The organism is Pantoea eucrina (genome assembly GCF_002095385.1).
GTDB lineage: Bacteria > Pseudomonadota > Gammaproteobacteria > Enterobacterales > Enterobacteriaceae > Pantoea > Pantoea eucrina.
Genome location: NZ_MIPP01000001.1, coordinates 115344 through 172508, shown reverse-complemented (window position 1 = coordinate 172508; position 57165 = coordinate 115344). Strand labels below are relative to the sequence as shown.

At 55.7% G+C, this 57165-nt stretch carries 51 protein-coding genes, 3 tRNA genes, 2 pseudogenes and 1 other annotated feature (2 of these 57 running past the window's edge); of the genes and pseudogenes, 21 read left to right on the top strand and 35 right to left on the bottom strand.

The window, feature by feature from the left end; all coding sequences use genetic code 11:
* From nhaA to dnaK, 3 genes are all read right to left on the bottom strand, one after another.
* A protein-coding gene (gene nhaA, locus HA43_RS00840; protein WP_094110718.1) for a Na+/H+ antiporter NhaA crosses the window boundary here: on the bottom strand, positions 1-165 show its start. Its footprint begins 1014 nt before the window's first position; only the first 165 of its 1179 coding nucleotides appear in the window; it begins with the start codon at positions 163-165; its stop codon lies off the left edge, out of view.
* A gap of 150 nt (positions 166-315) precedes the next feature.
* Complete coding sequence (dnaJ, locus tag HA43_RS00835; protein ID WP_071669092.1) at positions 316-1455, bottom strand: molecular chaperone DnaJ; 1140 nt, start codon at positions 1453-1455, stop codon at positions 316-318.
* Positions 1456-1557: 102 nt separating this feature from the next.
* Complete coding sequence (gene dnaK / locus HA43_RS00830) at positions 1558-3468, bottom strand: molecular chaperone DnaK (protein WP_039382477.1); 1911 nt, start codon at positions 3466-3468, stop codon at positions 1558-1560.
* A 50-nt stretch (positions 3469-3518) separates the two neighbouring features.
* Between dnaK and HA43_RS18600 the strand changes: the two genes are divergently transcribed.
* The gene (locus HA43_RS18600; RefSeq protein WP_128083759.1) at positions 3519-3740 is read left to right on the top strand and encodes a hypothetical protein; all 222 of its coding nucleotides are present in this window, start codon (positions 3519-3521) and stop codon (positions 3738-3740) included.
* Here the strand turns inward: HA43_RS18600 and HA43_RS00825 are convergent.
* The 3 genes from HA43_RS00825 to tal all read right to left on the bottom strand — a co-directional run bounded on the left by HA43_RS00825 (position 3732) and on the right by tal (position 6803).
* Positions 3732-5033 (bottom strand): MFS transporter, encoded by a 1302-nt coding sequence (locus tag HA43_RS00825; RefSeq protein ID WP_094110717.1) that lies wholly within the window; start codon positions 5031-5033, stop codon positions 3732-3734. The genes HA43_RS18600 and HA43_RS00825 overlap by 9 nt on opposite strands.
* Positions 5034-5138: 105 nt before the next feature.
* Positions 5139-5726, bottom strand: a complete 588-nt coding sequence (mog, locus tag HA43_RS00820; protein WP_071669094.1) for a molybdopterin adenylyltransferase — start codon at positions 5724-5726, stop codon at positions 5139-5141.
* A 123-nt stretch (positions 5727-5849) separates the two neighbouring features.
* The gene (gene tal, locus HA43_RS00815; RefSeq protein ID WP_094110716.1) at positions 5850-6803 is read right to left on the bottom strand and encodes a transaldolase; all 954 of its coding nucleotides are present in this window, start codon (positions 6801-6803) and stop codon (positions 5850-5852) included.
* A gap of 214 nt (positions 6804-7017) precedes the next feature.
* Between tal and yaaA the strand changes: the two genes are divergently transcribed.
* Complete coding sequence (gene yaaA / locus HA43_RS00810) at positions 7018-7794, top strand: peroxide stress protein YaaA (RefSeq protein WP_094110715.1); 777 nt, start codon at positions 7018-7020, stop codon at positions 7792-7794.
* Positions 7795-8225: 431 nt separating this feature from the next.
* Here yaaA and thrC read toward each other — a convergent pair whose 3' ends face one another.
* The 5 genes and pseudogenes from thrC to HA43_RS00785 all read right to left on the bottom strand — a co-directional run bounded on the left by thrC (position 8226) and on the right by HA43_RS00785 (position 13952).
* On the bottom strand, positions 8226-9509 hold the full coding sequence (thrC, locus tag HA43_RS00805) for a threonine synthase (protein WP_094110714.1): 1284 nt from the start codon (positions 9507-9509) through the stop codon (positions 8226-8228).
* Positions 9510-9512: 3 nt separating this feature from the next.
* Complete coding sequence (gene thrB, locus HA43_RS00800) at positions 9513-10442, bottom strand: homoserine kinase (RefSeq protein ID WP_094110752.1); 930 nt, start codon at positions 10440-10442, stop codon at positions 9513-9515.
* 2 nt (positions 10443-10444) lie between these two features.
* Positions 10445-12906 (bottom strand): annotated as a pseudogene (gene thrA, locus HA43_RS00795) (bifunctional aspartate kinase/homoserine dehydrogenase I).
* A 26-nt stretch (positions 12907-12932) separates the two neighbouring features.
* Positions 12933-13055: a sequence feature (Thr leader region), on the bottom strand.
* The gene (gene thrL, locus HA43_RS19380) at positions 12991-13062 is read right to left on the bottom strand and encodes a thr operon leader peptide (protein ID WP_071669149.1); all 72 of its coding nucleotides are present in this window, start codon (positions 13060-13062) and stop codon (positions 12991-12993) included. It overlaps the preceding feature by 65 nt.
* A 185-nt stretch (positions 13063-13247) precedes the next feature.
* Positions 13248-13952 (bottom strand): tRNA/rRNA methyltransferase, encoded by a 705-nt coding sequence (locus HA43_RS00785; protein ID WP_094110713.1) that lies wholly within the window; start codon positions 13950-13952, stop codon positions 13248-13250.
* A gap of 599 nt (positions 13953-14551) precedes the next feature.
* Here HA43_RS00785 and arcA point away from each other — a divergent pair.
* The gene (gene arcA / locus HA43_RS00780) at positions 14552-15268 is read left to right on the top strand and encodes a two-component system response regulator ArcA (protein WP_039382461.1); all 717 of its coding nucleotides are present in this window, start codon (positions 14552-14554) and stop codon (positions 15266-15268) included.
* A 46-nt stretch (positions 15269-15314) separates the two neighbouring features.
* Here the strand turns inward: arcA and creA are convergent, their stop codons facing one another.
* A complete protein-coding gene (gene creA / locus HA43_RS00775) occupies positions 15315-15788 on the bottom strand; it encodes a protein CreA (RefSeq protein WP_039382459.1) in 474 nt (157 codons plus the stop codon).
* A gap of 194 nt (positions 15789-15982) precedes the next feature.
* Here creA and robA point away from each other — a divergent pair, with 194 nt between their 5' ends.
* Positions 15983-16864 (top strand): MDR efflux pump AcrAB transcriptional activator RobA, encoded by an 882-nt coding sequence (gene robA / locus HA43_RS00770; protein ID WP_094110712.1) that lies wholly within the window; start codon positions 15983-15985, stop codon positions 16862-16864.
* Between the two features lie 401 nt (positions 16865-17265).
* Here the strand turns inward: robA and gpmB are convergent, their stop codons facing one another.
* The gene (gene gpmB / locus HA43_RS00760) at positions 17266-17919 is read right to left on the bottom strand and encodes a 2,3-diphosphoglycerate-dependent phosphoglycerate mutase GpmB (RefSeq protein WP_039382453.1); all 654 of its coding nucleotides are present in this window, start codon (positions 17917-17919) and stop codon (positions 17266-17268) included.
* 51 nt (positions 17920-17970) lie between these two features.
* On the opposite strand from gpmB, the gene yjjX reads away from it, so the two are divergent.
* A complete protein-coding gene (gene yjjX / locus HA43_RS00755; RefSeq protein WP_094110710.1) occupies positions 17971-18489 on the top strand; it encodes an inosine/xanthosine triphosphatase in 519 nt (172 codons plus the stop codon).
* Here yjjX and trpR read toward each other — a convergent pair.
* Together trpR and sltY are read right to left on the bottom strand one after the other, a co-directional pair.
* On the bottom strand, positions 18464-18787 hold the full coding sequence (gene trpR, locus HA43_RS00750; protein ID WP_094110709.1) for a trp operon repressor: 324 nt from the start codon (positions 18785-18787) through the stop codon (positions 18464-18466). The two genes, yjjX and trpR, sit on opposite strands and share 26 nt — an antisense overlap.
* 43 nt (positions 18788-18830) lie before the next feature.
* Entirely contained in the window at positions 18831-20750 is a 1920-nt protein-coding gene (sltY, locus tag HA43_RS00745) for a murein transglycosylase (RefSeq protein ID WP_094110708.1), read from the bottom strand.
* A gap of 297 nt (positions 20751-21047) precedes the next feature.
* Here sltY and deoR point away from each other — a divergent pair, with 297 nt between their 5' ends.
* Together deoR and ettA are read left to right on the top strand one after the other, a co-directional pair.
* Entirely contained in the window at positions 21048-21812 is a 765-nt protein-coding gene (gene deoR / locus HA43_RS00740) for a DNA-binding transcriptional repressor DeoR (protein ID WP_094110751.1), read from the top strand.
* Between the two features lie 153 nt (positions 21813-21965).
* Positions 21966-23633 (top strand): energy-dependent translational throttle protein EttA, encoded by a 1668-nt coding sequence (gene ettA / locus HA43_RS00735; RefSeq protein ID WP_071669101.1) that lies wholly within the window; start codon positions 21966-21968, stop codon positions 23631-23633.
* Between the two features lie 52 nt (positions 23634-23685).
* Here ettA and nadR read toward each other — a convergent pair whose 3' ends face one another.
* From nadR to serB, 3 genes are all read right to left on the bottom strand, one after another.
* A complete protein-coding gene (gene nadR / locus HA43_RS00730; protein ID WP_094110707.1) occupies positions 23686-24912 on the bottom strand; it encodes a multifunctional transcriptional regulator/nicotinamide-nucleotide adenylyltransferase/ribosylnicotinamide kinase NadR in 1227 nt (408 codons plus the stop codon).
* Between the two features lie 106 nt (positions 24913-25018).
* The gene (gene radA / locus HA43_RS00725; RefSeq protein ID WP_039382437.1) at positions 25019-26401 is read right to left on the bottom strand and encodes a DNA repair protein RadA; all 1383 of its coding nucleotides are present in this window, start codon (positions 26399-26401) and stop codon (positions 25019-25021) included.
* A 13-nt stretch (positions 26402-26414) separates the two neighbouring features.
* Positions 26415-27392, bottom strand: coding sequence for a phosphoserine phosphatase (gene serB, locus HA43_RS00720; RefSeq protein WP_039382434.1), 978 nt, complete (start codon positions 27390-27392; stop codon positions 26415-26417).
* 107 nt (positions 27393-27499) lie between these two features.
* Between serB and HA43_RS00715 the strand changes: the two genes are divergently transcribed.
* A complete protein-coding gene (locus HA43_RS00715) occupies positions 27500-28171 on the top strand; it encodes a YtjB family periplasmic protein (RefSeq protein ID WP_094110750.1) in 672 nt (223 codons plus the stop codon).
* A gap of 88 nt (positions 28172-28259) precedes the next feature.
* Here HA43_RS00715 and yjjG read toward each other — a convergent pair whose 3' ends face one another.
* The 3 genes from yjjG to HA43_RS00700 are packed head-to-tail and all read right to left on the bottom strand — an operon-like array spanning position 28260 to position 29782.
* On the bottom strand, positions 28260-28940 hold the full coding sequence (gene yjjG / locus HA43_RS00710) for a pyrimidine 5'-nucleotidase (RefSeq protein ID WP_094110706.1): 681 nt from the start codon (positions 28938-28940) through the stop codon (positions 28260-28262).
* A 19-nt stretch (positions 28941-28959) separates the two neighbouring features.
* The gene (gene rimI / locus HA43_RS00705) at positions 28960-29400 is read right to left on the bottom strand and encodes a ribosomal protein S18-alanine N-acetyltransferase (RefSeq protein WP_039382428.1); all 441 of its coding nucleotides are present in this window, start codon (positions 29398-29400) and stop codon (positions 28960-28962) included.
* The gene (locus tag HA43_RS00700; protein WP_039382425.1) at positions 29372-29782 is read right to left on the bottom strand and encodes a DNA polymerase III subunit psi; all 411 of its coding nucleotides are present in this window, start codon (positions 29780-29782) and stop codon (positions 29372-29374) included. The genes rimI and HA43_RS00700 overlap by 29 nt, the downstream gene beginning before the upstream one ends.
* Positions 29783-29888: 106 nt before the next feature.
* Between HA43_RS00700 and rsmC the strand changes: the two genes are divergently transcribed.
* From rsmC to HA43_RS00680, 4 genes are all read left to right on the top strand, one after another.
* Positions 29889-30920 carry a 16S rRNA (guanine(1207)-N(2))-methyltransferase RsmC gene (gene rsmC, locus HA43_RS00695; protein ID WP_094110705.1) on the top strand — a complete coding sequence of 344 codons (1032 nt, stop codon included), beginning with the start codon at positions 29889-29891 and terminating at the stop codon, positions 30918-30920.
* Positions 30921-31053: 133 nt separating this feature from the next.
* Positions 31054-31140, top strand: a tRNA-Leu gene (locus tag HA43_RS00690).
* Between the two features lie 31 nt (positions 31141-31171).
* A tRNA-Leu gene (locus HA43_RS00685) sits at positions 31172-31258 on the top strand.
* Positions 31259-31285: 27 nt separating this feature from the next.
* Positions 31286-31372: transfer RNA gene (locus tag HA43_RS00680), tRNA-Leu, on the top strand.
* 90 nt (positions 31373-31462) lie between these two features.
* Here the strand turns inward: HA43_RS00680 and HA43_RS00675 are convergent.
* Positions 31463-31747, bottom strand: coding sequence for a DUF1435 domain-containing protein (locus tag HA43_RS00675; protein ID WP_071669150.1), 285 nt, complete (start codon positions 31745-31747; stop codon positions 31463-31465).
* 216 nt (positions 31748-31963) lie between these two features.
* Here HA43_RS00675 and HA43_RS00670 point away from each other — a divergent pair, with 216 nt between their 5' ends.
* The 3 genes from HA43_RS00670 (at position 31964) to HA43_RS00660 (ending at position 34516) form a co-directional block, all read left to right on the top strand.
* On the top strand, positions 31964-33058 hold the full coding sequence (locus tag HA43_RS00670) for a GGDEF domain-containing protein (protein ID WP_094110704.1): 1095 nt from the start codon (positions 31964-31966) through the stop codon (positions 33056-33058).
* Positions 33059-33165: 107 nt separating this feature from the next.
* The gene (gene fhuF / locus HA43_RS00665; RefSeq protein ID WP_094110703.1) at positions 33166-33960 is read left to right on the top strand and encodes a siderophore-iron reductase FhuF; all 795 of its coding nucleotides are present in this window, start codon (positions 33166-33168) and stop codon (positions 33958-33960) included.
* A 91-nt stretch (positions 33961-34051) separates the two neighbouring features.
* Positions 34052-34516 (top strand): YbaK/EbsC family protein, encoded by a 465-nt coding sequence (locus tag HA43_RS00660; protein ID WP_094110702.1) that lies wholly within the window; start codon positions 34052-34054, stop codon positions 34514-34516.
* 35 nt (positions 34517-34551) lie between these two features.
* On the opposite strand, the gene HA43_RS00655 is transcribed toward HA43_RS00660, so the two are convergent.
* The 4 genes and pseudogenes from HA43_RS00655 to HA43_RS00640 form a co-directional block, all read right to left on the bottom strand.
* Positions 34552-35541: a nucleoside hydrolase gene (locus tag HA43_RS00655; RefSeq protein ID WP_094110701.1), complete on the bottom strand. Its 990-nt coding sequence runs from the start codon at positions 35539-35541 to the stop codon at positions 34552-34554.
* A gap of 21 nt (positions 35542-35562) precedes the next feature.
* Positions 35563-36575: pseudogene (locus HA43_RS00650) on the bottom strand (LacI family DNA-binding transcriptional regulator).
* Between the two features lie 76 nt (positions 36576-36651).
* Positions 36652-38040, bottom strand: coding sequence for an MFS transporter (locus tag HA43_RS00645; RefSeq protein WP_094110700.1), 1389 nt, complete (start codon positions 38038-38040; stop codon positions 36652-36654).
* A gap of 505 nt (positions 38041-38545) precedes the next feature.
* Positions 38546-39496, bottom strand: a complete 951-nt coding sequence (locus HA43_RS00640; protein ID WP_094110699.1) for a beta-propeller fold lactonase family protein — start codon at positions 39494-39496, stop codon at positions 38546-38548.
* Positions 39497-39911: 415 nt separating this feature from the next.
* Here HA43_RS00640 and HA43_RS00635 point away from each other — a divergent pair, with 415 nt between their 5' ends.
* A complete protein-coding gene (locus HA43_RS00635; RefSeq protein WP_071669110.1) occupies positions 39912-40931 on the top strand; it encodes a glycosyltransferase family 32 protein in 1020 nt (339 codons plus the stop codon).
* Here HA43_RS00635 and HA43_RS00630 read toward each other — a convergent pair.
* On the bottom strand, positions 40905-41816 hold the full coding sequence (locus tag HA43_RS00630; RefSeq protein ID WP_128083758.1) for a LysR family transcriptional regulator: 912 nt from the start codon (positions 41814-41816) through the stop codon (positions 40905-40907). The two genes, HA43_RS00635 and HA43_RS00630, sit on opposite strands and share 27 nt — an antisense overlap.
* Before the next feature lie 128 nt (positions 41817-41944).
* Between HA43_RS00630 and HA43_RS00625 the strand changes: the two genes are divergently transcribed.
* Both HA43_RS00625 and opgB read left to right on the top strand, forming a co-directional pair.
* A complete protein-coding gene (locus HA43_RS00625) occupies positions 41945-42334 on the top strand; it encodes a tautomerase family protein (RefSeq protein WP_071669111.1) in 390 nt (129 codons plus the stop codon).
* 192 nt (positions 42335-42526) lie between these two features.
* A complete protein-coding gene (gene opgB / locus HA43_RS00620; protein ID WP_420874578.1) occupies positions 42527-44815 on the top strand; it encodes a phosphatidylglycerol--membrane-oligosaccharide glycerophosphotransferase in 2289 nt (762 codons plus the stop codon).
* 8 nt (positions 44816-44823) lie between these two features.
* Here opgB and HA43_RS00615 read toward each other — a convergent pair whose 3' ends face one another.
* Positions 44824-45537 carry a GNAT family N-acetyltransferase gene (locus HA43_RS00615; RefSeq protein WP_094110696.1) on the bottom strand — a complete coding sequence of 238 codons (714 nt, stop codon included), beginning with the start codon at positions 45535-45537 and terminating at the stop codon, positions 44824-44826.
* A 52-nt stretch (positions 45538-45589) separates the two neighbouring features.
* The gene (locus HA43_RS00610) at positions 45590-46087 is read right to left on the bottom strand and encodes an RcnB family protein (RefSeq protein WP_071669113.1); all 498 of its coding nucleotides are present in this window, start codon (positions 46085-46087) and stop codon (positions 45590-45592) included.
* Between the two features lie 226 nt (positions 46088-46313).
* Here HA43_RS00610 and HA43_RS00605 point away from each other — a divergent pair, with 226 nt between their 5' ends.
* Entirely contained in the window at positions 46314-46994 is a 681-nt protein-coding gene (locus HA43_RS00605) for a YecA/YgfB family protein (RefSeq protein ID WP_094110695.1), read from the top strand.
* Positions 46995-47485: 491 nt separating this feature from the next.
* Here HA43_RS00605 and HA43_RS00600 read toward each other — a convergent pair whose 3' ends face one another.
* Entirely contained in the window at positions 47486-48532 is a 1047-nt protein-coding gene (locus HA43_RS00600) for a DUF1176 domain-containing protein (RefSeq protein ID WP_094110694.1), read from the bottom strand.
* 105 nt (positions 48533-48637) lie between these two features.
* Positions 48638-49015, bottom strand: a complete 378-nt coding sequence (locus tag HA43_RS00595) for a DUF1090 domain-containing protein (RefSeq protein ID WP_094110693.1) — start codon at positions 49013-49015, stop codon at positions 48638-48640.
* A gap of 400 nt (positions 49016-49415) precedes the next feature.
* Between HA43_RS00595 and HA43_RS00590 the strand changes: the two genes are divergently transcribed.
* Positions 49416-50606 carry a hypothetical protein gene (locus HA43_RS00590; protein ID WP_094110692.1) on the top strand — a complete coding sequence of 397 codons (1191 nt, stop codon included), beginning with the start codon at positions 49416-49418 and terminating at the stop codon, positions 50604-50606.
* A 117-nt stretch (positions 50607-50723) separates the two neighbouring features.
* Here the strand turns inward: HA43_RS00590 and HA43_RS00585 are convergent, their stop codons facing one another.
* The 4 genes from HA43_RS00585 to HA43_RS19035 all read right to left on the bottom strand — a co-directional run bounded on the left by HA43_RS00585 (position 50724) and on the right by HA43_RS19035 (position 56216).
* Entirely contained in the window at positions 50724-52040 is a 1317-nt protein-coding gene (locus HA43_RS00585; RefSeq protein WP_094110691.1) for an McrC family protein, read from the bottom strand.
* A complete protein-coding gene (locus tag HA43_RS00580; RefSeq protein WP_094110690.1) occupies positions 52037-54100 on the bottom strand; it encodes an McrB family protein in 2064 nt (687 codons plus the stop codon). The genes HA43_RS00585 and HA43_RS00580 overlap by 4 nt, the downstream gene beginning before the upstream one ends.
* Positions 54101-54429: 329 nt before the next feature.
* A complete protein-coding gene (symE, locus tag HA43_RS00575; RefSeq protein ID WP_094110689.1) occupies positions 54430-54762 on the bottom strand; it encodes an endoribonuclease SymE in 333 nt (110 codons plus the stop codon).
* A gap of 224 nt (positions 54763-54986) precedes the next feature.
* Positions 54987-56216, bottom strand: coding sequence for a restriction endonuclease subunit S (locus tag HA43_RS19035; protein WP_211279565.1), 1230 nt, complete (start codon positions 56214-56216; stop codon positions 54987-54989).
* A gap of 830 nt (positions 56217-57046) precedes the next feature.
* Here HA43_RS19035 and HA43_RS00565 point away from each other — a divergent pair.
* On the top strand, positions 57047-57165 hold the 5' end (the start) of the coding sequence (locus HA43_RS00565; protein WP_094110688.1) for a hypothetical protein. Its footprint extends 415 nt past the window's final position; only the first 119 of its 534 coding nucleotides appear in the window; its start codon is at positions 57047-57049; its stop codon lies off the right edge, out of view.

The window sequence follows — 57165 nt, the reverse complement described above, 5'->3', positions numbered from 1 at the left end:
GATCTGCACCGGCTCAGCGAGAAAGCTCTGATAGCCAGCGGCTGTCTCTGCACTGTTTGCCAGAATCATGGCCGCGACCGCAGCGAGAATTAATACCATGCCGTTGCTGGCATCACTTTCTATAAAGCTTTTCAGCAACGTTTTAATCGAACGGGGCTTATTCACAACTCCTCCTGAGCAAAAACAATTTGTTAAGGAGTGTAACCGCGTTAACCCTGTGATAAAAGCCGCTTGCCGCGTCTTTACGCCAGTTTAAAATTAATAAAAAAGCGGAGAGTCACCTCTCCGCTTTTCGTGTGTTGCCCTGACGCTGAATCAGCGCGTCAGGTCATCAAAGAACTTCTTCACGCCGTCAAAGAAGCTTTTTGAACGCGGGCTGTTCTTTTCACCGCTCGGGCCACCAAAGCTCTCTTCCAGCTCGCGCAGCAGCGCTTTCTGCTTATCGTTCAGGCTGACCGGGGTTTCCACCACCACGCGGCACAGCAGGTCGCCAACGGCGCCACCGCGCACTGATTTCACGCCTTTACCACGCATGCGGAACAGCTTGCCGGTCTGGGTCTCCGCAGGCACCTTCAGCTTCACGCGGCCGTCCAGCGTCGGCACTTCAATCTCTCCGCCCAGCGCCGCCATCGCAAAGTTGATCGGCACTTCGCAGTAGAGGTTATTCTCTTCGCGCTCAAAGATAGGGTGCTTCTTCACCGATACCTGAACGTAGAGATCGCCCGCCGGTGCGCCATGCTCGCCCGCTTCCCCTTCGCCACTCAGACGAATACGGTCGCCGGTGTCTACCCCCGCCGGAATTTTTACCGACAGCGTTTTCTGACGCTCTACGCGCCCATGACCATGACAGGCGTTGCACGGATCTTTGATGACCGAGCCGCGACCGTGACAGGTCGGACACGCCTGCTGTACGGTGAAGAAACCCTGACGCATCTGTACCTGGCCTGCACCGTGGCAGGTCGGACAGGTCTGTGGCTGCGTGCCCGCTTTGGCGCCGCTGCCGTGGCAGACGTCGCACTCTTCCAGTACCGGGATGCGGATCTCTTTGGTCACGCCGCGTACCGCTTCTTCCAGCGTCAGCTCCATGTTGTAGCGTAAATCGGCACCGCGTGATGCACGCTGACGGCGACCGCCGCCAAAGATATCGCCAAATACGTCGCCAAAGATATCGCTGAAGTCTGCGCCGCCACCGCCGAAGCCGCCACCAAAGCCGCCGCCACCGCCACCCTGTTCAAAGGCTGCGTGACCATACTGGTCATAGGCCGCACGCTTCTGAGCATCCGTCAGAATTTCGTACGCTTCCTTCACTTCTTTAAATTTTGCTTCGGCTTCTTTGTCGCCCGGATTACGGTCCGGGTGATATTTCATCGCCAGGCGCTTATAAGCCTTTTTGATTTCACGCTCATCAGCCGATTTTGAGACGCCTAAGATCTCGTAAAAATCACTCTTAGCCATTTTGTTCTGCCCTTAACATAGTTGCACGGGCGTGGAGAAACTCCTACGCCCGTGCTGGTTTCAACGGCTGTCAGGCCAGCCGTCGCGCCCGGTCAGGGGCAATTATTTTTTATCTTTAACTTCTTCGAACTCAGCGTCGACCACGTCATCCTGCTGCTGTGCTGACGCGTCGCCGGCGTCCGCTGCGCCTGCCTGACCCTGCTGCTGTGCCATCTCCATTAGTTTGCCGGAGACTTCCATCAGCGCCTGCATTTTCGCTTCGATAGCCGCTTTGTCTTCGCCTTTCAGCGCGGTATTCAGCTCAGTCAGTGCAGCTTCGATAGGTGCTTTGTCTTCTGCAGAGAGCTTATCGCCCGCTTCATCCAGCTGCTTGCGGGTGCTGTGCGCAATCTGGTCACCCTGGTTGCGCGTCTGTACCAGCTCTTCAAACTTGCGGTCAGATTCAGCGTTCGCTTCCGCGTCACGCACCATTTTTTCGATCTCATCCTCGTTCAGACCAGAAGAGGCTTTAATGGTGATTTTCTGCTCTTTACCGCTGTTTTTATCTTTCGCTGACACATGCAGAATACCATCAGCATCAATGTCAAAGGTGACTTCGATCTGCGGCATACCGCGTGGTGCAGGCTGAATGCCGTCGAGATTAAACTGACCCAGCGATTTGTTATCGCCAGAACGTTTACGCTCACCCTGCAGCACGTGAATGGTCACGGCAGACTGGTTATCTTCAGCAGTAGAGAACACCTGACTGTGTTTGGTCGGGATAGTGGTGTTCTTGCTGATCAGCGCGGTCATTACGCCGCCCATGGTTTCAATACCCAGCGACAGCGGCGTTACGTCCAGCAGCAGAACGTCTTTCACATCACCTGCCAGTACGCCACCCTGAACAGCAGCACCGACCGCTACGGCTTCATCCGGGTTAACATCTTTACGCGGCTCTTTGCCGAAGAACTCGGTCACTTTCGCCTGCACCATTGGCATACGAGTCTGACCACCTACCAGGATGACATCGTTGATGTCAGAGACTGACAGGCCAGCATCCTGCAGCGCAACTTTCAGCGGCTCAATTGAACGGGTTACCAGGTCTTCTACCAGAGATTCCAGTTTCGCACGCGTCACTTTGATGTTCAGGTGTTTAGGACCGGTTGCATCTGCCGTGATATATGGCAGGTTAACGTCGGTCTGCTGCGCAGAAGAGAGTTCAATTTTTGCTTTCTCAGCGGCTTCTTTCAGACGCTGCATCGCCAGCGGATCGTTATGCAGATCGATACCCTGGTCTTTCTTAAACTCGGCTACCAGATAGTTGATCAGGCGGCTATCGAAGTCTTCACCACCCAGGTGGGTATCACCGTTGGTTGCCAGTACTTCAAAGGTTTTTTCGCCATCAACGTCGTCGATCTCAATGATTGAGATATCGAAAGTACCACCACCCAGGTCATAAACCGCGATAGTACGGTTGCCCTGACCTTTGTCCAGACCGTAAGCCAGCGCTGCTGCGGTTGGTTCGTTGATGATACGCTTAACGTCCAGGCCCGCGATACGGCCCGCATCTTTGGTCGCCTGACGCTGTGCGTCATTGAAGTAAGCCGGTACGGTAATAACCGCTTCAGTCACCGCTTCACCGAGGAAATCTTCCGCGGTTTTCTTCATTTTCTTCAGCACTTCAGCAGAGATCTGCGGCGGTGCCATTTTCTGGCCCTTCACGTCCAGCCATGCGTCACCGTTGTCAGAACCGGTGATTTTGTACGGCATGATTTTAATATCACGCTGTACTTCTTCGTCCTGGAAACGACGACCAATTAAACGCTTGATAGCGAACAGGGTGTTCTGCGGGTTGGTCACTGCCTGACGTTTAGCCGGCTGACCTACCAGCGTTTCGCCGTCTGCGGTATACGCAATGATTGACGGCGTGGTGCGATCGCCTTCAGCGTTTTCCAGCACGCGTGCCTTGCCGCCGTCCATGATCGCCACACAAGAGTTGGTTGTACCCAGGTCAATACCAATAATCTTACCCATCTAAACGTCTCCCACGTAAATTCTTTGTCAAATTGGGTTGTGATGCAGAGATGTGGTCGTTACCGCCACTTTCAACTGCGACTGCAGGCTTTTTTGCTGCCTCACAACGCCCGATGACAAGTAAATGGGGCCGCTTCGATGCGCATCAAGGGTTAAAAGCAAAAAATATTTCGATTCTTTTACCCGGAAGGGATAAATGGCGGAAAAATGTACAACTTCAGCAGCAGTACGGCGGAGCAGTGCTGCCCGCCGTACCGGGCTCATCAGGATAAAGAGCGCGAGGAGTGCCCCGCTGGCTGACGTGCGTCACGCCACAGCCAGCAGCCGACAGCGGCACCGATCGCCGCCAGCGCCAGCACATACCAGGCCGGTGCCATAGGCGTCAGCTGCATCATCAGCGTTACGCTGACGGGCGTCAGGCCGCCGAAAATCGCGTAAGCAACATTGTATGAGAAAGAGATGCCGGTAAAGCGTACCGCTGGCGGAAAGGCGCGCACCATGACAAACGGCACTACGCCTACCACACCGACGCTCAGTCCCGCCACGCCGTACCAGAAAAACAGCATCTGCGGCGCGCTGCCGGTGTTTTGGAAAAAGTGCCAGCTGCAGAAAGCCAGCAGCAGCGATCCCGCTATCAGCGTACGCGCCGCACCCGCGCGATCTACGATCCAGCCTGCCAGCACGCATCCGACCAGCAGCATTACGGTCGCCAGGCTGTTGGCCTGCAGGCTCAGCGCAGCAGGCACGCCCTGTTTCTGCATCAGTGCGGGCGCCATTAAAATCACCACTACAATGCAGGCGGAGAGCAGCCAGGTCAGCAGCATTGAGATCGCAATACTGCGCTTGTGGTGCAGCAAAATAGCCTGCAGCGGCAGCCGTTCAGACAGCGTTTTCCGCTGCTGCATCTGCTGAAATACCGGCGTTTCATGCAGCCAGCGACGCAGGTACATCGCCAGCAGTCCAAACAGGCCGCCGAGAAAGAACGGCAGCCGCCAGCCGTAATCGCGCATTGCCGCTGGCGAAATCGTGCTGTTAAGCAGCGTCGCTACCAGTGAACCCAGCAGGATACCGGCAGTGAGGCCTGCGGTCAGGGTGCCGCAGGCAAAGCCGGTACGCTTTTCCGGAACGTGCTCAGCAACAAATACCCAGGCGCCCGGCACTTCACCGCCAATTGCCGCCCCCTGCAGCATCCGCAATAGCAGCATTAGCAGCGGTGCAGCGATACCTATGCTTGCATAGGTGGGCAGTGCGCCCATCGCCAGGGTCGGCAGCGCCATCAGCAGAATACTCAGGCTGAACATCTTTTTCCGGCCGACTTTGTCACCAAAGTGCGCCATAACAATGCCGCCCAGCGGTCGCGCCAGATAGCCGGCAGCAAAAATACCAAACGTCTGCACCTGACGCAGCCAGTCAGGCATATCGGGCGGGAAAAAGAGCTCGCCAATGACGGCAGCAAAGAAGATAAAAATAATGAAGTCGTAGAATTCCAGCGCCCCGCCAAGGGCAGCCAGCGACAGGGTTTTATAGTCCTGCCGGTTAAGTCGATGCGAGGTGAGCGAGTCCATAACGGTGCGGTATCCAGAGCCGGGAAAGGTAGAGCAGACGTTACTATACCGGCAAACCCGCACCACACCAGCAAGGCTGAATTTTATGCCTGAAAAGCCTTATATTCAGAGGTTTGTCTCACGCCGTGCGCTTTTGGGACGAAATGCTGCTACCACTGCCGCATGCGTCTCGATATAGGGTCCTTCCAGCAGCTGCAGGCAGTAAGGCACGGCGGCAAAAATTCCGGGTACCCTTACGCTGCCATCCTCCGCTTTTACCCCTTCCAGCGTCTCCTTAATCGATTTCGGCTGGCCGGGCAGATTCAGGATCAGCGACTGTTTGCGGATAACCCCTGCCTGGCGTGACAAAATGGCAGTGGGTACAAACTGCAGGCTGATCTGACGCATCTGCTCACCAAAGCCAGGCATTTCGCGATCCGCTACCGCCAGCGTCGCATCCGGCGTCACGTCACGTCGTGCCGGCCCGGTACCGCCGGTGGTCAGCACCAGATGGCAGAAGCGTTCATCCACCAGCTCGCAGATCGCCTGTTCAATCATCGGCTGTTCATCCGGCACCAGCCGCGTCTCCAGCTCGAAGGGTGTTGCCAGCGCAGTGCTGAGCCAGCTCTCCAGTGCCGGAATGCCCTGATCCTGATAAATGCCGTTTGCTGCGCGATCGGAAACGGAAATTAATCCAATGCGTAAAGTATCCATAAGAGTATCGCTGTGGTTAGCCGCGTGGCGGCAAAGAAAGAGAGATGCAGAAAGGATAATACAAAGCGCAGAGCAGAGAAACGCGTAATGCCGCGGCGGCGAGGCACCGCCACGGCGTCATGCTTACAGCAGTTCGGTCAGCATCTTTTCAAGTTTGCCCTGATCAACGGCAAAGTTGCGAATACCTTCCGCCAGCTTAGTCACCGCCATAGGATCCTGATTATGCTGCCACAGGAACTCCGCTTCGGTCATTTTCGCCGGACGCTCGCTGATCTCGCCGCTGTAGCTCAGCTTGCGCTCAACGCTGCCTTCGCTCTCAGCCAGCTCTTTCAGCAGGCCCGGAGAGATGGTCAGACGGTCGCAGCCCGCCAGCTCAATGATTTCGCCCACGTTACGGAAGCTGGCACCCATCACTACAGTTTCATAGCCGTGCTGTTTGTAGTAGCTGTAGATTTCAGATACGGACACCACGCCTGGATCTTCATGCGGCGCATACTCTTTTTTATCGGTGTTCTGCTTGTACCAGTCGAGAATACGGCCTACGAATGGAGAGATCAGGAAAACGCCCGCTTCTGCACAGGCGCGTGCCTGCGCAAACGAGAACAGCAGCGTAAGGTTACAGTTGATACCCTCTTTTTCCAGCTGCTCCGCTGCACGGATGCCCTGCCAGGTTGAAGCGAGTTTGATCAGAATACGATCGTTGCTGATGCCTGCGTCGTTGTAGAGTTTGATCAGGCTGCGCGCTTTCGCGATGCTCGCTTCGGTATCGTAGGAGAGGCGTGCATCAACTTCTGTGGAAATGCGGCCCGGGATCAGTTTGAGGATCTCCAGCCCGATGTTGACAGCCAGTTTGTCAGAGACCAGCGCCAGCTGCTCTTCCTTGTTGCTGCTCTGCTGACGCGCCCAGCCGATCGCTTCATCAATCAGCTTGCGGTATTCAGGGATTTGGGCAGCGTTGAGGATCAGGGAAGGGTTTGTCGTGGCATCCTGTGGCTGATAGAGCTTCATCGCTGCAATATCACCGGTGTCGGCGACCACGGTAGTCAGCTGACGCAGGGAAGTAAGTTTATCCGTCATGGTTCTCTTTTCTCTTTGGTTGACTGTCAGGGTATAAAAGGCTGAATCGATAATATCACGCGCAATCAGCGGCGCAACATCGTGGCGTGCCCTTTACGATAGCGCTGACGAATAGGAGTGATTTGCCGATTGATGCCGCTTTTTTGATACACTCCGCGCAATAAATTTTCCGTTAATGTCCTGATATTTAAGCAGGCGCACAAGGAGACCCGGTATGCTGATGGTGATTTCACCGGCTAAAACGCTGGATTATGAGAGCCCGCTTGCCACCCCCCGCTTTACCCAGCCTGAGCTGCTGGAAAAATCGCAGCAGCTGATTGACGTTGCGCGCGCCCTCTCTCCGGCTGATATCGCTTCGCTGATGCGTATCAGCGACAAGCTGGCGCACCTGAATGCCGAGCGCTTTAACCAGTGGCAGCCGCACTTTTCGCCGGAAAATGCGCGTCCGGCTATTCTGGCGTTCAAAGGGGATGTTTATACCGGCCTGCAGGCTGAACGCTTTAGCGAGGCAGATTTTGATTTTGCCCAGCAGCACCTGCGTATGCTCTCTGGTTTGTATGGCCTGCTGCGCCCGCTGGATCTGATGCAGCCCTACCGGCTGGAGATGGGTACCCGACTGGCAAACCCGGCTGGCCGCGATCTCTATAGTTTCTGGGGCGATACGCTCACGGAAGCGCTGAATCAGGCGCTACAGGCGCAGGGTGACCAGGTGCTGATTAACCTGGCGTCAGATGAATATTTCCGGGCGGTAAAGCCGGCGAAACTTAATGCCCGGCTGATAAAGCCGGTGTTTCTGGATGAAAAGGGCGGCCACTATAAGGTCATCAGTTTTTATGCCAAAAAAGCGCGCGGTCTGATGAGCCGTTTTGTGATTGAGCATCGTCTGACACAGCCAGATCAGCTGAAGCAGTTTGATGCAGATGGATACCGTTTTGATGCGGCAGCCAGCCAGGGAAATGAGCTGGTGTTTAAGCGTCAGGAACAGCGATAAATCAGTTTATGCCGGGGCGTCATCGCGTTTCGTATGCGCATCAATCCGGGCGCCATGAATGGCGCCCCTACAGGGGATGGGAGATATCCGTAGGGGGCGCATTTATGCGCCCCTGGCGTGTTTATGCGCCCCTGGCGTGTTTATGCGCCCCTGGCATCATCACGTTTCGCACGCGCATCAACCCGGGCGCCATGAATGGCGCCCCTACAGGGGATGGGATATCCGTAGGGGGCGCATTTATGCGCCCCTGGCGTGTTTATGCGCCCCTGGCATCATCACGTTTCGCACGCGCATCAACCCGGGCGCATGAATGGCGCCCCTACAGGGGATGGGAGATATCCGTAGGGGGCGCATTTATGCGCCCCTGGCGCATTTATGCGCCCCTGGCGTGTTTATGCGCCCCTGGCCGCCATGGACTACGCCCCGATCTGTTACTGCAGCAGGAATTTGCGTAGTGCGGCAAACTCTGCCGACATCTGGTGTGACAGCAGCGGCAGATCGGCGCGATCGGCCAGCGCCTGCGGCAGCGTAAGCGTCTGTCCCAGAATCTCCTCTACGCTCTCGCGGAATTTCGCCGGATGCGCTGTACCAAGGAACAATCCATACTCACCTTCCTGCAGCTGATCGCGCAGCAGACGATAAGCGATGGCCGCATGCGGCTCTGAGAGATAACCCAGATCGGCCAGCTCGCGCATCGTGGCCTGCGTCGTCTCATCAGAAACCGCACCGTAAGCGAGATCGGTCAGACGCCAGGTTTTACGGCGGAACAGCTCTTCCACGCGCGGCCAGTTATTCGGCTGGCTGACATCCATTGCGTTTGACAGGGTAGCCACGGTGGCATTCGGCTGCCAGGCACCGTTGCCAAGAAAGCGCGGTACGGTGTCGTTGGCGTTGGTTGCGGCAATAAACCGTTTGATTGGCAGACCGAGCGATTTCGCCAGCAGGCCGGCCGTGAGATCGCCAAAGTTACCGCTGGGTACGGAAACCACCAGCTGATTACGCTGCTCCTGCGGAAGCTGTGCGACCGCCTCAAAGTAGTAGCAGATCTGCGCCAGCAGACGGCTGATATTGATGGAGTTAGCGGAGTTAAGGCCAATCGCTTTTTTCAGCTCCTCATCATCAAACGCCTGCTTAACCAGCGACTGACAGGTATCGAAATCGCCATCAATTGCGATAGTTTCAATATTGCCACCCAGCGTGCAGAACAGTTTTTCCTGCAGGGCGCTGATTTTGCCCTGCGGATAGAGGATCACTACACGCACATTGTCCATACCGTAGAAAGCGTGCGCCACGGCGGCCCCGGTATCACCCGAGGTGGCAGTCAGAATAGTGATCTGCTCATCTGCGCCGGAGACATAGGAGAGCATCTGCGCCATAAAGCGGCCGCCGAAATCTTTGAATGCCAGCGTCGGGCCGTGGAACAGCTCCAGACAGGCGATATCTTCGCTGACTTTCGCCACCGGTGCCGGGAAGGTAAAGGCCGTTTTGACCCGCTCAGCCAGCTGATGCGGGGTAACTTCATCCCCGATATAAGCAGACAGGATTTTGCTGCTGCGGCTGACAAAGTCCATCTCCAGCATCGCATCGATATCGGTCAGTTCAAATTCCGGCAGCTCCAGTGGAAAGAACAGCCCCTGCTGCGAGCCCAGCCCCTGTTTGACTGCCTGCGAGAAGCTGACCTGCTCGTTGTGATCCTTAAGATTATAGAGTTTCATACGTTATCCCAGTTTACGTGCGCCAGCCGTATCAAGACGGCAGATATGGACGAAGCCTTCTTCATTCTGCAGATAGTGCTGGCTCAGCCAGTCTGCCATCCGCTGCGCCGTTGCCATCTCATTGCAAACAGCGAAAAGCGTCGGACCGGAGCCCGAAATGCCGCAGGCCAGCGCGCCGATATCGGCTGCCGCCTGCCGTGCCGCGGCGAAGCCCGGCAGCAGTTTGGTGCGGTACGGTTCGGCCACCACATCCTGCATTAACTTAGCCGCCAGCTGCGGCTGCCGGGTATGGCAGGCGTGAATAAAGCCCGCCAGCAGGCGGCCATGTTTAATCACATCCTGCTTGCGATATTGCGCCGGCAGAATCGCCCGCGCTTCCGCGGTAGAAACTTTAATGCCGGGATACGCCATAACCCACAGCCACTCATCAAAGCACGGCACCTGCTGGCTGATAATCCCCTGCTCTTCAATCATTAATTGTACGCCGCCGAGGAAGCAGGGAGCCACATTGTCATAATGTACGCTGCCAGAGATACGCCCTTCCAGCTCGCCCATCAGCGCCAGCAGTCCGGTATCGCTGAGCGGCTTGCCGCAGAATTCGTTCATCGCCATTAAGCCTGCCACGACGGAACAGGCGCTGGAGCCGAGGCCGGAGCCGATCGGCATATTTTTCTCCAGCGTCATCGCCACCGGCACTTCTTTGCCAATCGCCTGACAGAAACGCTCCCAGCATTGATAAACGATATTTTCTTTGGGATCGTCAGGCAGCTTGCTGACAAAACGACCGCGATTCTCAAGGCTGAAACGATCGGCCGCTTCAACTGCCACACAGTCGCCCAGCAGCGATCCATCCACCGGCGACACTGCGGCTCCCAGCACGTCAAAGCCAACGCTGACGTTGCCGATGGAGGCCGGTGCATAAATTTTTACCATCATTAAACTCCTAACTTCCACGACAGCGTACGCAGCAAATCAGCAAACACGCCCGCTGCGGTAACATCATTCCCTGCACCATACCCGCGCAGTACCAGCGGAATCGGCTGATAGTAGCGGCTATAGAACGCCAGCGCATTTTCACCGTTTTTCACTTTGCACAGCGGATCGTTGCCATCTACTGCCTCAATTTTAACGCTGCAGTGACCATCTTCTGCAATCGCTCCGACAAAACGCAACACTTTGCCTTCATCGCGCGCCTGAGCGACCCGTGCTGCAAAGGCATTATCCAGCTCCGGCAGACGCGCCATAAACTGATCCGCATCCGCCAGTTCAGTCAGGCTGGCAGGCAGAAGCGGCTCGATGGTGATATCGCTCAGCTCCAGCTGATGCCCCGCTTCGCGCGCCAGGATCAGCAGCTTGCGCGCCACATCCATTCCTGACAGGTCGTCACGCGGATCGGGTTCAGTAAAGCCCATCTCGCGCGCCAGCGTGGTTGCCTGGGAGAGCGACATCCCCTCATCCAGTTTGCCAAAGATAAAAGAGAGCGAGCCGGAGAGAATGCCGGAAAACTTAATCAGTTCATCGCCCGCGTTCAGCAGGTTCTGCAGGTTTTCAATCACCGGCAGACCGGCACCGACGTTGGTATCATAAAGAAACTTGCGACGCGACTTCGCAGCGGCAGCCCGCATCTGCTGGTAGTAGTTCCACGAGGAGGTGTTCGCCTTTTTATTAGGCGTCACGACATGAAAACCTTCGGCAAGGAAGTCAGCATACTGGTCGGCCACCGCCTGACTTGAGGTACAGTCGACGATCACCGGATTAAGCAGGTGATACTCTTTTACCAGCCGGATCAGACGTCCGAGGTTAAACGGCTCGCGCGCCTCACTCAGCGCCCCTTTCCAGTCTTTAAGGTCGATACCGTGGACGTTGGTCAGCAGCGCGCGCGAATTTGCGATCCCGCAGACGCGCAGATCGATATGTTTGCCTTTCAGCCACGCCTGCTGGCGATGCAGCTGATCCAGCAGCGCACCGCCGACGCCGCCGACGCCGACAACGAACACTTCAATCACCTGATCGGTCGCGAACAGCATCTGATGCACAACGCGCACGCCGGTAGTCACATCGTCATTGCTTACCACGACAGAGATTGAGCGTTCGGAAGAGCCCTGGGCGATCGCCACGATATTAATATTGGCGCGTGCCAGTGCCGAAAAGAATTTTGCGGAGATGCCGCGCAGCGTACGCATGCCATCGCCTACCACTGAAATCACCGCCAGCTGCTCCAGCACATCCAGCGGATCGAGCAGGCCCTCTTTCAGCTCAAGATGAAACTCCTCTTCCAGCACGCGCCGCGCGCGCGCCTGCTCGCTCTGGGGTACGCAGAAGCTGATACTGTATTCGGAGGAGGATTGGGTGATCAGCACTACGGAGATGCCGGTGCGGGACATCGCAGCAAACACGCGCGCGGCCATGCCCACCATGCCTTTCATGCCGGGGCCGGAGACGTTGAACATCGCCATGTTGTTTAGGTGGGTGATGCCTTTAACCGGATTTTCGTCATCGCTGCCCTCGCCGCCAATCAGCGTACCGGGCGCTGCGGATTAGCGGTGTTTTTAATCAGGCAGGGGATCTGAAACTGTGCGATCGGCGCAATGGTACGCGGGTGCAGAACTTTGGCGCCAAAGTAGGAGAGCTCCATCGCCTCCTGATAGGACATCGACTTCAGCAGGCGTGCATCGGGCACCTGACGCGGATCGCAGGTATAGACGCCATCGACATCGGTCCAGATTTCGCAGCAGTCAGCGCGCAGGCAGGCGGCCAGTACGGCAGCAGAGTAGTCGGAACCGTTGCGCCCCAGTACGACCAGCTCGCCTTTTTCGTTACCGGCGGTGAAGCCAGCCATCAGGATCATATGATCGGCCGGGATCTGACTGGCGGCAATGCGCCGGCTGGATTCAGGGATATCCACTGTGGACTCCAGATAGTGTCCCACGGCCAGCAGCTTCTCAACCGGATCGATCACGGTCACCTGATAACCACGCGCCTGCAGCAGCGCCTCCATAATGGCAATCGACAGCTTTTCACCCCGGCAGATGATAGCAGCATTGACCGCGTCCGGGCACTGCCCCAGCAGGCTGATACCGTGCAGCACCTGCTTAAGCTGAGCAAACTCCAGCGCAACAAAGGTATTGATGCGCTCAGCGTCAAACCCCGGCTGGGCGGCCGCAAGCCCCTGCAGGAGATCGGCAAAAATGCGCTCGGCGTCGCTGATATTCGGCAGGGGATCCTGGCCGCTGATGGTTTTTTCAATCATCGCCACCAGGTGATTAGTAATTTTTGCGGGTGCAGAGAGCACGGTGGCAACCTGTCCCTGCTGCGCATTGCTTTCCAGAATGTCCGCTACGCGCAGAAAACGCTCTGCGTTTGCTACTGAGGTTCCGCCGAATTTCAGCACTCGCATGGTTAAAACTCTCCTGAATTTTTGCCGAAAAAAAAGCCCGCACTGTTGAGGTGCGGGCTTCTTTTTTATTTTTTCCTGTATGCGTCAGCCCGCACCGTTACCTGTGGTAATGGTGGTGGTAATAATTGTTGTGGTGTTCAGGCTGTCGTTACGCATTAAGATTTTTCTGTCTGTCTTTGTCTTGTCCGTCTGCCTTCCAGAAGTAAAGCAAAGCGCACGTTAAGTCAACGAATTTGTCTTTTGCCGCTGAACCTGCAGCCGGGCAGTGCTGCGCTGGATCGGGTAAATGGTGTTGCGATCGTTCAGCCCCGAGGCAAGATGCCCGATCAGCAACTATCTGTTCAGGATTTTGCCGAGTAATGCTCTGCCAGCTTTTTTTCCACATCGTGCAGCAGCCGGTGCAGCATTGCGCTGTCGCGCTGCTCCAGCAGACCGATGCGTTGATCGATCCAGTCCACCATCTTGGTGTCATCGCTCACCTCAAGCGTCGTGAGCAGCTGCTGAAATCGCTGACGCAGCGCCTGCAGCTGCAGCGCATTGGCCGTTTCTGCCGGGGTGACGGTGACCTGATTAAGCGAGGCGAGCTGATAGCAGTAGACCATTACCGCCTGTCCCAGATTGAGTGAGGGATAATCCGCCGCCATAGGAATACCGGTCAGCAGATCGACCTGGTCCAGCTCCTCGTTCGTCAGCCCGCTATCTTCACGACCAAATACCAGCGCAATGCGCGGCAGCCACTGTCGCTTTTCCTGCAGAATAGTTTCTACCTGCACAGGCGTGGCATAGTAGCGAAACTTCGCCCGGCTGCGCGCCGTGGTGGCAACAGAAAAATCGACATCGGCCAGCGCGTCACTTAGCGTGGCATACGTCTGAACATTGTTGAGGATTTCACCGGCGCCGTGCGCAACGCGCCGCGCCGCCGGATCCTGCCACGCATCGCTGGCGACAATGCGCAGCTCTGTAAAACCCATGGTTTTCATCGCGCGGGCAGCGGCACCAATATTTTCCGGACGGGCGGGTGAAACTAAAATCAGGGGAAAAGACATAATTTTTCCAGTAGCAAATTAACACTATGCGCTATGGTGGCATGCAGCGAAAAAAATACCAATTGTTATGCAGTGATAAAGCAGAATGTTAATAATGTTAAACTGCCGGAATAAATTGTACTGATGGCATTTATCGCGATCAGGCAGATATTATGCGCTTATAAAAAATAAATCCTGTTAATTCATAATACTACGCCAGCTATTTATGCAGTTTGCATACGTTTAAAAGCGCGGGCTAAATGTAGCGAAAATGCTGCTTTTTGTGAGCTAAGCTGGCAATACAGGAGAAGTTTTTCATAAAAGTGTTAACGTGCTACACTTGCTTTTGATATAAGTCAACGAAGCGTTGTTTTTATGCTTATCGGTTGTTGCTGGTGCTGTTAGGTTGCTGTTAATGCGGTTAGGATAAACGTTATTCCGATCCCAACGGGGCGCACAGATATTCATTCTGACCGGCTGAGCTGACACTGAAGTTGACCTGATGGATGGTATATTCCGAAGATTATTTCGTACTCCGGCTGCGCACACGCCTTTATTCTGTCGCGGCAACGGCGGTACGCCCTGTTTTCGATTTGTTGGCAAATTTTAGGTAGCAAAACATGCAGACCCCGCACATTCTTATCGTTGAAGACGAACTGGTCACGCGTAACACGCTAAAAAGTATTTTTGAGGCGGAAGGTTACGTGGTCTATGAAGCCACTGACGGTGCTGAAATGCATCAGGTTTTAACAGACAATGACGTAAACCTGGTGATTATGGATATCAACCTCCCAGGGAAAAATGGATTGCTGCTGGCGCGCGAGCTGCGTGAACAGGCAAACGTCGCGCTGATGTTTCTGACCGGTCGCGATAACGAAGTGGATAAGATCCTTGGCCTGGAAATTGGTGCTGATGACTACATCACCAAACCTTTTAATCCGCGTGAGCTAACCATTCGCGCGCGTAATCTGCTGTCGCGCACCATGAACCTGGCGATGCCGGGTGAAGAGCGCCGTCAGGTAGAGAGCTACCGCTTTAACGGCTGGGAGCTGGATATCAACAGCCGTTCCCTGATCAGTCCAAACGGTGAGCAGTATAAGCTACCGCGCAGCGAGTTCCGCGCGATGCTGCACTTCTGCGAAAATCCGGGCAAAATCCAGACGCGCGCCGATCTGCTTAAGAAGATGACCGGTCGCGAGCTTAAGCCGCATGACCGTACCGTGGACGTCACGATTCGCCGTATTCGTAAACATTTCGAGTCAACGCCCGATACGCCGGAAATCATCGCCACCATCCATGGCGAAGGCTATCGCTTCTGTGGTGAGCTGCAGGATTAAGTTAAACAATAAAAAAACGCCCGTTCGGGCGTTTTTTTTGGCTGCTTTAGTGCCACGGCATAATGGGCACTGCGCTTAGCGCGTTTTTCGGCGATCCATCCACAACCTTATCTGAGTAGCTCAGATAGACCAGCGCGTTGCGTTTCTGGTCAAAAAAGCGCACCACCTGCAGCTTCTTAAACACCAGCGACGTCCGCTTACGAAACACGACTTCTCCCTGCGCCTTGCCTTGTGCGATTTTCTCGCTAAGCTCTACAGGCCCTACCTGCTGGCAGGAGATAGCCGCATCCGATGTATCTTCAGCCAGCCCCAGGCCCCCTTTGATACCGCCGGTTTTAGCCCGGCTGATATAGCAGGTGACATTTTTCACGTCCGGATCGTCGAACGCCTCGACCACGATCTTATGATCGGGGCCGAAAATTTTGAATACGGTGTCAACAGAGCCGATCTCCTCCGCCAGCGCGACGGGAGTGAGCATAAAAGTTGCCAGCGTGACTATAAGAGCGCGATTTATTGTCATTGGGTTACCATTGCAAAGGAAAGAGATGTGGCGATAATGTACCGTCACCAGAACAAAGAACCAAACCTGAACGGGTTATCACCCGCATTGATATAGCACAGTTGATCAACACACAAGCGCCGCGCGTTTGTGCATTTAGTGCTATTATTCGACGACTTCATCGTTGCGCCACCAGAGAGTTATGAGGATGTTTTATGGACCAAGCCGGTATCATTCGCGATTTGCTTGTCTGGCTGGAGAGCCATCTGGATCAGCCGCTTTCACTTGATAACGCTGCACTGAAAGCGGGTTACTCCAAATGGCACCTGCAACGGATGTTTAAAGAAGTCACCGGACACGCCATCGGGGCCTATATCCGTGCGCGTCGGCTCTCCAAAGCCGCCGTGGCGCTACGTCTGACCAGCCGCCCTATCCTCGATATCGCTCTGCAGTATCGCTTCGATTCACAGCAGACATTTACGCGCGCGTTTAAGAAACAGTTTAATCAGACGCCCGCCTGGTATCGCCGCTCATCCGAGTGGAACTCTTACGGTATCCGCCCGCCCATTCGTCTGGATAACCAGCCCGTGCCGGAAGCACAATTTGTCACGCTGCCGGAGACGATTCTGGTGGGCCAGACGCAGAGTTATACCTGCGCGCTGGAGCAGATCTCCCGCTACCGTGATGAGATGCGCGTGCATTTCTGGAAACAGTTCCTGCTGGAAACCGATACCGTGCCGCCGGTGCTTTATGGTCTGCATCAGGTGCGCGCCAGCCATGAGAAAGATGATGAGCAGGAGATCCTCTATACCACTGCCGTGCCGGCCGATCAGCAGGCGCTGAATATGCAGTCAAACCAGCGCGTGACGCTGGAAGCGGGCGACTACGTGCAGTTCAGCTATGAGGGTCCGCGCGTCGCGCTGCAGGAGTTTATCCTGATGCTCTACGGCACCTGCATGCCGCTGCTGGGGCTGATCCGTCGTCAGGGGCAGGATATTGAGCGATTCTATACCCACGGCGGCAAAAAGCGCAGCGAACCGCCTGCCGATATTCGCTGCGAATACCTGATCCCGATCCGCCCGCAGCCCGTTAATTAATCGCCAAAGAACCTCGTCGGGCGCATTAACCCGGACGCCATTAATGGCGCCCCTACATTTTCCGTAGGGGGCGCATTAATGCGCCCCTGGCCGCGGTAAAAAACGTCATCACGTTCCGTACGCCCATTAATTCGGGCGCCATTAATGACGTCATCACGTTCCGTACGCCCATTAATTCGGGCGCCATTAATGACGTCATCACGTCCCGCGCGCGCATTAACCCGGGTGCCATTAATGACGTCATCACGTTCCGCACGCGCATTAATCCGGGCGCCATTAATGACGTCATCACGTTCCGCACGCGCATTAATCCGGGCGCCATTAATGACGTCATCACGTTCCGCGCGCGCATTAACCCGGGCGCCATTAATGGCGCCCCTACATTTCCCGTAGGGGGCGCATTAATGCGCCCCTGGCAGCTCATCCAGCGCAGGGGCATCCAGATGCGAGACGTCGCCGGCGGTCTCTACAATCCAGCCAGACGCCAGCCAGGCACTCTGCTGATGATCCACGCGTGAAATCGAGCAGTTACGCAGGCGCAGGCGTCGTTCCGCATGCGCCGGTAAACCCAGAATGGTGCTCACCAGGGCACCCAGCGCCATACCGTGGCTGACCAGCAATGGCCGGCTGCCGGCTGGCAGATCGAGGCAGGCGTTCAGCGCATCATGCATGCGCGCCGCCAGCTCGCTCATCGACTCGCCGCCGGGAATGCGCCCCGCTTCGGTGCCATCCACCAGCGCCTTGCGCCAGCGCTCCTCTTCCGCCGTCAGGCCATCAAGCGGACGCTGCTCCAGACAGCCCATATTCAGCTCGCGCAAACGTGCATCCAGCGTAACCGGGCAGCCGCAGGCGTCAGCGATAATCTCTGCCGTACGCCGGGTGCGGCCTAAATCGCTGGCAATGACGTGCGTAATGCCCAGCGTTTTCACCCGCTCACCGACCTGACGCGCCTGCTGTTCACCTTTATCCGTCAGAGCACTGTCGGACTGCCCCTGAATGCGTCGGGCCGCATTCCAAACCGTTTCACCGTGACGAACAAGATAGACCTGTAACATGCGTAATTTCCGTTATACTGCGACAAATTTGCCTTGAGGGTTCAATCAATTATGTACCATGTTGTCGCAGCCACCACCAATCCGGCAAAAATTCATGCGGTTGCGCAGGCGTTCAGCGACGTATTCGGTGAGGGATCCTGCCATATTCGCGGGGTAGCGGTCGAGAGCGGCGTGGCGGCGCAGCCGCTTAGCGATACAGAAACGCGCAGCGGCGCACGTCAGCGCGTGATTAATGCCCGTGCGGCCGCGCCGGAGGCGGATTTCTGGGTGGCTATTGAAGCGGGCATCGAAGGCGACTGCGCGTTTGCATGGATGGTAGTGGAAAATGCACAGCAGCGCGGTGAATCACGCTCTGCCAGCTTTACGCTGCCGCCGGTTGTGCTGGCAGGATTAGCAGCCGGGCGCGAGCTGGGCGATGAGATGGCGCGCCTGACCGGGGTCGACAATATCAAACACAAGGGCGGCGCGATAGGCGCTTTTACGCAGGGCCTGCTGACCCGCTCCAGCGTCTATCATCAGGCGCTGATCCTCGCACTCTGCCCGTTTACTCATCCGCTTTATCAGCAGTAATCAGCCGCGATTCCAGCCAGCGTCTGAGTTCGGGTGGCGCCTCTTTCAGGCTGTTAGAGCCGCGCGTTATCGTCGCAATGCCCACGCCCAGCTCGTTTTTCAGTTCGCGCTGGCTGATATCGCCGTTGATTAACGCTTCGATAATGCGCAGCCGCGTGCCGAACGATTCACGTTCATCGGGCGTCATCATCAGCTGCAGCATCGGCAGCGCCACGTTATCGGCAAACGCATGCTGCATCAGGTCGATAAAACGCAGCCAGTGATCCTCAGCGGGCTGCTCAGAAAGGGATGAAGGCATAGTGGCTTCCGTACTCATTAACGAGTACGGAAGCATAGCACACTCAGTAACGCTGATTCCACTCGCTGTCGCTGAGAATCTTGTCAGGTTTCCCCATGAAGTAGCGATAGTAAGCGTCATACGCCAGCACGTTCTTCACGTAGCCCCGCGTTTCAGAGAACGGAATCGTTTCAATAAAGGCCACGGCGTCCAGTTTGCCTCCGCTGTTATTACGCCAGCTGCGCACCCGCCCCGGCCCGGCGTTATAAGCGGCGGAGGAGAAAATGCGGTTCTGCCCGAACTGCTGATAGACATACTCCAGATACTGCGTGCCAATCTGGATATTGGTTTGCGGATCAAGCAGCTGGCTGCTGTTTGCGTAGCCGGGAATATTGTACATTTTCACGGTATGCGCGGCCGTGGCTGGCATCACCTGCATCAATCCGCTGGCCCCGACCGGGGAGCGCGCTTTCGGGTTCCAGGCGCTCTCCTGGCGCGAGATGGCCATGGCGTAGCTCGGATCGATCGCCTTATCACCGGTGTATTGCTGATACAGATTGCGCCACGCCAGCGGGAAACGCTCTTTCAGGCTATCCCACATTTTTGCGCTAATCGTGGCCTGCACGCTCAGATCCCACCAGTCCTGCTGATTCGCGTAGTGCGCCAGCATCTGCTGCTGCGTGCGGGTTTTACTGACGATCAGGTTTGCCCACTCGCTGCGCGCCAGGTTATCCATGCCCCAGTACATCAGCTCGCGTACGCGCGCCATCTCCGGTCCCTGCACGATGCTGTTGTCCGCGGCCGGCGCGTCATCAATCTTCAGCGGATAGTCGGTGCCAAGGCGCTGCGCCGCCACCATCGGATAGAAGCCGCGCTGCTGCATCAGCTTACGCAGAATCTCATCGGCTTCATCTTTGCGCCCCTGCGCTATCAGTAAATCCGCCTGCCAGTACTGCCACTCATCTTTTTCTTTCGCTTCCGGCGGCAGGCGCGCAATCCAGGTGTTGAGGCCACGGCGGTCGCTTTCGCTCAGCGCAAGGCGCACGCGACGTTCGATAAGCGCGGTGGATTCACTGTTCATCACCACGGCATCGCGCCAGCGCGCCTGCTCTGAGGTCAGGTCAGCCCCCATCATGCGCCATACCACCGCCTCTTTCAGATCCTGCTCTTCTGCCTGACTCATCTTCTGCGCTTTAACCAGCTGCGGGATCATCATGCGCGCGTTATCCATATCTTCGCGCGCCACGCGCGCAAAGGCGTAGCTGGTGGCCATACGGGTAAAGTCGGTCGGCCCCAGCGTGGCGGCAAACGTCGTTACGGTCTGCGGATTCTGCTGCAGGGCCAGCAGTGCGCTGGCGGTGGTCTGGTAATCCGCCGGCAGCATTTTTGCCAGATAGTTTACCAGGCTGTCGTTACCCGCTTTCATCGCCAGGCGGATACGCTCCAGAATGGTGATCGGCGAGAGCTGGCCTGATGCCTGCCAGACTGAGAAGAGCCGGTCGCAGTCAGCGGGCAGTGCCGAGCCGCGCAGCCAGATACTTTTCGCGCCGGTAAACGCCGTCTGCTGCTGGCCGGTGGCCCATTTAGCGTAGTACCAGTTGCAGCGCGCCTGCACCGGCTTCGGCTCATCCGGACTGAAACTTAAAATCCCCTGCCAGTCCTGCCGGTGCGCCAGCACGTTCACAAATCGCGTCTGCAGCGATTTGGCTGGCGGCAGCGTCGGATACTGCTGAATAAAGTTTTTGATCGCCAGCCCCGCTTCCTGATCGAGATCCTGCGCCAGCAGGCGATACTGCAGATAGGGATAGAGCGGATAATCCTGCAGCGTCGGCATCAGCTGCTCAACCTGGTCCATCTGTTTGTTATCCCAGGCCTGCTTGATCTGCGCATAGCGCTGTCGTTGCTGATCCAGCGAGTCGGCCCATACGCTGCCTGCCGTGCTGACCAGACACATCCCTATCATCCAGTTACGCCACTTCTCCACTCCGCTCTCCTCTCTGCTTCGGTCCAGCGTATGCCGGACTCCCTTCATGCTAACCAGGGCTTTCGTCTCTCGCCACGTTCTTAACAAAATTTACCTGATGAACAGGCTCCTGCCCCCTGACCCGCCTGTGCACCTGCAACGCAGTTTACGCCACGGCGCCTTTAAGGCTACTATTGACCACCCGCTGCTGACGCCGCCGCAACCGCCTGAAACCTGTCAGGATTGTCGCGTTCAGGGGCTCAATGGCAAACCGCATCCGCTGCTCTGCGGCAGAACACCACTTTTACCGAGATGCTTATGGAAACCCGGCGCGACGAACGACTCAATAAGCTGGCCCAGGCCCTGAAACGCACCGATAAGCTGCATCTGAAAGAGGCGGCGCAGCTGCTGGGCGTCTCTGAAATGACCATCCGCCGCGATCTCAGCGAATCGGCCTCGCAGGTGGTGCTGCTTGGCGGCTATGTGGTCAGCGATCCGAAACACCATGCCGGACACTATTTTGTTTCCGATCAGCACGGGCACAACGCCGCGCGTAAACGGCGTCTGGCGCAGGCCGCCGCCGCGCTGATTCGTGAAAATGATACGGTGTTTTTTGACTGCGGAACCACGCTGCCCTACGTCATCGACGCGATTCCGGACACCCTCGCCTTTACGGCAGTCTGCTGCGCGATGAACACCTTTCTGGCACTGAAAGAGAAGCCCGCCTGCAGCGTGATCCTCAGCGGCGGCGAGTTTCACGCTGACAACGCGCTGTTTACGCCAGTCGGCAATCACTCCATTCTTGATGATCTCTGCCCGGCGCTGGCGTTTATCTCAGCAGCGGGAGTGGATCTGCAGCAGGGCGCAACCTGTTACAACCTGAATGAGCTGGCGATGAAGCACCACGCCATGCTGCGCGCGCGTGAACGGGTACTGGTGGCAGACAGCAGCAAATATGGCAAGGTGCTGCCTGCCCGTATCAGCGCGCTGCACCGTTTCGAGCGGCTGGTCAGCGACAGCGCCCCCGACGCCGCGCTCAGTGCGTGGCTGGCAGAGCAGGCGATTACGCTGCATCTGCCCTGATCGCCGTCAGCGCGTACAATTACGCAGCAGTGCGCCTGACATCACGCCTGTCACGCAAGTTTCACCGCGGCGCGGCTGTGATTAGGCCGTGAAAACCGCTAAACTTCACCATCTGACGTTCCACTATTTACAGACCAAGAGGCTCATCATAACGTGGCTCAATTCGTCTATAGCATGCATCGCGTCGGCAAAGTGGTACCGCCGAAGCGTCACATTCTGAAGAATATCTCTCTCAGCTTCTTCCCGGGCGCCAAAATCGGCGTACTCGGTCTGAACGGCGCAGGTAAATCGACCCTGCTGCGCATCATGGCCGGTATTGATAAAGATATCGAAGGGGAAGCGCGCCCGCAGCCGGGCATTAAAGTGGGTTATCTGCCGCAGGAGCCGCAGCTCAACCCGGAACACACCGTGCGTGAATCGGTTGAAGAAGCGGTGGCGGAAGTCGCTGGCGCTCTGAAACGTCTTGATGAAGTCTACGCGCTGTACGCCGATCCCGATGCGGACTTCGACAAGCTGGCCGCCGAACAGGGCCGTCTGGAAGAGGTGATTCAGGCGCACGATGGCCACAATCTGGAAACCCAGCTCAACCGCGCCGCTGACGCGATGCGTCTGCCGGAGTGGGATGCCAAAATCGGCAACCTGTCGGGTGGTGAGCGCCGTCGTGTGGCGCTGTGCCGCCTGCTGCTGGAAAAGCCGGACATGCTGCTGCTTGATGAACCGACCAACCACCTGGACGCGGAATCTGTCGCCTGGCTGGAACGCTTCCTGCACGACTTCGAAGGCACCGTGGTCGCGATTACCCACGACCGTTACTTCCTCGATAACGTTGCGGGCTGGATCCTGGAGCTGGACCGCGGTGAAGGTATCCCGTGGGAAGGCAACTACTCCTCCTGGCTGGAGCAGAAAGATCAGCGTCTGGCGCAGGAAGCGTCGCAGGAAGCTGCACGCCGCAAATCCATTGAAAAAGAGCTGGAGTGGGTGCGTCAGGGTGCGAAAGGCCGTCAGTCTAAGGGCAAGGCGCGTCTGGCTCGCTTTGAAGAGCTGAACAACAGCGACTATCAGAAGCGTAATGAAACCAATGAACTCTTTATTCCGCCAGGCGCACGCCTCGGCGATAAAGTGCTGGAAGTGAAAAACCTCAGCAAATCGTATGGCGATCGCGTCCTGATTGACGATCTGTCGTTCTCGCTGCCAAAAGGAGCTATTGTCGGGATTATCGGGCCGAACGGCGCGGGTAAATCGACGCTGTTCCGCATGATGTCTGGTCAGGAGCAGCCCGATTCCGGCAGCATCGATCTGGGCGAAACCGTGAAGCTGGCGTCGGTCGATCAGTTCCGCGATGCGATGGATAACTCTAAAACGGTATGGGAAGAGGTCTCTGGCGGCCAGGATATTATGCGTATCGGTACCACCGAGATGCCAAGCCGTGCCTACGTCGGACGCTTTAACTTCAAAGGCACCGATCAGGGTAAACGCGTAGGCGAACTCTCCGGTGGTGAGCGCGGACGTCTGCACCTGGCGAAACTGCTTCAGGTAGGCGGCAACCTGCTGCTGCTGGATGAACCGACCAACGACCTCGACATCGAAACCCTGCGCGCGCTGGAGAATGCCCTGCTGGAGTTCCCGGGCTGCGCGATGGTGATCTCGCATGACCGCTGGTTCCTCGACCGTATTGCCACCCATATCATCGATTATCAGGATGAGGGCAAGGTTGAGTTCTTTGAAGGTAACTTTACCGAATACGAAGAGTATAAGAAACGCACTCTCGGCGCGGATGCGCTGGAGCCGAAGCGTATCAAATACAAGCGTATGGCGAAGTAACCTGCTGATAAAAAAGGCGCCTCCGGGCGCCTTTTTTTATTGTGCTCAGGCGTTAATTGCCCAGCCGCTCTTTGACCAGCTCCACACAGCGCAGGAAGCGCGCATCGTAGTTGTCCTCCTGCACGTGCACAAACTCAACGTTATTTTCCCGCAGCATGGTCACCAGAATAGACTGAAACTCGCGCCGGTCTACCGAGCTGCCAAGGCTGCGCAGGCCATCCGCCACCCAGGGCACGTTGTTCTCCAGCAGGATCACCAGGTCAAAGCGGTACTCATCGATCAGCGCCTGCACAAAGGGGTGTTCGCGTCCTTCATACTTCAGGCAGAACGCCTGAGTGGTAATAAAGTCGGTATCGATAAAGGCGACTTTATTCGCGTACTTGACGGCAAAATCGATATATTGCGCCTGACCCAGCGCGATTTTATCGTAGTCAGAGTACTGCAGCGCCATCTCATCGCCGCCGAGGTGAGAGAAGACGTAGTCGCGGCCATACTCCCAGGCGCTGGTGGTATTAAAGATATTCGCCAGCTTGTTGACCAGCGTGGATTTGCCGCTCGACTCGCCACCCAGCACCGCGACGGTGCGCACAAAGAAAGGCTTCACTTCGGTCGGAATATATTCCCAGTAGCGAAACGGATCCTGACGGATCTGGCTGCCGCTGATGCTCATAAACGATCGGTGTGGATCGATGACCCGCGCCGGGATCCCCAGATACTGCTGATACATCGGCGCATCCGGCTCTTCGCTGGTATAGACGCAGTCGGGCACAATCCCCTGCTCTGCCAGAAACGCGCTGACGCCTGCGCTCCAGAGATCCCAGCCGTGCGGATAGGGTTCGATTCCCTCTTCGTTGAACGAGTGAATACGAATGTTTTTCTGGTATTTGAATGTCTGCAGCAGCCAGCGCAGACGATCGCTGATGGTGGGCTGCTGCGACATGGCGCTGTTCTCAAACAGTGCGCGATCGCGCGGCTCATCGTGGCCCATAATAATATGCAGCTCATCCACCTGACTGCAGGCGCGCTGGATCAGGTAGATATGGCCGGTGTGCAGCGGATAGAACTTGCCAAATACCACACCCACGGTTTTCTCACGCCGCGGAAACTCCAGCCCGAGAAAGTGATGCAGCGCCGCCAGTTTCTGCGCACCAGGGCTTTTTATTTTCGCGTTAAGCAACTGGCTCAGGTAGCCCTTGGTCATTCCGCTGGCGTCAGCCACCTGCTGCAGCGTATGGCCCTGCTGCCGAATCGCGCTCTTCAGATAGTCAAATGATGACACTCAGTGCCTCCTGCGGACAATAAACGGCGGTGCGGTCTTTAAGGCGGGGCGCATTAATGCGCCCCCTGCATATCGCGGCGGCGGCATTTATACCGCCCTGGCGAAATTACAGCTCATCCAGAATGGCCAGCGCATCCGCCAGCTTCTTCGCGCTGTAAACCTTCATGCCATCAATCGTTTTCTTCGGCGCGTTGCCGGCCGGCACGATGGCGCGCTTAAAGCCGTGCTTGGCTGCTTCAGAGATACGCTCCTGGCCACTCGGTACCGGCCGGATCTCACCTGCCAGCCCGACTTCGCCAAAGATCACCACATCCTGCGGCAAAGGACGATCGCGCAGGCTGGAAACCATCGCCAGCAGCAGCGCCAGATCGGCACTGGTTTCCGTGACTTTTACGCCGCCTACCACGTTAACAAACACATCCTGATCCGCCATTTGCAGGCCGCCGTGACGATGCAGTACCGCCAGTAAAATCGCCAGACGGTTCTGCTCCAGCCCTACCGCTACGCGGCGCGGATTGCCCATCATCGAGTGATCCACCAGCGCCTGGATCTCAACCAGCAGCGGCCGGGTACCTTCCCACACCACCATCACCGAACTGCCTGACGTGATCTCATCGCCGCGCGACAGGAAAATAGCTGAAGGGTTGCTGACCTCACGCATTCCCTGCTCCGTCATGGCGAATACGCCCAGCTCATTCACCGCACCAAAACGGTTTTTATGGCTGCGCAGCGTGCGAAAGCGCGAGTCGGCATCGCCATCCAGCAGCACCGAGCAGTCGATACAGTGCTCCAGCACTTTCGGACCTGCCAGCGAGCCATCTTTGGTGACATGGCCGACCATGATAATCGCCACGCCGCGCGTCTTGGCAAAACGCGTCAGATAGGCGGCGGTCTCCCGCACCTGCGCCACGCTGCCGGGAGAAGACTGAATATCCGCCATGTGCATCACCTGGATGGAGTCGATAACCATCAGCTTCGGCTCTTCCTGCTCGGCAATCAGGCAGATCTGCTCAATACTGGTTTCCGACAGCATATTCAGGTTGTCCGTGGGCAGTCCCAGCCGGTGCGCGCGCATCGCCACCTGCTGCAGCGACTCCTCGCCGGTGACATAGAGCGTCTTCATGCTCTCCGCCAGCTTGCACATAACCTGCAGCAGCAGCGTCGATTTACCGGCACCGGGGCTGCCGCCAATCAGGATAGCGCTGCCCGGAACCACTCCACCGCCCAGGACGCGGTCAAACTCTTTAAAGGTGGTGGTGAAGCGCGGCAGCGCCTCAAGGCTAATCTCCGAGAGCTTCTGCACCCGGCTGCTGCCGGCGTTACCTGCATAGCCGCTCAGGCGCTCATTGCGCGCAGCGGCAGGCGAGGCAGCAATACGCACCTCAGTGATGGTGTTCCAGGCGTGGCAGGCGCTGCATTGCCCCTGCCAGCGCGGATAGTCTGCGCCGCATTCGTTACACACGAAGGCGCGTTTTGCCGCTTTGGCCAAATCAGTTCCTCAGTTAACGCTCTTCATGAATCAGGCTGCCGGTCAGGATGCAGAACACCCCCATCAGGTCAGCGTGACGGATAGTGACTTCCGTCTGCTCATTCACTTTAGGTTTAGCATGATAGGCAATACCCAGTGCTGCACGCTTAATCATCGGCAGATCGTTGGCGCCATCGCCCACCGCTACCGTCTGCTGCGGTGCGATATCAAAACGCTGTGCCAGCTGATGCAGGGTATCCGCTTTATATTGCGCATCGACAATCTGTCCGATCACCTCGCCGGTGAGTTTACCGTCGCGCATCTCCAGCTCATTGGCGACGGCCGCCGCCAGATGCAAGGTCTGACGCAGGTGATCCGCATAAAAGGTAAAACCGCCAGACGCAATCGCAACCTGCCAGCCGAGCGCCTGCAGCTTATGCACCAGCGTGGTCAGGCCCGGCATCAGCGGCAGAGTGTCGCGCACCTGTTTAAGGATAGCGGCATCGGCGCCAGCCAGCTGCGCCACGCGCTCACGCAGGCTGGCTTTGAAGTCGAGTTCACCGCGCATCGCCCGTTCGGTGACCTCAGCCACCTGCTCACCGCAGCCCGCCAGTCTGGCGATCTCATCAATGCATTCGATCTGGATCGCCGTAGAATCCATATCCATCACCAGCAGCCCTGGCGTTTTCAGATGCGGGATTTTGCCGAGCGGCGCCACGTCGAACCCGGCATCATGCGCCAGCCGGGTGGCACGCGGCGTCAGCGAGCCTGCCAGCCGGATCACCTGATATTCGTCAACGTTCCATGCGCTGACAATCACCATGGCGGCCCCCAGCTGATGCTGATAATCAGTCAGCTGCTGTTTATCGAGTCCGCGCCCATACAGCAGCCAGCCCGTGCGGCCGGCACGGTAGTCCAGCGGCATAACTTCATCACCGCTCAGGGAGAGGGGTAAACCCGGCCAGAGTGAGACATCGGCGGGCAGATCGCACCAGGTAAGACGATTTGGCATTACAGCTCCTGTAGGGACAACAAAACCACGCAAGAGGCTACCTTGTCTGCGCGGGTTCTGGCAACATAATTGCCAGCCTTTCTGCTGCTATGTCACATGGGTTTCTGATGGTTAAAACTGCACTGAAATTTCGCCTGCATCGCACGGTGATTGTTCTTATCTCTCTGGCGCTGCTGGTGGTGCTGATGCAGGGCGCCTCATGGTTCAGCCTGGGTCATCAGATGGCGCGCTCTGAGCAGGTTGAAGAGCTGGCCCATACCCTCACCCGCCAGGTGGCGTTCAGCCTGAAGCCCCTGATGGATAACAGCGATGATAACCGCACGCAGATTGCCGCTATTCTCGATCAGATGACGGATAACAGCCGCATCCTTGATGCCTCCGTCTATGCCGACGATGGCAGCCTGGTGGCACACAGCGGTGAAACCATCAACGTACGCGACCGTCTGGCGCTGGATGGCAAACGTGCCGGCAGCTACTTCAATCATCAGATTGTGCAGCCGCTGGAAGGCAAAGAGGGACCACAGGGTTTCCTGCGCGTGACGCTGGACACGCACGTTCTGGTTACCGAATCACGTCAGGTAGATAACACCACCAATATTCTGCGCCTGATGATGCTGCTGGCGCTGGCGATTGGCATCATTCTGACCCGTACTCTGCTGCGCGATCGCCGCACCCGCTGGCAGCAGTCGCCCTTCCTGCTTACCGCCAGCCGCGCGGTGAAAGAAGATAAAGAGGAAGAGCCGGCAGAAACACCCGGTGCGCAGGAAAAGACGCGCTAAGCGCCAGCCTGAGCCGCAGGCTGTTCAGACAGATACAAAAAAACCAGGCCGCTGCTTCTGCCTGGTTTTCGGTTTTTAACGGCGCGCTTTAAGCGGTAAGAATAGCCTGAAGCTGAGCGAGGTTTTTCACCTGAAAATCAGGGGTAATATCCGCAGGCAACGGGCGCGTGCCGTGATCGATCCAGCAGGTTTTAAGACCCGCATTTATTCCCCCGAGAATATCAGACTCGGGCGTATCGCCAACCATCAGTACGCGCTGTGGTGCCGGATTGCCGAGCAGCTCCAGCGTATGGGCAAAGATTTTTGCGTCCGGCTTGGGAACACCAACCTGCTCTGAAATCACCAGCGCATCGAACATATCGTGAAAGCCCGTGCGCTCCAGCCGCGCCTGCTGCAGGGCCGTAAAGCCGTTGGTGACGATCGCCATTTTGACGCGGCCTTTAAGGCTCTGCAGCAGTTCAGGCGCGCCTTCCAGCGGCAGGCAGATCTCCGCCATCGCATTAAGGAAATCGCTGTTCAGGATATCCGGCTCTACGCTGAGCTTCTCTCCCCAGAGCGTAAAGCGCTGCGTCTGCAGCTGTGCGGCGGTGATGGTGCCGTTCTGGTAATCCACCCATAAAGGCTTATTGATCGCCTGATAATCGGCGTAATCGCGATCGCTGAACTGCACGTCGTAGCGGGTAAACATGCGCTGCAGTCCGGCAAAGGCATCGAAATGAAACAGTGTTTCGTCAGCATCAAACAGGATGCAGTCCCAGTCGTTTAACATGGTGCTCCTTAATCAGCGGTCAAAGTGTCAGCGCCATAATGATGGCGTCTTCCCGTCCGCCTGCGGTGGGGTAGTAATTGGGGCGCACGCTGACCTGGTGAAAATCGAGCTGCTCATACAGGGCAATCGCCGCGCGGTTTGAGGCGCGCACCTCCAGCCAGAGGGTCAGCACATCGCGCTGCTCCAGTTCGCCGATCAGCGTCTGCAATAGCTGACGCGCATAGCCGCGGCGCTGAAAGTCGGGATCAACGGCGATGTTAAACAGCGACGCCTCATCCAGCACAACCTGCGTAATGGCAAAGCCGGCAAGGCGTCCGTCACTGTGCAGCCCGAAGTTGAGAAAGCGTTCCCCCTGATTACTGGCGAAGGTCTGTTCACTCCAGGGAAAAGCGTGCGCCCGGCGTTCAATGGCGAGCTGCTGCGGCCGATCGTCAGCCGTGATGAGCGAGATAGTGGTCATGGTTACACATCTGTTGCCACAGCGCGCGCCTGGCTGCGCCGCTGCTAATCAGTTCATTAAGGACGGCGCTGGTGAATACCACACCGTTAAAGGTGTGCCCGCTCTCCACGCCCAGCAGCCAGCCGGGACAGGCTACCTGCTCTGGCAGCATCGGCAGCTGCTCCGGCGTCAGCGTCATCACCTGTGCGGGCAGAATATCCAGCGCCCGCAGCACGTCCCGTATCAGAGGCTCATCCAGTGCCGGCGGGTGTTCCGCTACCAGCAGCAGGCGCGTATCGGGTGCCAGCCTGACGGCGATCTCCCCTTGCAGCACGCGCGGACGCCGCAGCTGATACTGCGTAATCCCCATCTGCTGCAGAAGCCAGTCGCGTCTTGTACTCATGCTGTTTTCCGCTATGCCGTAAGTAATGCGCGCTATGCTAGCAAACCCGTCGAACATGCGCCAACAAAGCACTATAATCCCCGCTCTGATTTAACAGGAGCGTTCCATGTCTGCTTTTACCCCGGCCAGTGAAGTTATTCTGCGCCACAGTGATGAATTTACCACCCGCCACGTGCTATTTGCGGGTGACCTGCAGGATGACCTGCCCGCCCAGCTGGAAACCGCGCTCAGCCGCGTTCATACCCAGCAGTATCATCACTGGCAGAACCTGAGCCATCGGCTGGGCGATCGCGCCGTATACAGCCTCGTGGCCAGCGCGGCCGATGTGACAGACTGCACCACCCTGATTTACTTCTGGCCTAAAAATAAGCCGGAAGCGCAGTTCCAGCTGCAAAATCTGCTCGCGTTACTCCCTGTCGGCAGCGATATCTTTGTCGTGGGCGAAAACCGCAGCGGCGTACGCAGCGCCGAAGGCATGCTGGAGCAGTGGGTGACGCTGGAGAAAATTGACAGCGCGCGTCGCTGCGGCCTCTATCATGGTCAGCTGACGCAGCAGCCTGAGTTTGACGCCAGCCAGTTCGGCAATACTTACCAGCTGGATGAGATGACCATCCATACGCTGCCGGGCGTATTCAGCCGCGATGGCCTGGATATTGGCAGCGATCTGCTGCTGTCGACCCTGACGCCGCACACCAAAGGAAAAGTGCTGGATCTCGGATGCGGCAGCGGTGTTTTAGCCACCGCGCTGGCGCAGCACTCGCCGAAGGTACGGCTGTGGCTGTGTGATGTGCACGCCGCTGCCATTGAAGCGAGCAAAGCCACGCTGGCGGCAAACGGGCTGGAAGGCGAGGTGTTTGCCAGCAACGTCTTTAGCGACGTTACCGGACGTTTCGATCTGATCATCTCTAATCCGCCGTTCCATGACGGCATGCAGACCAGCCTTGATGCGGCCAACAGCCTTATCCGCGGCGCGGTGAAGCATCTGAACAGCGGCGGCGAACTGCGTATTGTGGCGAATGCTTTCCTGCCTTATCCGCAGATACTGGATGAAACCTTCGGCAGCCACGAAGTGCTGGCGCAGACCGGCCGCTTTAAGGTTTACCGTGCGGTTTATGGTCGTGGCGCGCGCGGACGCTAAGCGCCTGATGCGGCGATAAAGCGTTGCTTTTTCCAGCAGTCGGTTTATCGCCGTAAAATATCTGTTGACGCATTGCGTAAAACCTCTAGAATGCGCCTCCGTGGTTAGCAATACTGTAAAGTGTTGCCGGTATGCGAAGGTGGCGGAATTGGTAGACGCGCTAGCTTCAGGTGTTAGTGTCCTAACGGACGTGAGGGTTCAAGTCCCTCTCTTCGCACCAATAATCACAGAGTTTATATCGCGTGCACTGCGCGAAGGTGGCGGAATTGGTAGACGCGCTAGCTTCAGGTGTTAGTGTTCTTACGGACGTGAGGGTTCAAGTCCCTCTCTTCGCACCATGCGGTGATATAAACAGACAACACGATGCGAAGGTGGCGGAATTGGTAGACGCGCTAGCTTCAGGTGTTAGTGTTCTTACGGACGTGAGGGTTCAAGTCCCTCTCTTCGCACCACTGTTGTCACCTCTCTCCCGGCAGTTAATTCCCTGAATGTTACTCTCCTGCTTATCACGCGCTGCGTGATGTTGCTGTTTCTGCACGCTGCTAACCCAGATGAAAATTCACTGACGCTGCCGTGATGCCGCCCGCCAGCGCGACGCAGGATGGCAGCAATATATAGTGGCGCAGCCGCTGGTGAAACAGCATAACCAGCGTCAGCAGAAGCATAACAATCATGATCGCCCGCCACTGCGCATAGCCCGGTTCCCATAACGCAAACAGCGGCATAGCGGTACAGGGCAGCAGAATACCCCAGCCACTATCCAGGCGCTTACCCATTATCCAGCTCACACCCCACAAGCCGCAGGCAGCCAGCATTGCTGCGATCATCATTACGCCCCTTAATGATAAGAATTACCATTATCATATGACAACCATTCTCATTCTGCAGCGAATTTTTCACCGCATGACAGAAATACTGGAAAATGCTAAATTGCCGCCGATAACACACCTGATAACAACATGAAACGTGCTGACTATCCGCATAGCAGAATTAACGCTGCCGGGTAGCGCTTTGATATTTCAGGGCTGTCACGGGTAATAATAATGAAATTAAACGCTTACGATGAACTGAAACAGAGCAAATATCGGCTTTCGCTGATGCTGTTTTTGTTTCTTAATATCGCCGTTTCACTTTTTTGCCTGCTGCCCTGCCTGAACGTTCAGATACCGATATTTACCCTACCCGCAGTGCTGGTCGCGGGTTTCAGCACCACGCTGCTGCTGCTTTGCCTGATAATGCCCGGCCTGCGCTTTCCCGTATTAACGCCGGTCGCGCTGCTGCTCGGGCTGCTGTGGGCGTGGCATATTAATCAGAAATATCATCTGATTTCTGCGTTTGATAGCAGCTATTTAATTATCAGCTTACTTAGCGTCTTTTTTATCAGCGCTATCGCGCTGAGCGACTATTTAACGGCATTTTGCCTGCATATTCTGCCGCCGGTGCTGACCGTGCTGCTGCTGGATAAGGGACAGCACCTGACCACTATTCTGTTTACTATTACGCTGCCGCTGATTGGATTTTCCCTGCTGCATTTGATGCGCCGGCGTTTTGACCATTTTACCCGGCAGCTGATTGGCCAGCTGTATGAAGAGAAGCAGAGCTTCAGCGCGCTCAGCATGCTCGATCCGCTGACCGGCCTCTATAACCGGCGCGGGCTGCAGAACCGGCTGGAAACCATTCTCGAGAACCATGCCGGCAGCCACTTTATCCTGCTGCTGGATATCGATCACTTTAAAGCCTATAACGACAATTACGGACATGCGATGGGCGACCAGGCGCTGAAGCGCGTATCGGCCGCGATCCGTGACGCCGTCCGCTCGCGCGATGTGGTCACCCGCTATGGTGGCGAAGAGTTTCTGGTACTGCTGACCAATGTCAACGCGTCAATCGCCATGAAGCTCGCCGAGCGCATCCGGCAGTCGGTGCTGGAACTGGAGATCCCCCATCGTTCTAATACCGCGGTATCGACTCACGTCACCGTCAGCGCCGGCATCGCGCCGATGGCTGCGCACGATTTTGAGCGGGCCATCGCCAACGCTGACCGTGCGCTCTATGTCGCCAAAAACCGCGGGCGCAATACCATTCTGGCCTGGGAGGCGCTGCCGGCACGCCGGCAGGCGATTAGCGAGCCGCACTAAAGTGATAAATACAACGCTATAGCAATCTTATGCTGCTGCTATCTTGCTCACTCAATCAGGAACGATTATCATTTGTTTTTCGTTTCCCGTTATCATTCAGGATTGGCATGGCTACGATTACGCGTCAGGCGCACCGCTTCAGTGAGCAGTCCCCGATCTTCATGCAGCGCGATCGCACGCTGGTACGCGCGCTGCAGGAGCTGATCCATGAGCAGTGCAGCGACCGTCAGGCGTATGTCAGACTGGGAGAAACCGCACCGGAAGGCGCTTTGACGCTGGCTGAATGGTCGGCACCGGAGCACTTTCAGTCTCTGACGCAGCGCTACGGTGACTATCTTTATCGCAGCCATCCTGATACGCCGCGGGAGGCGAAGCCGCTGCAGTCACTCTGGGCGCAGTGGTACTTCGGCCTGCTGGTGCCCACGCTGATGATGGCGCTGCTGCATGAGCCGCGTGCCCTCAACTGCTCACCTGAATATATCCGCGCTGAGTTTCACGAAAATGGCCATCCCGCCACCTTCTGGCTGGATGTGCAGGAGGATGAGCCCGCGCGATTTCTCTCTGCCCCGCAGCGTATGGCGCGCCTGATCCAGGCCTGCCTGCAGCCCGCCGTGGAAGGCATGACACAGCACGGCGACATCAATGCGCGCCTTATCTGGAACAACATGGGATACCTGATCTACTGGTTCCTGGGTGAACTCCGCGCGCAGCTGCCCGCCGCGCTGATCGACCAGCTGGAAGAGATGCTGTTTTTCACGCCGTCGCTGCCGGACGGCAGCGATAACCCGCTTTACCGCACCATGATTATGCGCCACGGGACGATGGAGCGGCGCAGCTGCTGTCAGCGCTATCGTATTCCTGACGTCGAGCGCTGCGGTAACTGTACACTGAAAGCGCAATAAGCACGCGCGCGCCGTAAATTCTCCTTTTCTCTCGTTTACACTTTTTTCGCCTTGTGGCAGCGTTCAGGTTCAGTTTTTACCGGAGAACACCATGAGCCTGGAGTCGGTACAGCAGTTCTTTGCTGAGCATGCGCCGGATATCGAAATTATTGAAACGCCTGAAAGCACGGCCACCGTGGCGCTGGCGGCACGCGTTCACGGCGTCTCAGCGGGGCAGATTGCCAAAACGCTGTCGCTGAAAGTGAAAGAGCAGGTGGTGCTGATTGTTACCCGCGGCGACGCGCGTCTGGATAACCGCAAACTGAAAGCCGCCCTGGGCGCCAAAGCGCGCATGCTGAGCGTGGATGAGGTGGTGAACTGGACCGGCCATCCGGTCGGCGGCGTCTCTCCTTTTGGTCTGGAAAACCCGCTGACCGTGTACTGCGATATCTCCCTGCGCAGCTTTGATGAGGTGCTGCCTGCCGCGGGTTCAGTGCGCAGCGCGGTACGCATCTCACCGCAGAGAATGGCGGAGCTGACCCATGCCGCCTGGATCGACGTCTGTGAAGCGCTTTGAGGGCACGGATCTTATCGCGCCGTCGCTGTCACGTTTCAGAGCCGGGTCGGCAAACGGGTAAAAGCCTGTTCAAGCATATCCAGCAGCAGCGCATTATCAACGTGCTGAAGGACATGGACCAGCGCCCCGGTTTCTGGCGGGATCCCCACATCAAGTCGCAGCGGTGGACGGTAACGCCAGCTCTTGCCGCGCGTTGCACCGGGACGCAGCTCGATATCCACGTAATAATCGGCGCCTTCCGCCACGCGCTGGTTCAGCAGCCAGGCGACCACCAGCGCATCATGGATCCAGCAGCCTGGCAGCCGCCGGGTCCGCATTGAGTAGTCGATCCAGGGGCCCAGCGTCTCGCGGATAAACTGCGTCAGCGGATGCGATTGCGCCGTGATGCGCGCGAGATCGTCGCGGGTCAGCAGCGTCTGCGTGGTGGCGTCCATCGGCACCAGGGTGATGGTGGCACCGCTGTGCAGTACCTGATGCGCCGCCTCCGGATCGAGACCAAAATTGGTATCTTTGATGTAGTCATCAAGCGCAAAGACGCCGCCCATGATCACAATCTCCGCTACCGATTCAGCCATCTGTGGATAACGCTGCAGCGCCTGCGCCACGTTTGTCAGCGGCCCGATAGCGACCAGCGTAAACTCTCCCGGGTTATCGCAGATCAGCTGGCCCATCACGCCGGCAGCGTCATGGCCGTCCGCCGCCATCACCGCTGGCTGACGCACGCCCTGCCACAGCGCGGCCAGCGCCGGATCGGCCAGATTATCCAGACGCGCCCGCCACGGCAGCGGATCTTCGCGCAGCGCCTGCAGCGCCCCCTGCACCACCGGAATATTCAGCCCGAGACGTTTCAGCAAATCTTTTGCCACGCGCGCGCCCGTCGCGCTGGGCGTGTTACCGGTGACCGTGGTAATCAGTTCCGGCGACAGCGCGGGTGATGCCAGCGCCAGCGCAATCGCCAGTCCGTCATCAGTATTTGCACCTGCGATGCCATTCCCCGGATCGCAATCAATAATCACTCTTTTCATAATGTTTTATCGTTATTGTATTTAAGGCTGCAGGCAGCCACAGGACTCGCCGGTTTCGATATAGTGCGGCAGCTCGGCCATCACCCCCTCCTCCGGCTGGTTTTTCAGCATAGCAATAGCGCGCTGCGCCAGCTCAGACAGCGGCTGTCGCACCGTGGTCAGCGAAGGCACATGAAACGCGGCCTGCGTGGTACCGTTGAAACAGACCAGCGCCACATCCTGCGGCACGCGGATCCCCTGCTCGGCAAACGCGCGAATACAGCCAATGGCCTGGCCTTCGTTACTGGCAAACAGCGCACGCGGTACGCGACCGCTGGCGATCATGCGCTGCGCCGCGTCGTAGCCGCCCTGCCGCGAGTAATCCGCCGGGAAAATCAGGCTTTCATCCACGGGCAGCCCCCGCTCCTGCATCGCATCACGCCAGCCCTGAATACGATCCCGGGCGTAAACATCGCCGGCGGGCCGCTTATCATGCCCACCTGCTGATAACCGTGACTCAGCAGATGCCGGGTGACATCACAGGCCGCCAGCCGCTCGTTCATGCTCAGCACGCTGACGCCGGGGCGCGGGGTAATGCGATCCAGCATCAGCAGCGGCGTTCCGCTCGCCTGCACCACGTCAATATAGGGATGACGATCGACGCTGTTATAAAACAGTCCGTCGATCTGACGGTTAAGCATGCCCTGAATCAGCTCCAGCTCACGCTGACGATCGTCACCGGCATCACCCAGCAGCATAATATGGCCGTGGTTAAGCGACTCCTGCAGCAGGACATGCGCCATGGAAGCGACAAACGGGTTCGCAATGTTCGGCACAATCAGACCAAAAGTTTTGGTGGTGCCGGAGGCCAGCGCGCGCGCTACGGCGTTAGGCCGGTAGCCCGTCTGCTTAATGGCAGCCAGCACCCGCTGACGGGTCGCTTCCGCCACCGGGCGCGGCCCATTGTTGATCACATAGCTGACCACGGCTACCGAGGTGCCTGCGACGCGGGCGACATCGGTACGGGTAACATTTCCGCCGGGAGATTTTGCCAAATTAGCCTCAATATAAATGCCGCTGGCCGGATTCACCGGCCAGCGTTATGTCAATGGTACTGCCTGCAGCTGCGCGTCAGATGGCATCCTCCGGCAGATTAAGGTCGCGACCGCGCGTTTCCGGTGCGACAAACGTCGTCAGAAATCCGATAGTGGCCATCGCGCTAAAGTAAACGGCGATTGGCCACCAGTGGCCGGTCCATGAGAGCAGCGCTGCCGCGACCAGCGGCGCAGTGCCGCCAGAAAGAATCGACCCCAGCTCTTTTGCCACTGCCATTTTGGTATAGCGATGCTTCACGCCAAACATCTCGACGCCCCAGGCCGCCTGTACACCAAATATCCCCAGCGAAGCGAGCGCCATTCCTGTAACGATGACAGCAATAATAATTGTCGGATCGCGGCTATCCATCAGGCTGAAGGCGGGCCACGCATAGATCATCAGCAGCAGGCAGAAACCACGATAGGTAATGCGGCGACCAAAACGATCGGAGAGCCAGCCCGCAAACGGAATAATCAGGAAGCCCAGCAGCGAGGCGATAAACACCGCCGTGGTCGGTACCGACTTATCCAGCATCAGCACTTTTGCTACGTAACCGACAATAAAGCCCTGAGCCAGATATGAAGGACCATTTTCACCGATGCGCAGACCCACCATGGTCCAGAACGCCCGCGTACGCTGCCAGACGCTGCGGCTGTCAGTTTCAATGTGCGCCCGGGAGAGCGTCTCGCTGCGCTGCGCCTGCAGTTCAGCCTGCTGACGCTCAAACACCGGCGTTTCGCGCAGATGGCGGCGGATCCACAGCGCCACGACGGCGATCAGGACGCTGCTCAGAAAAGGAATACGCCAGCCCCAGGCCAGCAGACTCTCTTTATCCATCTGGATCACCGCCAGCCAGACCAGAGAGGCGATCAGCGTGCCGCTGTTTGAGCCCAGCGCGATTACGGAAGAGACCAGGCCGCGTCGTTCAACCGGGGCATACTCGCCCAGCATAACGGTGCCGCCAGAGAGCTCCGCCCCCGCTCCCAGTCCCTGCGTAAAACGCAGCAGTACCAGACAGGCAGGTGCCCAGAGTCCAATTGTTGCATAAGACGGGATCAGGCCAATCAGCGTGGTTGAGGCGCCCATCAGGATAATCGTACTGATCATCACGACTTTGCGCCCTTTGCGATCGCCAATCCAGCCAAACAGCAGCGCGCCTATCGGGCGGGCGATAAAGCCGACTGACCAGGTGGCAAAGCTTGAGAGCAGCGCCATAGCGGGTGTCGCTTCCGGAAAAAAGATGTCGCCAAAGATGATACCTGCCGCCAGGCCATACAGCGCAAAGTCGGCATACTCCATTGCCGTACCGAGCCAGCAGGAGAAGGTTGCGCGCCAGAAATCTTTGCGGCCAGCGGGAGTTTGCAGCCGTTCATCAGCTGCGGTGAGGTGAGGTGAGTGCTGTGCAGTGGGATGATGTTCCGTCATAACCCTTTCTCTTAGTGAAGTGAAAACAGTAAACGCCCTTCCATGGGTCTGTTCCCTTGCTTAAGCAAGCAGAACGTCCCGGTGACGACGTTCGACAGGCAAATCCTGAAAGATCAGTAAGGAATTCCCTGGTGTTGGAATTCATCTCTCTGCTGCGTTTCGCCGGTGTTTAATTCACCGATCGTATTAGCACAGCAAATGTAACATGTTCATTTCAGGGCCGTAGCCGCGTCTGGCACCGTGAGTTATCACTGGGGAGACAGTCTATCTACGCGCGTAGATAAATCAAGCGGCAAAACGAAAATTAGTTAGATTATTTTGACTATCCACCCTGATTAATACCAAAAAAATACGAGAATTCAGGTAATTGCATGCGTTTTAATTAAGCAAAAGCCGTATTAAAACGCAGCAACGGGTATCAGTAATTTATCAATAGCTGCGCAGTGCCTGCTGACGCGCCGCCTTTATGCCACCTGCAGATGACAATGAAATGACAGCGGCTGCCTCAGCTCAGCGTAAAATAACTTAACGCCTCACAGCCTGTGCCCGCCTGCGGTGTGGCTATCACCTTTCGCTGCGCCAGATCGATAACGCTTAACGACCCATCGCCTTCATTCGCGATAAGCAGCGTGCGGTTATCCTCACTGAAACAGCCATCCCCTGGCCGGCACCCTACGCGCAGAGTACCTGAGGGATTAAGCAGATCGTCAAACAGCGTAATCAGTGATTCATCATGCCCAATCGCAACCAGCCGTTCGCCACTGGCACTGAACCGCACAACCTGGCAGGGCTGCTGGTGGCCGGCCAGCGTAATACGCTGCCGGACCCGGTGGCTCTGCCGATCGATCACATAAAGCAGCGGTGCGTCGGCGGCGCTGGCGACCAGATAAGGATGTCTGGGCGAGGCAGCAATACCGGCTATCGGACCAGGCAGCAGAATGTTATCAATGACGCGGCCTTCTGCCTCACATAAATCGATTACTGTGATGCTGGCGTCCTCTTCATTTTCCGTAAACAGCTTGCGTCCGCTGGGGGAGAGCGTCAGCCGGTGCGCGTTATGCGAAGGCAGCGGTATGGTTTTCTCTACGCGATCGGTATGCGGATCGATGACCGCAACCGCCGCGCTGTTTTCACAGCAGAGATAGACTTTGCCGTCACGCCCCAGCTGTCCGCTGTGCGGCGACTGCAGTGGCGTAAGGTCGATAAAGCCGCTGATCCGGCGCTGACGCAGATCGATAACAGCGACTTTATGCCCGGGATAAGGATTAGCGCCGTGCACGCCGCTGCCATAGAGCGGGACATAGGCTTTTTCCAGTGCGGGCAGCATCAGCAGCTCGTGCGGGCGCGGCGGAAACGCATTCAGCTCCTGCTCAACGGCAAAGCTTTCCGGATGCAGAAACAGCACCCGGTTCCCCTGTTTATCAACGGCTATCAGACCGCGGGCAGATGACTGCATAATCACTCCTTAAACAGAATGCCTGACTAAAGCGTAGCTAAGCTGTATGACGAAGGTAAATTTCGCTCTGATACCAGACTAAAATCCAGCAGGGATAAACGTTCATTTCTCACCACAATTTTCACATTCCCGCACTTCAGGCTGTACGCAGAGAACGATCTTAGGATTAATCCTGGCGGGAAAAAATAAACTGTGAAATTCGTCACGCTGTTATTTTGTTAAATTTTTATTGTTAACGGCAGCTTCATTTTCCGCTTTATCTGAAAGAGAAAAAAAGGATTAGCGCAATCGCGAAGAATGTTTTATTAAGCTCATTGTAATACTTTTACACACAGCCCCCGTAAGGAAACATAAGAGCGCCTAAGGCGCCAGCATCAGGGACTCCTTGCCCATAATCACAATAATCAGGTGCATCATGTCAAAAAAACGTCTTCAGCCGGCGCGCGCGCTCTGGCACAACTGGAAAAGAATAGCGTTTACCGGTCAGTCATTACTGCAGAAAAAACAGCATAATGCGCTCTGCGCGCCGGAGTATGATCCCAGCGAAGAGGACAATATCGTGTTACTTTCTGGTGAGAAGACGTTGCCAGAGATCCCGAAAAAAGTATGGCTGTACTGGGATACAGAATATTTACCAAAATCGTTACAGGCGAATATTGCTAAAATACGCCGCGATAATCCTGACCACAGCGTTCACCTGTTAAATAAATATTCTGTGAAAGAAGTCCTGCCCGATTTTATATTTACCTCAGCACAATTAACGGCGCAGCAGAAAAGCGAAGTGATCAGGCTTGAGCTGCTATTACGCTACGGCGGCATCGCTATCGACTGCGCTGCGCTGCTGTTTGAAGATCTGAGCTGGGTACATAGCGCTCATCAGGAACGCCCGATGGATGTGATCGGCTATTATTGCGAACGCTCAACGCTGAATTATCTCGCGCCTGTTATTGAGACCTGGTTTCTTGCTGCTGCGCCAAATAATCCTTTTATTCGCGAATGGCAGAAGCAGTATGCGCCCATCAAGCATCAGGGTGAGCAGAGCTTCTTTAACGAAATGCGAAAGCGTGATGACTTTTCGCTGCTGACGCAGAGAATCGCTGAACCGGCACAGCAGCCGGGTGCGCTGGCGCAGCAGGCGGCCATGCGCGAATATCGCCGCGTTAATCTCTTTCTGCGTAAATGCGAAGCCAGCGCCTTTTACTATCAGCGCCTGAACAACTGGAAAAGCGACGCCTTTACGCATGCCATTCTGTTTCATCAGCGCCCGCATACGCCGCCGCCGGTTATTAAGCTGGATGGTCACGCACAGCTGCATCTCGACTTTAACCTGCGTCTGGGAAACTACAACCGCAGCAGCCTGCTGGGCGCAATGATGCAGCCTGCTGCACCGCTCAGCGTGGCGCTGCCCTCACCCGTTAACAAAGCGAGCGCGTAGCCAGTGAATGAAGGTCGTCACCGCACGCGGCACCTGTGCCGCGTAAGGGCGCACCACCCAGAGGCGGTCGGCAAAGGCGTCGACCGCCTGCCACGATGAGAGCACCGGCTGCAGCGCGCCGCTTTCCAGCGCTGCGCGGGCGCTGAAATCGGGCAGCATGGCAATGCCTGCTCCCTGCAGCGCGGCGTCCCGAATCGACTCGCTGTTATTGGTGGCGAAATTTCCCTGAATTTTTACCGTCAGCATTTCGCCGCCCTGATGCGACTGAAAGCGCCACTGCGGCGCATCGGGACCGCGCGGATACCACAGGCAGTTATGCTGAAGCAGCGCGTCCGGAGTCTGCGGCACGCCGTGCTGTGCCAGATAGGCGGGCGAAGCCACCAGCAGCGCGCGCGTGGCGCACAGAGGCAGCGCGACGTGCGTTTCCGGCAGCGACTGACTGTGGCGGATAGCGAGATCAAACCCTTCCCCGCCGAGTGACACCAGGCGGTCAGTCACATCCAGCTGCAGGCGCACCTGCGGATATTCCCGCAGAAAATCGCCGATAATCGGCACCAGCTGCTGCCGGGCAAACGCCACCGGCGCGCTGATGCGTACCTGTCCGCGTACCGGCCCCGCTTCATCACGCACGCGATACACGCTTTCCGCTATCCGGGTAAAGGGTTCACGCAGCTCGCCAGCCAGCTGCTCACCGGCTGACGTCAGTCGCACGCTGCGCGTGGTGCGCTGAACCAGAGCAACCCCGGTCAGCGCTTCCAGCTCTTTAATTTTCTGACTCACTGCCGCTTTACTGACATCCAGCCGCTCAGCGGCGCGGGTAAAACTGCCCTGCTCCGCCAGTACCGTCAGCCAGTAAAGATGTGTCCAGAGCGCTTCGGTTTTCATCGACTTACCCGCCATTGTTCAAAATAGTGAACAATCATTTTATCGCAGTCGCTTTTTCTTTGCGCACGCAGCGGGCAGCATAAGCCTCACTTATGCGACTTTTACGCCACTACTGCGAGGGTTTACCAATGCCATTACTCACTTTCGATCTGATTCAGGGCCGCTCCGAGGCTGAAGTTCGTACGTTACTGGATGCCGCCCATCGCGCCGTCCTGACTGCGTTCGGCGTGCCTGAGCGCGACCGCTATCAGATTGTTCATGAAAACAAAGCGTATCAGATGGTTTTCCAGGATACCGGACTGGGCTTTTCGCGCACGGATAATCTGGTGATGGTGCGGGTCTACACCAGCCCGCGCAGTGAGGCGCAAAAAAGCTGTTTTATGGCAGAGCTGGCGCGCGAGCTGCGTGAAAGCTGCGGCGTGCAGGGCCACGATCTGATGATAAGTTTTATCACCAACAGCAAAGGTGACTGGAGCTTTGCGCACGGTGAAGCGCAGTATCTTACCGGTGCGTTATAAGCCACAGTCTGCCCGATACGCTACCGCCGCCGCGCTTATCATCCCGCCTGGCGGCACGATTCCGAATGTACCGCACAAATCCCGCCGGACAGGTTGCAGCCCGGTGACAGCCAATATAGATTGACGCAAACCCCCTGAAGAGGGCGCGCGGCCGCTGGCGCCGCGCTATTCATCTATCGTGAGGATTTGCCGTTGGCATTGCTTTCAATCGTGCTGTTTCTGACCGCCATCATCATTTACGCCTCTAAAGCCGGACGCAATACGTTCTGGTTCAGCCTGATGCTGCTGCTGCTGACGCTGTTTATTGTGCTGAATGCAACGCTGTTCGCCAGCAACTATTTTACCGGTGACGGCATCAATGATGCGGTGATCTACACGCTGACCAACAGCCTGACCGGCGCCGGCGTCAGTAAATATGTGGTGCCCGCTATCGGGCTGATTATTGTGCTGTTTCTGCTGTTCTGCTTTCTTTCATGGATTTTGCGCCGCCATAAACGTCCGCATCATCTCGGCTGGAGCCTGCTGGCGATCGCCTGCGCCGCCGGCTCGGTGCAGACCACGCCGGCGTTTCGTCAGGTTAAAGATCTGATTGCGTCGCACGCGCACGCGGGCGACTCCGATTTCGCCACCTGGTACATCACGCCGCAGAACCGTATTGAACAGCCCGCGCTCAACCTGGTCTATATCTACGGCGAGAGCCTGGAGCGCACCTATTTAAATCAGCAGGCTTTTCCCGACCTGGCGCCGGAGCTGAGCCGCGAGCAGGCGCAGAGCCTGGATTTTAGCAATACCGCGCAGCTGCCCGGCACCGACTATACCATTGCCGGCATGGTCGCCTCACAGTGCGGTATCCCGCTGTTTGCGCCTTTTGACGGTAACGCCTCAGCCGCGCTCTCAAGCTTCTATCCGCAGAGTCTCTGCCTCGGCGATATTCTCAAAAACAGCGGCTATGAGAACTGGTTTATTCAGGGCGCCGATCTGCGCTTTGCCGGCAAAGATACTTTTCTGCTTTCGCACGGCTTCGCCGCATCGAATCTCTATGGCGCGCAGGAGCTGAAAAGCCGCGTGGCCGATCCCGACTACCGCAACAACTGGGGCTTTTACGACGACACCGTGCTGGACGAGGTGTTTGAGAAGTATGCTGAACTGTCGCAGCAGAACAAACGCTTTGCCCTGTTTACCCTGACGGTGGATACCCATCATCCTGATGGCTTTATCTCCCGCAGCTGCCAGCATAAAAGCTATCAGTATGAGGGCAAAATGAACCAGTCATTCAGCGCCGTCGCCTGTTCACAGGAGCACGTGGCGCGGCTGATTGAGCGTATTAAAGCTTCGCCGTGGTTTAAAAACACCGTTATTGTCGTCAGCTCCGATCATCTGGCGATGAACAATACCGCCCACCCCTATCTGACGAAGCTGCCGCGCCGCGATCTCTTTATAGTCATTCGCGGCGATCGGCCGCAGGCGGAGGTGCGCGATGCGCCACGCAGCACGCTGGATAACGGCGCCACGGTGCTTGAGATCCTCGGCGGTGACAAGGCGCTGGGACTTGGCCGCAGTTCACTCTCTACGCCGTCGCTCTCCACGCAGTTTGACGACATGGCGAAAAAGGTCAGCAGCTGGAAAGCTGATATTGTGCAGCTGTGGAATTTTCCGGCCAGCATGAAAGAGTTCACCATCGACCAGCAGAAGAATACCTTTACCTTCTCCGGCGCCACGTTCCGCCTGCCGATCCTGTTCCGGCTGGGCAATAAGCAGGTTGAACCGCTGCCGGAGGGAGAGTATGCCGCGCCGCTGCGCTATCAGCTGGCCGATTTTGCCGCGAACGACAAATTTGTCTGGGCCGACCGCTGCTTCAAAATGGCGCGACTCTGGAAGCCGGAGCTGGCGCTCTCCACCGATCTCTGCCTGGCGATGGGCCAGATGGGCGGCCAGCCCAGCGTAGTGCGTATCGATCAGCCGCTCTGGCACGGCAAAACGCACTTTCCGCCGCTGCGCGTCAGCCCGGAAACCTGGCGGCTCAATCAGCAGCAGATCCGCATTGAGGATAATGACATTCGCTACGATGCCGACAGCTTTGTGCTGAACGTGCCGGGCGCTCCGCACAGCATCCGGCGCTTTAGCGGCATCTCGCGCCCGGAGAGCTGGGGGCGCTGGTCCAATGCCAATCTGGCTCCGGAGGTGAATATTGAGTATGCCGAACCGCTGCCGTCGCGGTTCGATCTGGTGATCACCGCGCGCGCGTTTGGTGCCAATGCGCAGCAGCCGATTCCGGTACGCGTAGGCAGCGAGGAGCAGGTCCTGCGGCTGGACGATAGCTTCTCCACCACCACGCTGCACTTCAGCAATCGCGACGGCAGCCATAATCTGGTGATTGTGCCACCGGCGCCGCAGCTGTCGAATCAGGACAATATTGTGGGTCAGGCGCCGCGCAAGCTCGGCATTGGCATGGCGGAGATCCGCATCGTGCCACGCCCCTGAGAGCGGGCTCAGTCGCGCGGGCGCAGCGTCTCCAGCCGCTCCCGCTGCGCACCATCGGCGCTGAAATTATCCGGCGCCAGCCAGCGCTCAAAGGCGAGCTTTAATACCGGCCAGTCGCCATCGATAACAGAGAACCAGCAGGTATCGCGGCTGCGGCCTTTATACACCATTGCCTGACGGAACACGCCTTCGGGCTGAAAACCGAGCCGCAGCGCCGCCTGGCGCGAAGGCTGATTGCAGCTGTCGCATTTCCATTCGTAGCGGCGATAGCCGAGCTGGTCAAACGCATACGCCATCAGCAGAAAGTGCGCCTCAGTGGCCATGCGGGTACGCTGCAGCAGCGGTGAAAACACCACATATCCCACTTCCATTACGCCGTGCTGCGGCTCGATACGCATCAGCGCGAGCGTACCCACCGCCTGCCCGCGCTGCAGATCGATCACGGCAAAATGCAGGTAATCGGGATTGTGCTGGCAGGCGGCGGCGAACGTCAGCCACTCACGCTGCGATGCCGGACGCTCCACGGGCAGCCAGGTCCAGCTGCTATCGTCCGCGGCGTGCGCATGCGCGGCGCTGAGATCGGACGCGTGGCGTGACGCATCCAGCGGCTCAAGGCGGCAGTAACGCCCCTGAAGCGTGACGCGCTCCGGACGCGGACGCGGCTGCCAGTCAGGCAACGCACTCCCCGTCGGCTGGCCAAACTCATTAACGGTCGGGGCCATCTTTTCTGCCTCTGAAATAAAACAGGCGGACCCGGTGGCCCGCCTGCTGGCGTTATCCTTTAAAGAAGATGTCGCCCGATTTGCCCATAACGATTTTGCCGCTGTCATCGGTGATCTGAATATAGTTGGCGTTGATGTAAGCCCAGTGTGCACCAGCCTGCGGAGCGGGCAGATGACGCGCCTGCCAGTCAGTGATGGTGTACTCTTTTTTGCGATACTCTTCCGGTACCACATCGCCGACCTTGTGCTCTTTGTAGTCGATAATGATGGTGTGCAGATTGTAGTTGTTGGCGGCGGAAGGCTGCTCGCCGGTGCCGTTGTTAGACGGGCGAACCGGCGCGTCGTCGCCTGATGCAGCAGGTGCCTGAGCGGCTGGCGCATCGGCGTCTGGCACCGGCGCGGCGTCAGGGGCCTGCACATCCGGCTGCTCTACCTGAGGCGGCATCGGCACGCTATTGGTCTGCTCATCCGCTGCCAGTGCAGCTGGCGTCAGGCTGAGCGCGCCCAGAAACAGGCCGGCAGATAAAAGGGTTACGTGTGTCCTGCGCATTGGTGATTCCCACTCTGATTAATAGTCTGATGTCCATTTACTGACAAGCGCACCGGGCCAATGGTTCCCGCTGCCGTGCGGCGCTCGTCGCGTCATGCCACAGCATACCTCAGCCTGGCCCGATTCAGGCGCGCTAAAATTGCAAATAATCGTGATAATGCCGCTATAATCGCGCCATGAGATGCGGGCCTGGCCCGTACAGAATATTACGTGCAGGAGAGAACTGATGAATCAGGGGCCGTTAACGGAAAAAGAGCTGAACTGGCTGGATGATATGCTGGAGAAGTATGGCAATGCGCACTCCGTGGTAGATACGGCCGAGCTGGATGGGATGCTGACCGCCCTGCTCTCCGGCCCGAATGATATTGAACCCAGCGAGTGGCTGGTGGCGATGTGGGGCGGCCAGAAGCATATCCCTAAATGGGCTAATGAGCGCGAGATGGATCGCTTTATGACCCTGACCTTTCAGCACCTGAATGATATTGCTGAGCGTCTGGCCGATTTTCCGGAGCAGTTTGACCCGCTGTTTGGCCTGCAGGAGATGGAGGGCCAGGAGTTTACCGTGGTCGAAGACTGGTGTTACGGCTATATGCGCGGCGTCGCGCTGGACGCCGACTGGTCACAGCTGCCTGAATCGCTGCAGCCGCAGCTGCAGGCGATTGCCCTGCACGGCAGCGAAGAGCAGCGCGAAGCGCGCGAGGCGCTCGATCCGGACGCGTTCGAAGCGAGCATGGAGGCGATCCGCCCGGCGGCGCTGGAACTGCACGAATACTGGCAGGCCGAGCGCATGGCGCAGCCCGATCCCGAGCCACAGCTGCCGTTCTTTGCCGGTGACAAAACCGGACGCAACGATCCCTGCCCGTGCGGCAGCGGCAAAAAATATAAGCAGTGCTGCCTGAATAAATAACCTGCGTTGGGGTCGCATAAATGCGGCCCCTACAAATGCCACCGTAGGGGCGCCATTTATGGCGCCCTGGCCACACCGCGCACCTGACCCTGGGCCGCATTAATGCGGCCCCTACAATAATACCCGTAGGGGCGCCATTCATGGCGCCCTGGCCACATCCGGCACATGCCCCCGGGCCGCATTAATGCGGCCCCTACAGCAATATCCCCAGGGGCGCCATTCATGGCGCCCTGGCCACACCGCGCCTAATCCAACCCGGGTCGCATAAATGCGACCCCTGCGGGTATCGCGCTCAATCCACCCCGGGCCGCATTAATGCGGCCCCTACGGGTATCGCGCTCCATTTTATCTCGGGTCGCATAAATGCGCCCCCTACATTGGTATCCGTAGGGGCGCCATTCATGGCGCCCTGGCCACATCGCGCACCTGCTCCCTACAAACGCCGCCACAGGGGCGCCATTTATGGCGCCCTGGTACCGTGCGTTCTGCAATCAGGGAGCGGGTCTGACGTCGCTGACTAATACCGGCAACTGCCAGGCGCCGCCGGCGCGGATGGCGCGGCACATGCCGGTGGTAGCATCGCTACTCTGTACAAAACTGCGGCCATCCCAGACCCATGCGGCGGTACTCCAGCAGTCGCCAATGCCGCGGCCTTTCTGCGCTTCGCTGATCGCTCCGGCGTGATAATCGGAGCCGGAGTCAGTGATCAACTGCGGTGACCCCTGCAGCGCGCTATCCATCAGCCAGTAGCCATACCCTTCGTTATAGGCGCCGCGCCAGCAGAGGGCGGCGATCAGCACGTGGTCCGCATCCACAGCGGTCAGCGTCGGCGGCTCTGCGCCCTCTTCCGGCTGATCGTCTGCCGGTGCGAGATTATCGCAGCTGTCATCATCCGTCAGCGTAGCGATAAGCGCCGGCTTGATCCGCGCCAGCTCCTGCGGCGTCAGCGGACGCGGCTTTGCCTCAACGGTTCTGGCCTGGATAATCACCGGCATGGGTACGGCGGGCGGCACGCTGCTTTCCGGCTTGCTGCCTTTACGCACCAGCGCACCCGGCGTGCCGATGCGCCCCTGCGCCTCATCCATTTTCAGCAGCACGGCAAAAGCGCCGTTGGCAGAGAGATCAAACGGCTCGGCACCGCCACGGAACTCCACGCTGCCGCTGCCTTTAATGGCAGTGATAATCGACCGGGTCTGCGCATCGGTCAGCGTCCACTCATCGTTATCAGCCTTTGCCAGTTCACCCAGCGGGCGATCGTCGATCCAGAGCGTCAGCGTATCGACCTGCTTTGAGTCATCATCGCCGGTATCCGCCAGCACCACCCGGCCATGCGTCGCCGTATCCGGCCCGCCCGCCCGCGTCAGCAGCACCGATCCCCCCGCGCCCTCTTCCGCGCTGTAGCCTGCCGCACGACAGGTCAGCGTGTTATCGCACGCCAGCTCCCACTCTTTGTGAGCAAACGAGACGCCCTCTTCAGCTATCGCCGGTAACATCAGGGCGTTAAGCAGAGGGAGCGCCAGCAGCAACCGTATCTTCATGCCATGTTTTCCATCAGAATAAAGCAGCAGTGTGAGGATTTTTTGCAGGCAGGAGAAGTGAATTTTTACAGCGGCAGAGGCGCACGCACCTCTGCCGCTCAGCGCTTAGCGGCTCAGTTCCGCCTGCGCGTCAGCCAGCTCTTCACGCGCCTCAGTGAGTTTGCGCTGCTGTTTTTCAATCTTATCGCGGCGGCCGCTGGCCTGCGCTTTTTGCAAATCCGCTTCGCGCTCGGCCACTTTCTGCTGCTTCTCCGCCACTTTCTCCTGACGCTCCTGCAGCAGGCCCGCATCGGTGCAGTGCTGCTGATTTTCACGCAGCGCTTTTTCCAGCCCGTTAATGCGCGCTTTATTGCCATATTCGCGCGCCATCTCCAGCTCCTGCTGGATCGACTGCTGTTTCTGCTGACAGCCGCCGGCAGCCTGCGCGGCGGTGGCAGAGAGCGCTGCTGCCAGTGTAATCAGTGCAATCGCAGTTTTTTTCATGGTTTCATCCTGAAGGTAGAGTAAAGCGCTTATTATACGGCGGGTTCTTAACAGATTCTTAAAAGCGCAGCGCGGCAAAGAGAAAAAGCGGCTTTTTTGATCCGGATCAGGTTTGTGGCTTTCTGCTGTGGGAGGCGGATGGGGTATCCGGAGAGTAGCGGTATGTTGCTAACAGCGCCTGTAGCCGCAAACTGAAGTTCATATAAAAAGACGTCTGCGGGGTATGTAATGCCACATCAGCAAAAAATGTATATAGCTTTGCATGCAGGATTCAGGCAGGCAGATTTGCTTTCCTCAAATGCAACAACCGGAGACAATCACCCGGCAAGGCCTTAATGCGCCATGCCTGTAATACATTGATTAAAATAAAAAATGTCAAGATTTGGATGGGTATCAGAATATGGAAAATAACAGAATCAACAAGCGATTTATAAAACTGCGCGCCTGGTTTTTAACGATCCTTACACCCGCATTTGCGTCAACGTCAATTGCAGCGCTCTTCGTATGGTCGCACCTTGCACGTATCGGGCAAACCGGACTATTTTTTGACAGCATCTCTTTCTCGTCACTGTTTGGTTACCTGATGGTCTTTGCCTGTGTCAGCATGCTTCTTTTTTGCATTGTATTATTTATGCCCTCGCTGCTGACCGGACTTTTTATTTTCAACTATCAGGGGGAAAGTCGTTTTCGTGACGAGCTGACAGAAAACAATATCAAAATAGTTCTTCTGACCTCGCTATTATCAACGCTAATAATTTTTGGCTATTTCTTTCTCATGCGTAACTCAGAAAGAGAAGTTGCACAGAATGTATTCCTTCAGTTAAGTACTATCTGGCTTTGCAGCTTTACACTTTCTCTTTGGTTCAATGGCTCAATAACATACAGACAGGTAAGCACGGAAAATAAGAGAAAGAAGATAAAAAGCTTTCTTTTCATGCATGTTTTACAGCCAACTCTTTTCTCTCTTGCAGCCTGTATATATATTTTCCCTCTTGAATTATTTCTTCGCACCCTGGAATTCCCGGAAGGGACAAACGAGTTCTGGCAGGCGCTGACGGTAATATCACTGTCTATTTTTCTGATTATTTTCTCACTGATACCTGGCGTTGTGTTCCTCAGATTAAGATACCGAACTACCTTATTGCATCAGGTAACAGTGACTGGTGGAATAATGGCTGAAATACTATTTATCATTTTTACATTTGTGCATATGGTACCTGCTCTGATACTAACGATGTTCCTTAAAACGTCCGGGATAATGGATCTGGCCCCTCATATCTATGGCGTCCCGTCCGCATCCTATCCTGCTGAATATTTCAGAGATTCAGCCTGGCAGGAAGAACGATCTTCAGATAAAAAATACTACCTGCTTAAGGCGGTAAAAATTTATTCGCTCGGAGACATACGCCTGATCTGTCCGCTGAGCATTATTCAATCATATAAAGATAGCCTTCAATATCAACTCCTGGATACCGACTATGATGATAGTGTTCGCAGCAGGCTTCAGGATGCAGTTTCCCGATGCCGCAGGGTAAAGAGTCAGGAACTGCTGACACTTGAAAAATTACCACAGGCGGAAACCAAAAAGTAAACCAGCAAGAAATGCGCAGCGATGTCCACTCAGAAAAAAGTGAACATCGCCGCATTGTTGCGAGGATATTACCTATCAATGATATGGCTAACTATGGGAAAGATAAAAGCAGGAATTTTAAATCAGGCTTTTCCCCTCAGGAAAAAGCAGGCCAGAACTTTGCAAACTGTCACCAACGAAAAATGGCACTACCCATAAACGCAGCGGGTTTTCCTGTTGATGGCTGAACTCATAGGGATGAGGCAACGGCTGTTTAAAACCCTCATGTGAAGGATAAATCAGCCGCATATCTCCTGCTCCTTTTTGATAGTTAACGCCATAGGCCAGCATCTGGTAAAGGTCAGTCTGCGACTGTTCGAGTGTCGCCTTTCCGCCTTCGACCATTTTCCATTTAACATCACAAATCATCGCCTGCTTCTCACACTCCCTGCGAGGTTGCAGATAGATATCGGGTTTGAGCTTAAATACACCTTTGCCATTAAGACGAACCAGGGTATGCGAATCCACCTGAGCCTTCACATGCCAGTTATCGTTATAATGATGACGCATCCATGCAGTTACAAAAGATTCAAACACAGCTTCCATAGGGAAAAGTAGTGAAATAGCGTTAGCATCACCCTGCATACAGTGAGGTGACTGCCCCAGAAGAATCAGCTTCGCCCATGCCAGCGCATGTTCATAATGGTTCATATGCCGGTCGAGACGTACCTGGCCGAAGGCAACACTGACATCATTGACAGATGTAATGTCGTCAAAATACATTTTCAGGGAGTTAATTTGCAGAAGTAATTGAGGGTTACTGACCTGCCGATAGATTTTATCAATCGCAGTTTTGAGTATCCGGTTTTCAGGACGATCGGCGCTGTATTCATCAAACTCCACCTGAAAACGATCCCGACGCACGCAGTTTTTACTTAACTGCGCTGAGACCCTTAACTTTCCTTTCATCCAGGGGAGATTATCCTGCTGGCGTATATAGTCGCGCTTGAGCCCCTTCCTCACAATCTGCTGCACACTATCGATAAACTGCTGAATAAAAATATCCATCAGCGGCATTTTCGAGGTTCTGACACTGGATACGGACGTGGCGATATGACGAAAGGATTTTAGCGTACGCAGCATCATTAAAAGCTGCCGGCGTGCAGTGTCAACGTTATCATCATGTCGCCCGGTTTTAGGCAATACTTCGATAAACGCATTCCCCGGAAGAGAGATAACGCCAGCATAGTTTTTTACCTGCAGCGTTTTCACGCCACGTTGACTGCGCAGGGTGAGCAGACGATGGGTATTATCCGCATCATCACTCAGGCAGCGCTGTTCAAGCCACCCGAACAGATGTGCAGGTAGTGCGAGCGCATAATTTACGCGCCCGCTGTCTTTGTCACTGACCAGATATCCATATTCAAAGACTGTAAAACGCTGCCGCGAACTCATTTCCCCGGCTCCGCATCCTCTTTATGTGGAACATAGATTTGTTGCCAGGCCAGCGGATTGTCCCAGACTTCGTCTTCTTCAGGAGTAAGCTGGAAACTGGCACCGATCTCATGCAGTTCATCGGTCCCGCTCTGACCAAAGAGATCAGCAAACTTTTTCTGGTCTTTTACCTCGCGCACAAACTGAAGGTGAGATTTGTTATCCTTTTGGTTATCACCCAGCACCATGCGGATTTTTTGCCAGTCGTTGTAGAAATACTCTTCCAGCAGCGGCAGCACCTTGTTTCGCATGATCCGTTTGAGTCGCTCAAATGCCAGGTCCTCATCATCCTTCGCCTGAACAACCGGGATGAAAAAGGCATGGCCCAGGGTATGCTCACGGTCATACAGTACCTGGATACGATCATTCAGGGTCTGCAGCAGACGTTTCAGGTCGATACCTTTAACAACGGTATCTTTAAGAACATCGGTGTCAGGCAGCATGGCCTGAAACTCGAATCGACGACGCAGTGCAGTATCCAGTGCAGTAAGCGAACGATCGGCGGTATTCATGGTGCCAATCAGATAAAGGTTGTTCGGTACGCTAAACGGATCAGGAGAATAAGGTAGCATCACACTTAACGCCTCTGGCTCTCCGGCACGTTTAGACGTCTCTATCAGCGTGATCAGTTCGCCGAAGATTTTGGAGATATTGCCACGGTTAATCTCATCAATAATCAGGACATAGTTCTGCCGCTTTTCCGGTTCCGGTCCCTGTGAATGTGAAGGTAATTTTTCTTTTTCAATCAGGTGATGAAGAATGCTGCGCACATAGGACGGGTTGTGTACTTTTACCTGCGAGTCCTGGTACATCAGGCGAATATCTTTAAGGTAAGCATTGTAACCTTTCCCTAAATCCGCTTTTTTCGATTGCAACGGAAAAATGCCAAAGCAGGTCTTGAGTTTGTAAGCCAGCTGGAAGGCCTTACCATGCTGCGTTTTCAGGGTAATGCTTCCCTCTTCAGCCAGACGCTCTTGCAAACGGATTAGCGCATCATCAAGCTTTTGCTGAACCCCGGCGTGTCCAAACGTAGCATCTTCACAGATCTGCTTAAAAATGCCCGGTTTGATTTCGTAGCTGACGCCACCATCTTCGGTGGTTTCCGCTCTTAGTCCCTCGATAAACTCTTCATAGCCAAAACTTTGATGGAAGGTAATAAAGCGCACGCGTTTTTCAGCAACCAGACGGTCATAAATCGTTTTCAGCTCGCGACGTCTTTCGCTTTCATCTTTACCTAACTGCTGTGAATAAGCTGCAGGTTCGCAAGCGCGGACAGCCAAATCGATAGTACGGTACGTTTTACCGGTGCCTGGAGGGCCGTAGAGGATGGTATTTTTGGGCAGTTGTGGAGTGGCAATTTCCTCGTCCTGATCGTCCTCGGCCACAGCAGCCTCGCTGCCAATAGAGGCAATATCATTCTTCCCGGGAATAACCTGCTCGTAGAGATGCCAGAGTGACATATTCAGTTCAATAGGATCAACATTATCCCCCAGCGCCTGGTGTAAGGTTTTTTTTAGCACTATGTTGCTGGCGAACCACTCTTGTCCCTGAGGTAGACCAAGCTGAAAATGGTTATTACAGTAGTTGTAGCTGCTGAAAAAGTTGCTGATATTCACGACGCTGGTAATTTGCGAAGGGTAGAGCGCAGCAAAAGCACGATGGCAAAGCGCCCGGTAAACCTTTTTCAATACTCCGTTTGTTTTCAGTTGAATCAGGTGCTTAATCACCTGTTCATAATTCTTCTGCGTGCATCCTTTCGCAATCTGAAGAGTAAGATCGAGCAACTCGTCCTGTGCATTTTCGAATTCAGCCAGGGACATGCCACCCTGCCTGAGGCTGGAGATACCATTACTACGTTCGTACCAAATCTGCCGGATCGTATCCGCCGAAAAATTGGGTTTTTCGGCCTGGATCTGTTCTGCCAGCTGACGATAGCGCTTGCCCCATCTTGGGCTGTATTGCGTGTTTTTTGCAATATGAGAATGAAAGAAAGGGGCTAATGCAGCGGGATCCTGAACCATCACATACTCCATGTGTAAGGCGATTTAGAAATGAGATAAATACATCTTATCGGAATAATCTTAATCAAGTCACTATTCATTTAACGTTAGCAGCAACGAATTCAGATGAGTATGAATGAATAAAGTACTGGCGCATTAACTTTGCATCAAAGTGGTATCATTTTGATTTCAAATATAATGTTTCTTTCCAGTCAGGCAATATGGCGCTGACCTGTAAGGAGGGGAACGTGGCCAACAGCGAAGAATGCTGAGCAACCGATGTGCTGGCGGAGGTGATCGCTTCGTGATAGTTAACCGCTCCCGATGCGATGTCGGGAGCTGTTTCTTATTCAGACGCCTTTTTGCTTACCGGATATAACCTGAATAAACTCCTGCACCTGCTTTTGTTTCCGTGCCGACAGCTTGCATGCCTGACGCAGCGACTGCATGAGTTCAGACTCTTGCTGTTGGGCGATGAGCACAATGCAGCCTTTCATTACCTTCACTTCAACTGCCATGCCACTGGCAAAACCAGCCTCTTCCAGCCATTGCCCTTTCATGGTAATAGCAGGAATTTGACGATAATCCGGATAGCGGCTCGCATAGCCAACGGTTGTTTGGCGATTATTTGTCGCAAAGACTTCTGGCTCAGCAGATTGTGCAATAGAATGCGTGTTAGTCATGATTACTATTCCTTCTAAATAGTAGTTGTGATTAGCGGCGCGGGTGTGTTGGCGCACATCCGCGCCGCGCTAAATACCTGTACATATCATCAGTAAAGTGATGGAAAGTCCAGTTTAAAATAGTGCGAAATAAGCTATTTATAAAATCATTTGAATATAAAAATTACGCTTTTGTTGGCAGGAAATAATAAGCAGCGCACCAGTAAGGTGCGCAAAAATAAGGATCAGGATTTTTTACGCGAGGCTTTTTTACCTGTACTGGCTGCCCGTTCGCCTTTGATTTTTTCCAGCAACGCGGCGGCGCTGTTTTCACCACTAATTAACTCCGGGTTTTCTGCCCGCCACTCGGCGGTGAGTTCACCACGGAATGCTTTTGCCAGAATCGATTGCGTCAGATTATTGACGCGGGGAAGTGCGTTGTTGACCTGTTTTTCAATGGTGTCGGCGTAGGCGAAGAGTTGTTCTACGCGGCGAACGATTTCCTGTTGCTCCTCTATATGAGGTAATAAAACATGTAGCGATAGCCACTCAGGGAAATAAACTGTTGTATGCGTAGAGCCTTTACCAAATTTAAACAATGATTCTTTTTCAGCCACAAATAGCCACTTTAACCAATCGGCATAAATTACTTCTGATGGTAGCCAGTTTACAAAATCTTGGCTCGTTGCCATAGATTTCCCCATCTTTACAACATATCCTACGGATGCTGTCCTGCTTATACAAATGGTACCTTCAGGTAATAATCTGCTTGCAGAATTAGCTATACCAAGCTCATTAGTTTTTTGCTCTGTATCCAATATAGTTGAAGCATGATTTTTGTTGGCATCCTTGATTCCAATCCAGCAAATATCGCCTCCCCAGTATTCTGGTTTACTTCGACTTGGAGTGTGACCAGATTCCATTCGTGCAACATCAACGAGGGGTACCCACTGCCATTCTAAGACTTTAGATTCTTTGGGATTACCTACAGCTGTCGCGTAAGTGCCATGTATTAATGATGCAGAGCGCGATTTCCAGCGTGCGGGACGAGGTAGCGGAACATGATTTTTTAATAAATTCTGTGTTGTTTTGCTGGGATTTTCGTTTTGCCATACTTTAGTTAATTTACCTTCTACCGCTGCAGCCAGCACGGCCTGACGAAAACGCTTCAGGATTTTGGGGATTTGCTCAAGACGTGCTTTGGTGCTGTCTACCTGCGCCAGCAGCGTATCAAGTTTTTCAGCGATGTTTTTTTGTTCTGTATGTGGGGCGATAACGAAGGGCAACGTTTTAGCAGAGCTACCTGAGATCTCTTTAAATGTCTTACCTGTACCTTTTTCTTCCGCAATATCTATTATGTTAAATGCACGTAAAAATAGTCCGATTCGCCAGGCGTTTGAGTAATTTTTCCTGTCGTGTGTGTGTCGTCTGGTCTGGGCGCTGTGTTGGTGCTCTGCGGACGCTCTCAGGGTCATGAGGTGCTGATGTGCAGGCAGGCCGCTATGTGTCTGGCGTGGGCATTATTCACCGCTGCCGCGCTCAACTTCATGGCGACTCGGAACTCGGAAGAAAATTGATGCTTAAGTGATTGATATATTTTCCAAAGATGATTGTATCCTGTCAGCCCAGCCATGCCACGCCCAGCAGATCCCCAAGAGAGCCAGAGATATTTTCCAGCCCTTCTATATATAGAGGCACCCGGCATCGTGAATTCGCGCCCGGGGGCGGTTGATTTTGTGACAGGATTATCATTGGCAACTTGAGTATCAGGCATCAGCCAGATTGGATAAATGACGAACAACCATCCGCAGCGTTCACGTATTTTGGGCGATTTTCGTCAACAAGTTTACCCTGTTGATTTAACCCCTGTTTTTATAGACATGTGAATTAAACCGCTTTAAACGCGCTGTAAACGATTGTCGTTGTTTAGCTAGCTATACATCAAAAACTGTTAGAAAAGCGCTGAGAATCGATCTGACGAACGATGAAGACAGAAAATGTGCATAATTGGATGGATTTAGATGTGCATAACGTAGGGGACGTGGTAGCATTGGAATGCTGGTGATCATAGATCCCAGAAACGAAAAAGCAGCTATCAGGTAAATGGCCTAGGAACCGACACCCGATAGCTGCTCATGCTCCAGTACAGAGACTGAATCGGCCCAACCAGATTTTGCACATCTGGTTAAGCCGTTGCGGAAGATTACGGCTAATTGACGTAGATTTCCAGAAGATTTTGCATTTATGCAAATCTAGATGACATCTCTGATCTGGGTTGATCCGTACTATATCGGAGTAACTCATTATGACAGATAAAGATTTTAATCAGCGCAAAGTAACCGACGACTACGCACCTGAACAAGCCCTCATCAAGTTAGCTTCTTTCTTTGATGGTCACCCATCGGCTTTAGAAGCAGTTCAATG

What these genes read in the sequence shown, in the direction of transcription:
- dnaJ (WP_071669092.1), bottom strand. Translation starts at nt 1,455, where the DNA reads ATGGCTAAGAGTGATTTTTACGAGATCTTAGGCGTCTCAAAATCGGCT.
- dnaK (WP_039382477.1), bottom strand. Translation starts at nt 3,468, where the DNA reads ATGGGTAAGATTATTGGTATTGACCTGGGTACAACCAACTCTTGTGTG.
- HA43_RS18600 (WP_128083759.1), top strand. Translation starts at nt 3,519, where the DNA reads ATGTGGTCGTTACCGCCACTTTCAACTGCGACTGCAGGCTTTTTTGCT.
- HA43_RS00825 (WP_094110717.1), bottom strand. Translation starts at nt 5,033, where the DNA reads ATGGACTCGCTCACCTCGCATCGACTTAACCGGCAGGACTATAAAACC.
- mog (WP_071669094.1), bottom strand. Translation starts at nt 5,726, where the DNA reads ATGGATACTTTACGCATTGGATTAATTTCCGTTTCCGATCGCGCAGCA.
- tal (WP_094110716.1), bottom strand. Translation starts at nt 6,803, where the DNA reads ATGACGGATAAACTTACTTCCCTGCGTCAGCTGACTACCGTGGTCGCC.
- yaaA (WP_094110715.1), top strand. Translation starts at nt 7,018, where the DNA reads ATGCTGATGGTGATTTCACCGGCTAAAACGCTGGATTATGAGAGCCCG.
- thrC (WP_094110714.1), bottom strand. Translation starts at nt 9,509, where the DNA reads ATGAAACTCTATAATCTTAAGGATCACAACGAGCAGGTCAGCTTCTCG.
- thrB (WP_094110752.1), bottom strand. Translation starts at nt 10,442, where the DNA reads ATGGTAAAAATTTATGCACCGGCCTCCATCGGCAACGTCAGCGTTGGC.
- HA43_RS00785 (WP_094110713.1), bottom strand. Translation starts at nt 13,952, where the DNA reads ATGTCTTTTCCCCTGATTTTAGTTTCACCCGCCCGTCCGGAAAATATT.
- arcA (WP_039382461.1), top strand. Translation starts at nt 14,552, where the DNA reads ATGCAGACCCCGCACATTCTTATCGTTGAAGACGAACTGGTCACGCGT.
- creA (WP_039382459.1), bottom strand. Translation starts at nt 15,788, where the DNA reads ATGACAATAAATCGCGCTCTTATAGTCACGCTGGCAACTTTTATGCTC.
- robA (WP_094110712.1), top strand. Translation starts at nt 15,983, where the DNA reads ATGGACCAAGCCGGTATCATTCGCGATTTGCTTGTCTGGCTGGAGAGC.
- gpmB (WP_039382453.1), bottom strand. Translation starts at nt 17,919, where the DNA reads ATGTTACAGGTCTATCTTGTTCGTCACGGTGAAACGGTTTGGAATGCG.
- yjjX (WP_094110710.1), top strand. Translation starts at nt 17,971, where the DNA reads ATGTACCATGTTGTCGCAGCCACCACCAATCCGGCAAAAATTCATGCG.
- trpR (WP_094110709.1), bottom strand. Translation starts at nt 18,787, where the DNA reads ATGCCTTCATCCCTTTCTGAGCAGCCCGCTGAGGATCACTGGCTGCGT.
- deoR (WP_094110751.1), top strand. Translation starts at nt 21,048, where the DNA reads ATGGAAACCCGGCGCGACGAACGACTCAATAAGCTGGCCCAGGCCCTG.
- serB (WP_039382434.1), bottom strand. Translation starts at nt 27,392, where the DNA reads ATGCCAAATCGTCTTACCTGGTGCGATCTGCCCGCCGATGTCTCACTC.
- HA43_RS00715 (WP_094110750.1), top strand. Translation starts at nt 27,500, where the DNA reads ATGGTTAAAACTGCACTGAAATTTCGCCTGCATCGCACGGTGATTGTT.
- yjjG (WP_094110706.1), bottom strand. Translation starts at nt 28,940, where the DNA reads ATGTTAAACGACTGGGACTGCATCCTGTTTGATGCTGACGAAACACTG.
- rimI (WP_039382428.1), bottom strand. Translation starts at nt 29,400, where the DNA reads ATGACCACTATCTCGCTCATCACGGCTGACGATCGGCCGCAGCAGCTC.
- HA43_RS00700 (WP_039382425.1), bottom strand. Translation starts at nt 29,782, where the DNA reads ATGAGTACAAGACGCGACTGGCTTCTGCAGCAGATGGGGATTACGCAG.
- rsmC (WP_094110705.1), top strand. Translation starts at nt 29,889, where the DNA reads ATGTCTGCTTTTACCCCGGCCAGTGAAGTTATTCTGCGCCACAGTGAT.
- HA43_RS00675 (WP_071669150.1), bottom strand. Translation starts at nt 31,747, where the DNA reads ATGATCGCAGCAATGCTGGCTGCCTGCGGCTTGTGGGGTGTGAGCTGG.
- HA43_RS00670 (WP_094110704.1), top strand. Translation starts at nt 31,964, where the DNA reads ATGAAATTAAACGCTTACGATGAACTGAAACAGAGCAAATATCGGCTT.
- fhuF (WP_094110703.1), top strand. Translation starts at nt 33,166, where the DNA reads ATGGCTACGATTACGCGTCAGGCGCACCGCTTCAGTGAGCAGTCCCCG.
- HA43_RS00660 (WP_094110702.1), top strand. Translation starts at nt 34,052, where the DNA reads ATGAGCCTGGAGTCGGTACAGCAGTTCTTTGCTGAGCATGCGCCGGAT.
- HA43_RS00655 (WP_094110701.1), bottom strand. Translation starts at nt 35,541, where the DNA reads ATGAAAAGAGTGATTATTGATTGCGATCCGGGGAATGGCATCGCAGGT.
- HA43_RS00645 (WP_094110700.1), bottom strand. Translation starts at nt 38,040, where the DNA reads ATGACGGAACATCATCCCACTGCACAGCACTCACCTCACCTCACCGCA.
- HA43_RS00640 (WP_094110699.1), bottom strand. Translation starts at nt 39,496, where the DNA reads ATGCAGTCATCTGCCCGCGGTCTGATAGCCGTTGATAAACAGGGGAAC.
- HA43_RS00635 (WP_071669110.1), top strand. Translation starts at nt 39,912, where the DNA reads ATGTCAAAAAAACGTCTTCAGCCGGCGCGCGCGCTCTGGCACAACTGG.
- HA43_RS00630 (WP_128083758.1), bottom strand. Translation starts at nt 41,816, where the DNA reads ATGAAAACCGAAGCGCTCTGGACACATCTTTACTGGCTGACGGTACTG.
- HA43_RS00625 (WP_071669111.1), top strand. Translation starts at nt 41,945, where the DNA reads ATGCCATTACTCACTTTCGATCTGATTCAGGGCCGCTCCGAGGCTGAA.
- HA43_RS00615 (WP_094110696.1), bottom strand. Translation starts at nt 45,537, where the DNA reads ATGGCCCCGACCGTTAATGAGTTTGGCCAGCCGACGGGGAGTGCGTTG.
- HA43_RS00610 (WP_071669113.1), bottom strand. Translation starts at nt 46,087, where the DNA reads ATGCGCAGGACACACGTAACCCTTTTATCTGCCGGCCTGTTTCTGGGC.
- HA43_RS00605 (WP_094110695.1), top strand. Translation starts at nt 46,314, where the DNA reads ATGAATCAGGGGCCGTTAACGGAAAAAGAGCTGAACTGGCTGGATGAT.
- HA43_RS00600 (WP_094110694.1), bottom strand. Translation starts at nt 48,532, where the DNA reads ATGAAGATACGGTTGCTGCTGGCGCTCCCTCTGCTTAACGCCCTGATG.
- HA43_RS00595 (WP_094110693.1), bottom strand. Translation starts at nt 49,015, where the DNA reads ATGAAAAAAACTGCGATTGCACTGATTACACTGGCAGCAGCGCTCTCT.
- HA43_RS00590 (WP_094110692.1), top strand. Translation starts at nt 49,416, where the DNA reads ATGGAAAATAACAGAATCAACAAGCGATTTATAAAACTGCGCGCCTGG.
- HA43_RS00585 (WP_094110691.1), bottom strand. Translation starts at nt 52,040, where the DNA reads ATGAGTTCGCGGCAGCGTTTTACAGTCTTTGAATATGGATATCTGGTC.
- HA43_RS00580 (WP_094110690.1), bottom strand. Translation starts at nt 54,100, where the DNA reads ATGGTTCAGGATCCCGCTGCATTAGCCCCTTTCTTTCATTCTCATATT.
- symE (WP_094110689.1), bottom strand. Translation starts at nt 54,762, where the DNA reads ATGACTAACACGCATTCTATTGCACAATCTGCTGAGCCAGAAGTCTTT.
- HA43_RS19035 (WP_211279565.1), bottom strand. Translation starts at nt 56,216, where the DNA reads ATGACCCTGAGAGCGTCCGCAGAGCACCAACACAGCGCCCAGACCAGA.